The sequence below is a fragment of the Mycolicibacterium canariasense genome (genome assembly GCF_002101555.1).
Taxonomy (GTDB): domain Bacteria; phylum Actinomycetota; class Actinomycetes; order Mycobacteriales; family Mycobacteriaceae; genus Mycobacterium; species Mycobacterium canariasense.
Genome location: NZ_LQOL01000103.1, coordinates 1 through 52,524 on the forward strand (window position 1 = coordinate 1; position 52,524 = coordinate 52,524).

Annotated in this window: 48 protein-coding genes and 3 pseudogenes; 19 read left to right on the forward strand and 32 right to left on the reverse strand. The window is 64.6% G+C overall.

The window, feature by feature from the left end:
• Window positions 1-55 precede the first annotated feature (55 nt).
• Together AWB94_RS32450 and ctaD are read right to left on the reverse strand one after the other, a co-directional pair.
• On the reverse strand, window positions 56-1,531 hold the full coding sequence (locus AWB94_RS32450; protein ID WP_234811959.1) for an HAD-IC family P-type ATPase: 1,476 nt from the start codon (window positions 1,529-1,531) through the stop codon (window positions 56-58).
• Between the two features lie 41 nt (window positions 1,532-1,572).
• Window positions 1,573-3,318: an aa3-type cytochrome oxidase subunit I gene (gene ctaD, locus AWB94_RS32455; RefSeq protein WP_062657520.1), complete on the reverse strand. Its 1,746-nt coding sequence runs from the start codon at window positions 3,316-3,318 to the stop codon at window positions 1,573-1,575.
• Window positions 3,319-3,970: 652 nt separating this feature from the next.
• On the opposite strand from ctaD, the gene AWB94_RS35965 reads away from it, so the two are divergent.
• The 3 genes from AWB94_RS35965 (at window position 3,971) to AWB94_RS32470 (ending at window position 6,029) form a co-directional block, all read left to right on the forward strand.
• Window positions 3,971-4,597 (forward strand): M23 family metallopeptidase, encoded by a 627-nt coding sequence (locus tag AWB94_RS35965; RefSeq protein WP_230023736.1) that lies wholly within the window; start codon window positions 3,971-3,973, stop codon window positions 4,595-4,597.
• A 104-nt stretch (window positions 4,598-4,701) separates the two neighbouring features.
• Complete coding sequence (locus AWB94_RS32465; RefSeq protein WP_062657516.1) at window positions 4,702-5,088, forward strand: BlaI/MecI/CopY family transcriptional regulator; 387 nt, start codon at window positions 4,702-4,704, stop codon at window positions 5,086-5,088.
• Complete coding sequence (locus AWB94_RS32470) at window positions 5,085-6,029, forward strand: M56 family metallopeptidase (RefSeq protein WP_062657515.1); 945 nt, start codon at window positions 5,085-5,087, stop codon at window positions 6,027-6,029. Before AWB94_RS32465 ends, AWB94_RS32470 begins: the two co-directional genes overlap by 4 nt.
• 14 nt (window positions 6,030-6,043) lie before the next feature.
• On the opposite strand, the gene AWB94_RS32475 is transcribed toward AWB94_RS32470, so the two are convergent.
• Both AWB94_RS32475 and AWB94_RS32480 read right to left on the reverse strand, forming a co-directional pair.
• Window positions 6,044-6,973 carry a cytochrome c oxidase assembly protein gene (locus AWB94_RS32475; protein WP_084395230.1) on the reverse strand — a complete coding sequence of 310 codons (930 nt, stop codon included), beginning with the start codon at window positions 6,971-6,973 and terminating at the stop codon, window positions 6,044-6,046.
• A gap of 115 nt (window positions 6,974-7,088) precedes the next feature.
• Window positions 7,089-7,700 carry a TlpA disulfide reductase family protein gene (locus AWB94_RS32480; RefSeq protein ID WP_062657513.1) on the reverse strand — a complete coding sequence of 204 codons (612 nt, stop codon included), beginning with the start codon at window positions 7,698-7,700 and terminating at the stop codon, window positions 7,089-7,091.
• 92 nt (window positions 7,701-7,792) lie between these two features.
• Between AWB94_RS32480 and AWB94_RS32485 the strand changes: the two genes are divergently transcribed.
• Both AWB94_RS32485 and AWB94_RS32490 read left to right on the forward strand, forming a co-directional pair.
• The gene (locus AWB94_RS32485; protein ID WP_234811960.1) at window positions 7,793-8,452 is read left to right on the forward strand and encodes a copper resistance CopC family protein; all 660 of its coding nucleotides are present in this window, start codon (window positions 7,793-7,795) and stop codon (window positions 8,450-8,452) included.
• Window positions 8,453-8,819: 367 nt separating this feature from the next.
• On the forward strand, window positions 8,820-10,211 hold the full coding sequence (locus AWB94_RS32490; protein WP_062657512.1) for an NlpC/P60 family protein: 1,392 nt from the start codon (window positions 8,820-8,822) through the stop codon (window positions 10,209-10,211).
• A 220-nt stretch (window positions 10,212-10,431) separates the two neighbouring features.
• Here AWB94_RS32490 and AWB94_RS32495 read toward each other — a convergent pair whose 3' ends face one another.
• The gene (locus tag AWB94_RS32495) at window positions 10,432-12,162 is read right to left on the reverse strand and encodes a bifunctional copper resistance protein CopD/cytochrome c oxidase assembly protein (RefSeq protein ID WP_165605344.1); all 1,731 of its coding nucleotides are present in this window, start codon (window positions 12,160-12,162) and stop codon (window positions 10,432-10,434) included.
• A 191-nt stretch (window positions 12,163-12,353) separates the two neighbouring features.
• The gene (gene resB, locus AWB94_RS32500) at window positions 12,354-13,949 is read right to left on the reverse strand and encodes a cytochrome c biogenesis protein ResB (RefSeq protein WP_062657510.1); all 1,596 of its coding nucleotides are present in this window, start codon (window positions 13,947-13,949) and stop codon (window positions 12,354-12,356) included.
• A gap of 321 nt (window positions 13,950-14,270) precedes the next feature.
• Between resB and AWB94_RS32505 the strand changes: the two genes are divergently transcribed.
• From AWB94_RS32505 to AWB94_RS35970, 3 genes and pseudogenes are all read left to right on the forward strand, one after another.
• Window positions 14,271-14,654 carry an ArsR/SmtB family transcription factor gene (locus tag AWB94_RS32505; RefSeq protein WP_062657509.1) on the forward strand — a complete coding sequence of 128 codons (384 nt, stop codon included), beginning with the start codon at window positions 14,271-14,273 and terminating at the stop codon, window positions 14,652-14,654.
• Window positions 14,647-16,713 (forward strand): heavy metal translocating P-type ATPase, encoded by a 2,067-nt coding sequence (locus AWB94_RS32510; protein WP_062657508.1) that lies wholly within the window; start codon window positions 14,647-14,649, stop codon window positions 16,711-16,713. The genes AWB94_RS32505 and AWB94_RS32510 overlap by 8 nt, the downstream gene beginning before the upstream one ends.
• 69 nt (window positions 16,714-16,782) lie before the next feature.
• Window positions 16,783-17,104 (forward strand): annotated as a pseudogene (locus tag AWB94_RS35970) (DUF3703 domain-containing protein); the annotation flags it as partial.
• Between the two features lie 233 nt (window positions 17,105-17,337).
• Here the strand turns inward: AWB94_RS35970 and AWB94_RS32520 are convergent.
• Window positions 17,338-17,895: an MPT63 family protein gene (locus tag AWB94_RS32520; RefSeq protein WP_062657519.1), complete on the reverse strand. Its 558-nt coding sequence runs from the start codon at window positions 17,893-17,895 to the stop codon at window positions 17,338-17,340.
• Window positions 17,896-18,300: 405 nt separating this feature from the next.
• On the opposite strand from AWB94_RS32520, the gene AWB94_RS32525 reads away from it, so the two are divergent.
• Entirely contained in the window at window positions 18,301-19,032 is a 732-nt protein-coding gene (locus AWB94_RS32525) for a hypothetical protein (protein ID WP_062657507.1), read from the forward strand.
• Window positions 19,033-19,094: 62 nt separating this feature from the next.
• Here the strand turns inward: AWB94_RS32525 and AWB94_RS32530 are convergent, their stop codons facing one another.
• Genes AWB94_RS32530 through AWB94_RS32550 form a run of 6 tightly spaced genes read right to left on the reverse strand, consistent with a single transcriptional unit; the run spans window position 19,095 to window position 25,231 of the window.
• On the reverse strand, window positions 19,095-21,215 hold the full coding sequence (locus tag AWB94_RS32530; RefSeq protein WP_062657506.1) for a heavy metal translocating P-type ATPase: 2,121 nt from the start codon (window positions 21,213-21,215) through the stop codon (window positions 19,095-19,097).
• Between the two features lie 47 nt (window positions 21,216-21,262).
• Window positions 21,263-21,592 (reverse strand): metal-sensitive transcriptional regulator, encoded by a 330-nt coding sequence (locus AWB94_RS32535; protein ID WP_062657505.1) that lies wholly within the window; start codon window positions 21,590-21,592, stop codon window positions 21,263-21,265.
• Window positions 21,589-21,747: a hypothetical protein gene (locus AWB94_RS35400; protein ID WP_165605343.1), complete on the reverse strand. Its 159-nt coding sequence runs from the start codon at window positions 21,745-21,747 to the stop codon at window positions 21,589-21,591. Before AWB94_RS35400 ends, AWB94_RS32535 begins: the two co-directional genes overlap by 4 nt.
• The gene (locus tag AWB94_RS32540) at window positions 21,740-24,031 is read right to left on the reverse strand and encodes a heavy metal translocating P-type ATPase (RefSeq protein ID WP_062657504.1); all 2,292 of its coding nucleotides are present in this window, start codon (window positions 24,029-24,031) and stop codon (window positions 21,740-21,742) included. Before AWB94_RS32540 ends, AWB94_RS35400 begins: the two co-directional genes overlap by 8 nt.
• A gap of 34 nt (window positions 24,032-24,065) precedes the next feature.
• A complete protein-coding gene (locus AWB94_RS32545) occupies window positions 24,066-25,022 on the reverse strand; it encodes a DUF8832 domain-containing protein (protein ID WP_062657503.1) in 957 nt (318 codons plus the stop codon).
• Window positions 25,019-25,231, reverse strand: coding sequence for a heavy-metal-associated domain-containing protein (locus AWB94_RS32550; protein WP_062657502.1), 213 nt, complete (start codon window positions 25,229-25,231; stop codon window positions 25,019-25,021). The genes AWB94_RS32545 and AWB94_RS32550 overlap by 4 nt, the downstream gene beginning before the upstream one ends.
• A gap of 369 nt (window positions 25,232-25,600) precedes the next feature.
• Between AWB94_RS32550 and AWB94_RS32555 the strand changes: the two genes are divergently transcribed.
• Both AWB94_RS32555 and AWB94_RS32560 read left to right on the forward strand, forming a co-directional pair.
• Window positions 25,601-26,161, forward strand: a complete 561-nt coding sequence (locus AWB94_RS32555; RefSeq protein WP_230022958.1) for a hypothetical protein — start codon at window positions 25,601-25,603, stop codon at window positions 26,159-26,161.
• A gap of 359 nt (window positions 26,162-26,520) precedes the next feature.
• Window positions 26,521-26,781: pseudogene (locus tag AWB94_RS32560) on the forward strand (BlaI/MecI/CopY family transcriptional regulator); the annotation flags it as partial.
• A gap of 177 nt (window positions 26,782-26,958) precedes the next feature.
• Here the strand turns inward: AWB94_RS32560 and AWB94_RS32565 are convergent.
• Window positions 26,959-27,693: a winged helix-turn-helix transcriptional regulator gene (locus AWB94_RS32565; RefSeq protein ID WP_064961321.1), complete on the reverse strand. Its 735-nt coding sequence runs from the start codon at window positions 27,691-27,693 to the stop codon at window positions 26,959-26,961.
• Between the two features lie 392 nt (window positions 27,694-28,085).
• Here AWB94_RS32565 and ripB point away from each other — a divergent pair, with 392 nt between their 5' ends.
• Window positions 28,086-28,757, forward strand: a complete 672-nt coding sequence (gene ripB, locus AWB94_RS32570) for an NlpC/P60 family peptidoglycan endopeptidase RipB (protein ID WP_230022984.1) — start codon at window positions 28,086-28,088, stop codon at window positions 28,755-28,757.
• Window positions 28,758-29,096: 339 nt separating this feature from the next.
• On the opposite strand, the gene AWB94_RS32580 is transcribed toward ripB, so the two are convergent.
• The 6 genes from AWB94_RS32580 to AWB94_RS32605 all read right to left on the reverse strand — a co-directional run bounded on the left by AWB94_RS32580 (window position 29,097) and on the right by AWB94_RS32605 (window position 33,765).
• Window positions 29,097-30,035, reverse strand: a complete 939-nt coding sequence (locus AWB94_RS32580; RefSeq protein ID WP_062657499.1) for a M56 family metallopeptidase — start codon at window positions 30,033-30,035, stop codon at window positions 29,097-29,099.
• On the reverse strand, window positions 30,032-30,421 hold the full coding sequence (locus tag AWB94_RS32585) for a BlaI/MecI/CopY family transcriptional regulator (protein ID WP_062657498.1): 390 nt from the start codon (window positions 30,419-30,421) through the stop codon (window positions 30,032-30,034). The genes AWB94_RS32580 and AWB94_RS32585 overlap by 4 nt, the downstream gene beginning before the upstream one ends.
• Before the next feature lie 404 nt (window positions 30,422-30,825).
• The gene (locus tag AWB94_RS35975) at window positions 30,826-30,984 is read right to left on the reverse strand and encodes a hypothetical protein (protein ID WP_234811961.1); all 159 of its coding nucleotides are present in this window, start codon (window positions 30,982-30,984) and stop codon (window positions 30,826-30,828) included.
• A gap of 4 nt (window positions 30,985-30,988) precedes the next feature.
• Complete coding sequence (locus AWB94_RS35980) at window positions 30,989-31,114, reverse strand: M48 family metalloprotease (RefSeq protein ID WP_308205527.1); 126 nt, start codon at window positions 31,112-31,114, stop codon at window positions 30,989-30,991.
• A gap of 904 nt (window positions 31,115-32,018) precedes the next feature.
• Window positions 32,019-33,536 (reverse strand): multicopper oxidase family protein, encoded by a 1,518-nt coding sequence (locus tag AWB94_RS32600; protein WP_062657495.1) that lies wholly within the window; start codon window positions 33,534-33,536, stop codon window positions 32,019-32,021.
• A complete protein-coding gene (locus AWB94_RS32605) occupies window positions 33,529-33,765 on the reverse strand; it encodes a hypothetical protein (RefSeq protein WP_062657494.1) in 237 nt (78 codons plus the stop codon). The genes AWB94_RS32600 and AWB94_RS32605 overlap by 8 nt, the downstream gene beginning before the upstream one ends.
• Window positions 33,766-33,866: 101 nt before the next feature.
• On the opposite strand from AWB94_RS32605, the gene AWB94_RS32610 reads away from it, so the two are divergent.
• Together AWB94_RS32610 and AWB94_RS32615 are read left to right on the forward strand one after the other, a co-directional pair.
• The gene (locus AWB94_RS32610) at window positions 33,867-34,622 is read left to right on the forward strand and encodes a response regulator (protein ID WP_062657518.1); all 756 of its coding nucleotides are present in this window, start codon (window positions 33,867-33,869) and stop codon (window positions 34,620-34,622) included.
• Entirely contained in the window at window positions 34,619-35,758 is a 1,140-nt protein-coding gene (locus AWB94_RS32615) for a sensor histidine kinase (protein WP_062657493.1), read from the forward strand. Before AWB94_RS32610 ends, AWB94_RS32615 begins: the two co-directional genes overlap by 4 nt.
• Before the next feature lie 56 nt (window positions 35,759-35,814).
• Here the strand turns inward: AWB94_RS32615 and AWB94_RS32620 are convergent, their stop codons facing one another.
• Together AWB94_RS32620 and ripC are read right to left on the reverse strand one after the other, a co-directional pair.
• Window positions 35,815-36,471, reverse strand: coding sequence for a DUF305 domain-containing protein (locus AWB94_RS32620; protein WP_062657492.1), 657 nt, complete (start codon window positions 36,469-36,471; stop codon window positions 35,815-35,817).
• A gap of 182 nt (window positions 36,472-36,653) precedes the next feature.
• Complete coding sequence (ripC, locus tag AWB94_RS32625; protein WP_084395225.1) at window positions 36,654-37,739, reverse strand: peptidoglycan hydrolase RipC; 1,086 nt, start codon at window positions 37,737-37,739, stop codon at window positions 36,654-36,656.
• A gap of 240 nt (window positions 37,740-37,979) precedes the next feature.
• Between ripC and AWB94_RS32630 the strand changes: the two genes are divergently transcribed.
• Window positions 37,980-39,218 (forward strand): L,D-transpeptidase, encoded by a 1,239-nt coding sequence (locus AWB94_RS32630; protein WP_062657490.1) that lies wholly within the window; start codon window positions 37,980-37,982, stop codon window positions 39,216-39,218.
• 388 nt (window positions 39,219-39,606) lie between these two features.
• On the opposite strand, the gene AWB94_RS35405 is transcribed toward AWB94_RS32630, so the two are convergent.
• Window positions 39,607-39,810, reverse strand: a complete 204-nt coding sequence (locus AWB94_RS35405; RefSeq protein WP_062657489.1) for a hypothetical protein — start codon at window positions 39,808-39,810, stop codon at window positions 39,607-39,609.
• Window positions 39,811-39,990: 180 nt separating this feature from the next.
• Here AWB94_RS35405 and AWB94_RS32640 point away from each other — a divergent pair, with 180 nt between their 5' ends.
• Window positions 39,991-40,833 carry a F510_1955 family glycosylhydrolase gene (locus tag AWB94_RS32640; protein ID WP_062657488.1) on the forward strand — a complete coding sequence of 281 codons (843 nt, stop codon included), beginning with the start codon at window positions 39,991-39,993 and terminating at the stop codon, window positions 40,831-40,833.
• Between the two features lie 244 nt (window positions 40,834-41,077).
• On the opposite strand, the gene AWB94_RS32645 is transcribed toward AWB94_RS32640, so the two are convergent.
• The gene (locus tag AWB94_RS32645; RefSeq protein WP_062657487.1) at window positions 41,078-41,893 is read right to left on the reverse strand and encodes an alpha/beta hydrolase; all 816 of its coding nucleotides are present in this window, start codon (window positions 41,891-41,893) and stop codon (window positions 41,078-41,080) included.
• Window positions 41,890-42,603 (reverse strand): DUF2218 domain-containing protein, encoded by a 714-nt coding sequence (locus tag AWB94_RS36385; RefSeq protein WP_084395222.1) that lies wholly within the window; start codon window positions 42,601-42,603, stop codon window positions 41,890-41,892. Before AWB94_RS36385 ends, AWB94_RS32645 begins: the two co-directional genes overlap by 4 nt.
• 101 nt (window positions 42,604-42,704) lie before the next feature.
• Between AWB94_RS36385 and AWB94_RS32655 the strand changes: the two genes are divergently transcribed.
• A complete protein-coding gene (locus AWB94_RS32655; RefSeq protein WP_062657485.1) occupies window positions 42,705-43,286 on the forward strand; it encodes a TetR/AcrR family transcriptional regulator in 582 nt (193 codons plus the stop codon).
• A gap of 365 nt (window positions 43,287-43,651) precedes the next feature.
• Here the strand turns inward: AWB94_RS32655 and AWB94_RS32660 are convergent.
• The 4 genes and pseudogenes from AWB94_RS32660 to lpqS all read right to left on the reverse strand — a co-directional run bounded on the left by AWB94_RS32660 (window position 43,652) and on the right by lpqS (window position 47,996).
• Window positions 43,652-44,999, reverse strand: a pseudogene (locus tag AWB94_RS32660) (hypothetical protein).
• 98 nt (window positions 45,000-45,097) lie between these two features.
• A complete protein-coding gene (locus tag AWB94_RS32665; protein WP_062657484.1) occupies window positions 45,098-46,357 on the reverse strand; it encodes an MFS transporter in 1,260 nt (419 codons plus the stop codon).
• Window positions 46,357-47,469 (reverse strand): PLP-dependent cysteine synthase family protein, encoded by a 1,113-nt coding sequence (locus AWB94_RS32670; protein ID WP_062657483.1) that lies wholly within the window; start codon window positions 47,467-47,469, stop codon window positions 46,357-46,359. The genes AWB94_RS32665 and AWB94_RS32670 overlap by 1 nt, the downstream gene beginning before the upstream one ends.
• Before the next feature lie 107 nt (window positions 47,470-47,576).
• Complete coding sequence (gene lpqS, locus AWB94_RS32675; protein ID WP_109762326.1) at window positions 47,577-47,996, reverse strand: putative copper homeostasis (lipo)protein LpqS; 420 nt, start codon at window positions 47,994-47,996, stop codon at window positions 47,577-47,579.
• Window positions 47,997-48,443: 447 nt separating this feature from the next.
• On the opposite strand from lpqS, the gene AWB94_RS35985 reads away from it, so the two are divergent.
• Entirely contained in the window at window positions 48,444-48,608 is a 165-nt protein-coding gene (locus AWB94_RS35985; RefSeq protein WP_230023082.1) for a hypothetical protein, read from the forward strand.
• A 248-nt stretch (window positions 48,609-48,856) separates the two neighbouring features.
• Here the strand turns inward: AWB94_RS35985 and AWB94_RS32680 are convergent, their stop codons facing one another.
• The 3 genes from AWB94_RS32680 to AWB94_RS32690 all read right to left on the reverse strand — a co-directional run bounded on the left by AWB94_RS32680 (window position 48,857) and on the right by AWB94_RS32690 (window position 50,825).
• Window positions 48,857-49,525 (reverse strand): DUF305 domain-containing protein, encoded by a 669-nt coding sequence (locus AWB94_RS32680; protein WP_062657481.1) that lies wholly within the window; start codon window positions 49,523-49,525, stop codon window positions 48,857-48,859.
• 419 nt (window positions 49,526-49,944) lie between these two features.
• Window positions 49,945-50,352, reverse strand: coding sequence for a four-helix bundle copper-binding protein (locus AWB94_RS32685; RefSeq protein ID WP_084395221.1), 408 nt, complete (start codon window positions 50,350-50,352; stop codon window positions 49,945-49,947).
• 260 nt (window positions 50,353-50,612) lie between these two features.
• Complete coding sequence (locus tag AWB94_RS32690; protein WP_234811963.1) at window positions 50,613-50,825, reverse strand: hypothetical protein; 213 nt, start codon at window positions 50,823-50,825, stop codon at window positions 50,613-50,615.
• A gap of 444 nt (window positions 50,826-51,269) precedes the next feature.
• Here AWB94_RS32690 and AWB94_RS32695 point away from each other — a divergent pair, with 444 nt between their 5' ends.
• Complete coding sequence (locus AWB94_RS32695) at window positions 51,270-52,463, forward strand: NlpC/P60 family protein (protein ID WP_234811964.1); 1,194 nt, start codon at window positions 51,270-51,272, stop codon at window positions 52,461-52,463.
• Window positions 52,464-52,524 lie beyond the last annotated feature (61 nt).

Genomic DNA, 52,524 nt, shown 5'->3' on the forward strand with positions numbered 1-52,524 from the left:
CTCACCCCAAGCCCACCAGCTCAGATGAGGACATTTAGAACCCCGAACTGGTTAGTTATCTCAGAAACGGCGCGACCGCGCTCGGCGTTGCGATCGCCAAAGCACAGGGACTTGCGGCCACCAGCACCGCCAGGGCGCGGTAGACGGTCGCGGTGAACGGCTCGTCGACCACCAGTCCGGCGAACAGCAGCAACGCCACGCCGACCAGGATGGTCGGCACAAATATGCGTTGAAACTTGTCGGTGAACCGCTGGGTCGATGTTGTCTTGGTCTGCGCCTCGGCGACCAATCGGACAACCCGGGCCAGTGTCGAGTCACCGGCAAGGCGGGTTACCTGGATCTCGATGGCGCCGGCACCGTTGATCGTGCCGGCGAAGACCCGTGCCGTGGCGTCCACGAGTTCGGGTGCGGCGGTAGCTGCCGCGACATCCGGGACAGGTCTCTTGTCGACGGGCACGCTCTCGCCGGTCACGGGGGCCTGGTCGATGCTGCTGGTGCCCGCGACGACGAAGCCGTCGGCGGCAAGACGCATGTTGGGCCGTACGACGACCACGTCGCCGATCCCCAGATCAGCAACGGGTATTTCGACGGTATCGCCGGTGCCCCCGCGGCGGACCAGAGCTGTCTTGGGCGCCAGTTCGGCAAGGGCTTCGATCGCCCTGCGGGCGCGACCCATCGCGTACCCCTCCAGCGCGTGACCCACGCTGAACAGGAACAGCAGCAGCGCGCCTTCGGCGACTTCACCCAGCGCCGCAGCACCTGCTGCGGACACCAACATGAGGAAGTCAATCTCGAACCTCCCATGCCGGACACTGGCATAGGCCTCCTGCACGGTGAAGTACGCGCCGAAGAAGAACGCCAGGGAGTAGACCACCAACTCGACGATCCGGGGCGTGCCGGCGAATGTCGCCAGCAGCCATCCGGTCAGGAGCAATCCACCGGATAGTGCCGCAAAGATGAGTTCGCTGCGTTCCCCGAAGATTCCGCCGTGTCTGTGCTGATGATCGGCGTGGCCGTCTTCGTGCGCGGGGCTGTCCTCGATATCGCGCTCTGGGACCTGAGACCGGCTCCACTCGCCGATGACATCGACGATTTCCTGTGCGGTCACCACCGCACGCTCGAACTCCACCTCGACAGCAGTCGGTGTCGCTTCTGCGGCAACCACTCCCGGGATTGTCTGCAGTTGCTCGACCAACTCCATACCGATGGTGACATCATCGACCCCGTCGGTCGGCGACCAACTCAGGTGACCGTACTGCGAAGTGATGGTTTGCGCCGCCTGCCGCGCGCGCAGCTGAATATCGCTGGCCGTCACCGCGCTGGCGTCATAGTGCACACATAGGCGGGGTTTGCGAGTTTCGCCCGCGACGAGGTGAGCTTGCTTGATGATCACATCGGCGGCGAGCCCGTAGGTCAGTCGGTCGGCGCACCGCTCGTCGCTGCTCGGGAGTAGGTCGGCAAGTTCGAGCGCCAGAGTTTTGATAGCCGGCGTGTCGTTGCGGCCAGTGGCACCGCAGTCTCGATCGGTCATACATGCAACTATACGCATGTATGCATGGATGCCGTCAATGCTTAGGTGCGAACTTCCACATCGTCGATCCGGGTGACATCCCCGTCGGACGGCCCGTGTGCCCGACCGATGTGCGCCTCGGCGCGCATCCGCTCCACCATGTGCGGGTAGTGCAGCTCGAATGCCGGCCGCTCCGAACGGATCCGGGGCAGTTCGGTGAAGTTGTGCCGCGGTGGTGGGCAGCTGGTGGCCCACTCCAGAGAGTTGCCGTAACCCCACGGGTCGTCGACCACGACGGGCTCGCCGTAACGCCAGCTCTTGAACACGTTCCAGACGAACGGCAGCGTCGACACGCCCAAGATCAGTGCCCCGACGGTGGAGATCACGTTCAGCGTCGTGAAACCGTCACTGGGCAGGTAGTCGGCGTAGCGACGCGGCATCCCATCATTGCCCAGCCAATGCTGAACCAGGAAGGTCGCATGGAAGCCGATGAACGTCAGCCAGAAGTGCAACTTGCCCAGACGCTCGTCGAGCAGCCGTCCGGTCATCTTCGGGAACCAGAAGTAGATGCCCGCATAGGTGGCGAACACGATGGTGCCGAAGAGCACGTAATGAAAGTGCGCGATCACGAAATAGCTGTCGGTGACCTGGAAGTCCAGCGGCGGGCTGGCCAGCAGCACACCCGACAGGCCACCGAGCAGGAAGGTGATCAGGAAGCCCACCGAGAACAACATCGGGGTCTCGAAGGTCAACTGCCCCTTCCACATCGTGCCTATCCAGTTGAAGAACTTGACGCCCGTCGGCACCGCGATCAGGAACGTCATGAACGAGAAGAACGGCAGCAGCACCGCACCGGTGGCGTACATGTGGTGTGCCCACACCGCCACCGACAGCGCCGCGATACCCAGCGTCGCGTAGATCAAGGTGGTGTACCCGAAGATCGGCTTGCGGCTGAACACCGGGAAGATCTCACTGACGATGCCGAAGAACGGCAGCGCGATGATGTACACCTCGGGGTGGCCGAAGAACCAGAACAGGTGCTGCCAGAGCAGCACACCGCCGTTGGCCGGGTCATAGATGAGGGATCCGAGATGTCGGTCCGCGAGCAATGCAAAGAGCGCCGCGGTCAGCAGCGGGAAGGCCAGCAGCACCAGGATCGAGGTCACCAGGATGTTCCAGGTGAAGATCGGCATCCGGAACATCGTCATACCGGGGGCGCGCATGCAGACCACGGTGGTGATCATGTTGACACCGCCGAGGATGGTGCCCAGACCACCGACGATCAAACCGACGATCCATAGATCCGCCCCCGCACCGGGGCTATGGATGACATTTGAGAGCGGCGTGTAGGCGGTCCAGCCGAAGTCGGCGGCGCCACCGGGGGTGATGAAACCACCCATGGCGATCAGCGCGCCGAACAGGAACAGCCAGTAGGACAGCGCGTTCAGACGCGGGAACGCAACGTCAGGGGCGCCGATCTGCAGCGGCAACACCAGGTTCGCGAAACCGAACACGATCGGGGTTGCGTAGAACAGCAGCATCACCGTGCCGTGCATGGTGAACAGCTGGTTGTATTGCTCGTTGGACAGGAACTGCAGCCCGGGAACCGTCAACTCGGTGCGCATCAGCAGGGCCATCAATCCGCCGGCCATGAAGAACCCAAAGCACGTGACCACGTACATCATGCCGATCAGCTTGTGATCGGTCGTGGTGATCAGCTTGTAGATGAGGTTGCCCTTGGGGCCCATCCGCTGCGGGAACGGACGCCGAGCCTCGAGTTCTCCGACGGGGGGCGCCTGGGCTGTCAAAGAATCCTCCTGCTGCCGCACGTCCGCCGTAGACCGTGTCATCTACTGGGTAGATCAGTAGATTAACCTACTGAGTATCCCAGTACTAATCTAGGTAGTTGTTCGTGCGGTCGAGATCGTAGTCCGCGCTGGTCATCGGCACGCAGCCCGCACTCCGTGCTCGGATTGCCGCGAATATGGAGCTTCTGGCGCTTGCTGAATCGTTCTGGCTCAGTTAGCGTCTCGCCATCGCATAACAAAACGGTAACGGTGAGGGAAGTTGGATTTGGCGCTGCAGCGACCGGGTGCGCCCGGGGCACACCGTCGGTCTGCCGACCCCACCGAGGTCCTTCCCGTCTGCGCTTTGGACAACACCGCAGCGCCACTGGTCGGTCGCAGCCCGTTCGCAAGAGACATCGAAATCCTGCAGGCACCCGAACTCGACGACACGAACGACCTGTTCGAACAAGCGCCCCGGTCGCTTCTCAAACCTCGGCCCGATGTCGTTGTTGGGCACCAGTCCCCGGCTCGCGACGGTTCGAGCAGCCTAAGCTCCGAACGCCCAAGACCGTCCGCTTACCGGATGCGAAAGACGCCTCCAGCGCGTCGCCCCAAACCCGGCTCCCACCGCAAGACTCGGCGAACCGTCGGTCCGGCCCACAGCAGACTGATCATGACCAGCCTTGCTGCCGGAGCGGTCGCCGCCGCAGCCCACGCGGCGGCCGAAACTGCGCAGCCAGGCACGCAGTCGACCGCGATGATGGCGTCCGCCGGCCCGGCCGTAGCTACTTCGGGTATTCAGATCGTTGCGGTGAAGAGTGCGTCCGAGTCGGCGGTCCATACCGAAGAGGTGGCCCGCGGTGCGGCTTTCGCTCGTGATCGCGCTCAGCGAGAGGCGCTGCTGCGGCGCCCACAGTTCGTGTATCCGACCAACGGAATTTTGACATCGACATTCGGAACCCGCTGGGGCACCCTGCATGCAGGATTGGATATCGCCAATGCGGTCGGTACCCCCATCTATGCCGCCGCTGACGGCGTGGTGATCGCGTCGGGACCCACTCCCGGTTACGGCATGTGGGTCAAGATTCGCGGCGCCGACGGCACCGTCACGCTCTACGGACACATCGACACCACCACGGTGCAAGTCGGCGATCGAGTGGTCGCCGGTGACCAAGTCGCCACGATGGGTAACCGAGGGAACTCCACCGGCCCCCACCTGCATTTCGAAGTTCACCTGAACGGATCGGTAAAAGTCGACCCCTCGACGTGGTTGCGGATCCGCGGTGTAGCCATCGACTGAACAGGAGTCACCCCGCCACGAACACGTGCCGGCCTCCTCGCTGTATCGGCTTCCTTGGCGCTCACACCGTAAGCTGTCTACGGACTTAGTCAGGAGGTTCCATCATGGCGCGAGTGCGCGGCTTCGGAGAACTAGAGGCGACGATCATGGATCGTCTATGGAGCCGCAGCGCGGATTCGGGTGCCACGGTCCGTGAGATCTTGGACGATCTGCTCACCGCGCGCGATATCGCGTACACCACGGTCATGTCGACGATGGACAATCTGCACGGCAAAGGCTGGCTCACGCGCGAGCGCGAAGGCAGAGCCTATCGCTACCGGCCCACCCTGACTCGCGAAGAGCACAGCGCCCGCCTCATGCTCGATGCGCTGAGCGGCGGCGGCCGCTCAGAGGCCGTGCTGAGCCATTTCGTCGCGCAGATCGACGCCACCGAGTCGGCCGATCTTCGCGCCGCACTGCGCCGACTGGCGCGCAAGGCGGGGCGGCGATGACCGTTGCGGCAGCATTGATCCTCTATGTCGCGACGGTACTTGTCGCGGGGCCACGACTTCTGCGCCGAATCACTGCCGAAGGGTTTGCACCCCGTCTGGCGATCACCGCCTGGCTGGCGGCTGTCGTGACGGTGATCGGATCCGCTATCGCGGCGGTGGCGATGACGTTGGTCGAGGCGGCGGGGCACTGGGACAGCCCCGATGTTCTGCTTGCTTCGTGCGTCGAGCGCCTACACGCCATTCTGATCGGCCACTCCGGGTGGCCGGCACAAGTTGTGGCCACCGCCGCCGTCGTCGGTGCGCTGAGCGGCCTGGGTGCAGTGTGTCTGCGTGGGGTGCGGGCGCTGCGCCGCATGCGCGCCCACACCCTCGACCACGCCGACGCGGTGCGCTTGGTGGGCCGATCCGATGGCAGCGAGCTGGTCGTCATCGAGGCGCCCGAACCCGCCGCCTATTGCGTCGCCGGACGCCCGGCCGCCATCGTTGTCACCTCTGCAGCCATCGCAGCGCTCAATGAGCAGCAACTGGCCGCCGTCATCGCCCACGAACGTGCGCACTTGGCCGGCAGACACGGCTACATGGTCGCCGCGGTGCGCGGTATCGCCGCGGCACTGCCTGGAATCAGCTTTTTCACCGTCGCTGCCACCGAAGTGTGCGCCCTCCTGGAAATGTGTGCCGATGACGCCGCCGCGCGCCGGCACGGCCGTCAACCGCTCCTTGCCGGGCTGCTGACCCTGTCGGGGGCCGTGGTACCGGCCCACGGGCTGGCTGCGGCAAGTGTGGCGGTCCTGGCTCGCGCCAAACGTCTCACCGATCCACCCAAACCGCTGGTGCAGATCCGCCATCGCATCACGCTCAGCGGCGCCGTTGCGGCCATTGCCGCCACACCTGTAGCGATCGGGCTGCTCGCCGTGTCAGGCGCCCTGATGTGCTTCGCATGATCCACACGAAGTACTTACCCGCCGTTTCGTAGGTCTGCCGAGTCGGGCGCACTACCCGGGGGTTCATGCAACCTGCGGAGGAAGGCGTTGTAGGCCTCCAACTCCGCGTCGCGACCCTCGACGTCGGCTTCCGACTTCGCTGACTGAGACTGCTCATCACGACGCCACCGAATGGCAAAGATGAGCACGATCAACAGCGCCACGGGCTCGCCGTAAGACCACGCCAACGCGCCGGCCACCGCCTGATCGGCGACGGGATCGACATTCCAATTAACTGGAGGCTGCGCGAAGGTCTCAGTGAGCGCTCGGGGCGCCATCATCAGAATGACCCCAATAAAGACGTGCAACGGCATCTCGACGAAGATATCGAAGAACCTGCCGAGATTGCTCTGCCGCACAGGCAACGGACCTGTGGCAAGAATCGGCACGATGAACAACAGACCGCTGGCCAAGAAAAACACCTGCAGAGCCAGGTGACCGCCGACACTGGCCGCGGCCGCGTCGAACAGGTCCGAAAGATACAGCCCGTAATAGCTCAACAGGAAGACCGGAATGGTGAAACCGGGATGCAGTACAACCCGACTCGCCCGGCAGCGTAGCGCAGCTAGTGCGACGATCAGGACGTATCGCCCAAGACCGCGATGGGCGGTAGACCTGAGCAGGAGCTGGCCAGGCGATCCCAGGACCAACAGCGGCGGCACAAGGATTGACAACGTCAGGTGCTGGAACATGAAAGCACTGAATAAGCGATAGCCATAGCTGTCGATGGCCAGACCGGTCACCGCCGCCAGCACGGTACAGCCCGACAGAAAACTGGCGGTCCGCGTCCAACTCCACCGCCGACCAGTTGTTCTGACTTTGTACACGGCGAGCAGATACCAACTGGCCGCCCCGATCGCGACCAGCGGAAGCAACGGAACCGGGGGCGGTAACCAGTCGAACATGCGCAAGACCGACGGCGGATCCGTCGGCAGCGTGAGCTCACCGATCACGACTGTCGTTCCTGCGCACCGATGGGGACCGAGCTAATGTCCGTGCGTTTCCTGCATCGCCCGCCATCTACTGTCCGCCGGCCCCGGTCATCGGTTCTGAGGCGAGGCGGCGGACAACGGGTTCGAGATCTGAGGCCAACAGTGCGCGCAGGAAGACCGCCGCCACACGGTGGTCACGGTCGAGCACTACCGTCGACGGAATCACCGTGGTGGGATACCGGCCGCCGAAGGCGATCATCGTGCGCATCGACGGGTCATAGATCGACGGGAAAGTGACATCACGATCGACGATGAAATCCACTGCAGCCTGACGATTGTTGTCACGGACATCGATACCCAGAAACGCCACCCCCTCATCGCGGGTTGCGGCATACACCTGCTGCAGCTCCGGCATCTCGGTGCGGCACGGTGCACACCATTGACCCCACACATTGATGACCACGACCTTGCCGGCGAAATCAGACAGTGACACCGTGCGATTCACATCCAGAAGGTCCGGTCCGCTGATCGGCCCGGGACGCGACCGGTTTTCGGGCGGGTCATAGTAGATGTCGACCTGCCCACCGGGAGCAACGAACTCGAAACTCCCACCCTGCGCGACCGCACCCGCACCTGTTGAACAACCCGTTATCAGGCCGACGAGCCCCAACACCGCGGCCACGGCGATCCACCGATTCATGCGTCGCCGCAATGGCCGGGCACGCTATACCTGGTCATTGATCTCCCCACACGCCAGATTCTACGTATTTACTACGTAGTATAGTAGCCGGTTTGGCGGCCGACCAGAATGGAGTCAGCACCATGCTCTCGATCATGCGCCTGTTCGTGACGTGCTTGACCACGTTGGCATTTGTGACGCTGGGCTCCGGGACAGCCGGAGCCCATACGGCGATGACCGCGTCTAATCCGGCAGAGGGATCGACACAAGCCACGGTCCCGAACCGCATCACCTTGACCTTCAACGAGGACATCAACGCCACCTTCGCCAACGTCGTCCTCAACGACGCCGATGGACGCAACTGGCTGGCAAACCCTCCGCAGGTACAGGGACCGCAACTGAGTGTCACCCTGGGCCCAGACCCAATCCCCAACGGCGTGTACACGGTTGGTTACCGCGTCTTATCCGCCGACGGCCACCCTGTATCAGGGTCGTACACCTTCACCCTCGATGCACCCGTAACCAATCAATCCGCGCCCAACCCGAACACCACTACCGCTACCGCGCCAGCTGCCCCGGCACAGCCCGCACCTTCGCCAGCCGAAGCGGATACCGGCACCTCGACAGCGATACTGCGGGCAGCCGTGGCCGGCGTCGCCGCAGGGGGCGTCATTGCGGCGTGGCGAGCAATCAAGCGGCGACGCAGTGCCAGACTCAACGAACAACGCTCCTCAACGGATGCGCCTACATCGCATGAGGAACCCCACGCCTGAAGCTTCTGCCTACCGCCGCCGGCGACATGGCGTGAGCCCCGTTGCACGACAGCCGTTATCAGCAGTCCAGTGCGCTGTTCGCGCAACGTACAACCACGAGAATCTCCGCACCTCACGCTGCCGCCGAGATAATTCGGTGTCACCCGCAGATATCCCTGCGCGCGAACGGCATGTCCGGTAGGCGACGCCTGTATGGCACAGGCGGCGCTTTTGACTTGCGGCGATACCTTTGCCACCCAATGCTTTACGGCGTCAGGTCACAGCTCTGTGACAGATGTGATCAGTGAGGCGCCAGTGTTATACGCTCCTCCGTAATACGTAGTTACTCAGTAGTTGATGCTGCTGGCGACCGGTGGAAGGCGCGCCCATGGGCTTCCTGAGAAGACCGCTGCTTCTCGCTGTGGCGACGCCTCTGGTCTCGATGCTGGTGGCCAGTGGTCAGGCGATTGCCATTGCCGAACCCGACAGCCCGCCACCGGACGTCATCGCCAGACTGGTCGGCGATGTCGCGCGAGCCGACGAGCAATTGGCCACGCTGCAGGCTGAGGTCCACAACCAGCAAGAATCAGTCATGAAAGCGCTCCATCAGGTCCAAAGCGCGCGTGAAGCCGCCGGCGCCGCGCAACTCACACTCGACTCCGCGCAGCGCGAAACCCAGGGTGCCACCGATGTCGTCGAGCGCGCTCAGCAACGGTTCGACGATTTCGCTGCCGCCCAGTACGTACGCGGACCGGCCCAATGGCCGCTGGTGCCATCAAGTCCCGAGCAGGCGATGTCCACGGCAGCGGCCCAGCAGGCAATGGGGCTGGCCTTCTCCGAGGCGCGAGGAGTCCTGCAGCGAACGCGGGTCACCCAGACCAATGCGCAGTCAATGGCCCGCCTGGCCCAAGAACGCGCCGATCAGGCCGCACGCGATGCCCAGGCCCGCTACGACGAGGCCGTCCAGGCCCTGCGCGCCACCGAAGCGGCGTTCACCACCAAAGAAGAACAGATCGGCGCCGCAGCCAGCACAGCTCGCCTCGCACGTCAACGCCTGCAACAGGTCCGCCGCTCATCGGCACCAGCGGACGAGCCCGCCTCCTCGCCTACCGGGCAGTCGGCACCGCAACCTGGCAGCTGGGATACCCAATACCCCGCACCCCACAGCGACACCGGCTGGGACACCTCGAAACCAGCTGTGCCTCGTGCCGATTTAAGTGATCCGGTAGCCATCGTCAACTCCGTCTTGCAAGTCTCCGCGGCCTCCGCGCAGCTCACTGCGGATCTGGGCCGGCGGTTCCTGTCCAAATTGGGTCTCATCCCGAGCCCGGCACCGTCGACGGCAGCGACACCCGGCCGGATTCCACGGCTCTATGGCCAACAGGCGGTGGAGTTCGCCATCCGCAGAGGAATGTCACAGTTGGGCGTTCCCTACTCCTGGGGTGGCGGCAATGCCGCCGGACCGACACGAGGAATCGATCAAGGTGCAGGGACAGTCGGCTTCGACTGTTCAGGCCTGATGGTGTTTGCTTTCGCCGGCGTCGGTATCAACCTCCCGAAATACTCGGGAGCTCAATACGACCGTGGGCGCCGTGTTCCCGTCGCGCAAATGCGACGTGGTGATCTCATCTTCTGGGGCCCCGGCGGTAGCCAGCACGTTGCCATCTATCTCGGACAAGGGCAGATGCTGGAATCGCCGTTCACCGGGTCCCAGGTGCGGATTGCTCCCGTGCGATCCAGTGGCATGACGACCCATGTTGTCCGGCTGATCGACTACTGAGCGCCAACCTGACCCACCAGGCGTGCGCACACAGCCCGATGACCTCAACTTTTGCCGACACAGGTCATCGCGGCCTGCGTTCAGCTACGCCAGCGCTGTTACAAGGCCCTCGTCCGCATGCGCGCGGCCACGCCGACAGAGCGCTTCATAACCAGACAAAGTCGAACATGCTGCCGCCCAATAGAATGCGCCGTAGTTGAAGTCGCCAACGAGGTGTTCATCACTTGGCTGAGCTCGCCGCCGCACCCGAGGGATCCGGCCGGGTGCGCCCGGACGCGGCCGTGGTCGCGCGCCGCCACAGCGCGAGTGTCAATGCGGCTGCCGTGATCGTCGCACCAGCCGCAACGACGTATCCGCCTTGGCGTTGGTCCTGCAGAAGATCGACCGGCCAGGGCAGTTGCAGTGACCGATAATAGGCTTCTCCGATGATGTCGGCTCGGTGCGCCGTCATCAGACCAGCACCCAGATAGACGGCCAGTGCGCCGAGCGTCGCAACCACGGCCGACGCTGGTCGGTGCCTGCCGCGCTGGCCGAGGACCGATTCGAAGAAGAGCCAACCGCTGCCCAGCACATAGCCATTCATCAGCAGGTGCGTGGAGTGCTTGCCGACGGCGATGGCGAACAGCCCGCCGAGCAACAGCACGGCAATGCTCGAGCCGAAAATCAGCGAAGCGACGACCGGTCGGAGGAGGAACCGCATCAGCGATGACCCCGCCGCCGCCACCAGCCACTCCCGGCGCCCGGGCGGCGCCCCAGCGTCGGCCCTCGGCAGCGTCAGCAACGCCAGCCTGCCGGGGGCACCAGTAACCAGCAGGACCGGCACAACGGTGGACAGCAACATCAAGACGAGCATCTGGATGCTGAAATCGACCGGCATGTAGGTACCGAGTCCCGACGAAGTCGCCAACAGCAACACCGCGCAGCCCAGCACCCAGCACCCGGTACGCGACCATGGCCACCCGTGACCACGGCGGCGCAGGCGGTACGCGGCGATGACATACACCGCGGCCATGACGACCGCGGCCGTACCGAAGAACAGGTCAAAACGCCAGTCCCCCATCATCCGCCAAACATTCGGGGGCCCGGCCGGGACGAAACCGATCGCAGCCTCGGTCGGGCCCGGTTCCGACTGCGCCACCGGTGGTGGCGGCGTCCGACCGAGTCCGACCGCAATTCCTACTGCAACACCAAAAATCACCGCCTCTGCCAGCGCCAGGCGCATCATCGGGCCGCGTGCAGTTGGATCGGATCGCAAAGCAGCAATACCTGAGCGTCGTTGTCTCCAGCCGAACACACCGAGTGCTGCGAGCGCGGCCAACTTTCCGGCAACCAACAGGCCGTACCGACTGTCGAGGTCGCTGATCCCCACCCGGATGCCGGCATTGATCAGGCCACTGAAGCCTATTGCGACGAAGCACCACAAGGCCAGCGAAGAAAACCGGCGAACAGCCAGGGCGAGGTGTTCGCCGTGGCGGATGCCGTAGCAGAGTACCGCCAGTAGCCCACCCATCCAGACGGCCCCTGTTCCCAGGTGAATGAGCAGACTGTTCGTGGCCATATCGTGCGCACCACCGGAGGAAGAGTGCCCCGACAGTCCGATGGGCACCAAAGTCAGCAAGGCGATACCCAAGCAGACGGGAACCCATTTCCAGCGCAGCACAACGCTACTGAGCGCCGCCACCGTCGCGGCCAGTGCGGCAGTCCAACGCCAGGCGTTCGTCGTTTCCACCATGCCCGCGGCACTCCAGATCTGCGCCGGCGTGAGCGCGGTGACCGGTCGGCCTGAAACATCGGAAACAGACAAAGCAACCAACAGGATGGCGCTGGCCGCCCACACCCCAGAGGCAGCGGCGCCCAGCCGGACCGCACGGTAGCCCGCCACATCGAGCACCCCGCTGGGCTGCGGGGGCACAAGAAACGCCGCAAACAGGAACGCGCCGACAGCCACCACGGCGGCGACCTCTCCGATAGCGCGGGCCGCCGGCAAGCCCAGTGTGGTCACCGGCCCCGAATCAGGCAGGCCCGTCGCGGTCAACACCTCGTCCAGCGACCACGACCCGATTGCGGCAGCGGTCATGCCGGCCAATACCGCCACCGTCACCAGCGTGGCTGTCACCGCAGCTTGTCGACTCGCCACAGCTTTCATTGGACCGTGTCCGTACGGTGCCGGGCACGAGTTTCACCGGCGGAGTGCGCATCCGGCACCAAGCGGGTGACCAAGCGGTCGAACTCCTCGCCCCACCCGGCATTGTCCGTTCGCGCCAGCCCGCCGAACTCGATGGACACCAGGCCGGAGGTGGCCGAGTGGCGGATTTTGACCCACACTCTGCGGCGTCGAACAATGAGCGACACCAGAAGACCGGCCATCATGGTGATGGCGAACACCAGCACCCAGATCTGGGCCGGGTCATAGGACAGCTGCAGGCTCACAAAGTCAGTCACCGCGTCGAAGCGGACCACGGTGTTGTCCTTGAGCCTGACCTGCTCGCCGAGGCGCAGATTGACCCGCTCCATCCGCTCAAGCCTCCCCTGTCCGATCATGCGCTGGTCCAGGGAGAAGATCGATTGCGGCCTCCCGGAGTCCATTCCGGTATCGCCCTTGTAGACGTCCACCGCCACGGCGGGATCGTTAGGGGCAGGGAACGCTGACGAAAGAAGCTTGCCGTCGAGCTGCTCGGTCGGAGCCAGCAAACCTTCGATCGCGATCTGATTCTTGCGGCGCTCGTCATCGTCAGGAAAACTGCGCGCCGGCGGATCGAAACGCATCGCGCCCGATGACAGCAACGTCTGCAGATCTTCAGGCTGCCACTGCAGCGTCTGAGTACGCGACTGCCCGTCGGGAAACGTGACGGTGAACGTCGGGGCATAGCCATGGCCCAGCAGGTACAACCGCACACCGCCCACCCGAAGTGGATCATTGACCTGCAATCGATACGGTTGCCACACGTTGGAGGTGAGGTCATCACCGGCTTGGTAATCGATATCCGCAGCGAATCCCACGGCCTGCCCGTTGGGCAGGAAATCGGCCTCAAAACCATTCACACGCACACACATCGGGAACAACTCCGTGCCGTCGACTGTCGTCCCTGGCCGGAATGCGTCGAATGCCGCGGCCGACGCAGAACAAAATCCCGGCCCCCCATCGGCGATCACAATGACATTGCCTTCGTAGGCGTAGAGCTTGCCGGCTGCGAGCGAAATCAGCAGGCCGATCAGTGAGAAGTGAAATATCAGGTTCCCGGCTTCTCGCAAGTATCCGCGCTCAGCAGCGATCTCGACGCCGTCCGCGCCGCGACGGGTGACCGCACGCCAACCCCGCAGTCCGGCACGAACCTCGCGCGCACGCTGCCAAGGATCGCCCTCGGCGACGACACGTCGATACTTCGGCAGCCGTGAGAGGTTACGTGGAGCAGGGACCGGTACCGCTCTCAAACCTCGGCCATAATCGGCCAAACGTGCTGTCAGACAACCAATCAAGGATACGAACAATAGGATGTAGATCGATGTGAACCATATGCTGGAGAACACGTCGAACACCTGAAACCGGTCCAACCACGGTCCGACTCTGGGATTGTCCGCGATATAGCCTGCCACCGTCGTCGGATTGACGGCGCGCTGCGGCCACAACGCACCCGGTATTGCCGCCAACGCCAGCAAGAACAACAAGACCAAAGCAGTGCCCATCGAGGTCAGCTTGCGCCAAGCGCTGCGCAGGTACACCACAAGGCTTCGTGTCATGTCGTCCCAGCGGCACCGGCACTACCGGCGACGTTATCGCCGACCCCGCTTACTGTGCGACCTACCGGCCCGGCTGTAGCTATACCACCTAGGGTGCGCCGTCGAGGCAGAGTCGGTGACGCTGCGCGTCCCGCGAGGCCGGCGGTTCTAAGCATGCGGGTACGCACCTCTTTCTGCAGTTTCCGGGCCGAGCATTCGCGTGCTCGTTGCAGGCTTATCTACTGAGATGCTACGTAGTTTAGTTGACCGTCATCGGGCCGCATCGCCTAGGGCGCCGAGCCACGAGTGGCTTCATATATCAACATACTTTAGTATGTTCGTATGATTGAGCCGGTGGCTACTTGCGAACTTCTCTGCCTAGACCTGCCTCATGCGGAGCATATTCGCGCCACCGTGCCCGACGCCGAAACCGTGCAAGCGGCCGCAGCGGCTTCGCGCGGTCTGGGAGACGCCACCAGGTTGGCCATCGCCGCGGCGCTCGTTACCGGCGACGAGCTGTGTGTTTGCGATGTGGCCTGGGTGGTCGGGTTGTCGCAGGGACTGGTGTCCCACCATCTGCGCCAGCTCAAGAATGCCTCCTTGGTCTCGTCACGCCGCCAGGGCAAATTGGTCATGTACCGGCTGACCGAGCGCGGTCGCCAGCTGACGGCTGCCGTCCTGGGCAACGTGCCGGCCCCGGCGGAAAGGGTGACTGATCGTGTCTGACGCGTGCTGCGGCCCCCAGGACCTCGCCGAACTGGACTCAGGTCCCGAAGAGCTCTGGCAAGTACGGGAACTGCAGCTGGCAACGCTAGCCGCGCTTCTGTTGGGTGCGGGCTGGATCGTGGGGCGGATCGGGTACGACGATGCCGCAGTTGCCGTGGAGTTGATCGCGGTGTGTGCCGCGGCCTCGACCTTCGTCCCAGATGCAGTACGCAACCTTCGCCATGGGCGTATCGGTGTGGGCACGTTGATGATGATCGCCGCGATCGGTGCCGTCGCGCTGGGGCAGTTCGCGGAGGCGGCGCTGCTTGGCATCCTTTTCTCGATCGCTGAAGGTTTGGAACATTATGCCGTGAGCCGGACACGGCGGGGCCTGCGTTCGCTGCTGGCGTTGGTGCCGCCGAAGGCATCGGTTATTCGCGGCGGCAGCGAAATCACCGTGGCACCCGATGATCTGGTCGTCGGCGATGTCATGGTGATCCGCCCCGGCGAGAGAGCTGCTACAGACGGGTTCATCCGATCCGGTCAGACCAGTCTTGATTTGTCGGCCATCACCGGCGAATCGGTTCCGGTGGAAGCCGGACCTGGCAGTGAGATCCACGCCGGTGCGATCAATGGCGGCGGCGCAATTGAGGTCGAGGTGACCGCGCTGGCTGCGGACAGCTCACTTGCTCGCATCGTCCATATCGTCGAAGATGCCCAGGAACGCAAGGGGGCAGGCCAGCGGATTGCCGACCGCATCGCCCGCCCACTGGTTCCGGCGATCATGATTTTGTCCGCGCTGATCGCTGCGGCCGGTGCGCTCTTCGGCGACCCGATGCTCTGGCTGGAGCGGGCGCTGGTTGTGCTTGTCGCCGCGTCGCCGTGTGCGCTGGCCATCGCGGTGCCGCTGACGGTCGTCGCGGCCATCGGCGCTGCCAGTCGTCAGGGCGCCCTGATCAAGGGCGGTGCGGCAGTCGAAGAGCTGGGCCGGATCAAAGTCATCGCACTGGATAAGACCGGCACCCTTACCCGCAATCAACCACAGGTGGTCGAGGTTGTCACCGTGGACGGCGTTGGCGCCGCAGACGCGCTGAAACTTGCCGCAGCGCTTGAGGCACGCAGCGAACACCCTCTGGCGCAGGCGATTCTGGCCGCTTCACCCGATGCTCCGGTGGCCAGCGACGTCACTTCCGTGCCGGGTCACGGACTGCACGGCCGCCTCGGTGAGCACCACCTGCGCCTGGGTAAACCCTCGTGGGTCACGCCAGGAATCCTGGCCGGGGAGATCGAGCGGCTGCAGGCCGCTGGCGCCACGGTGGTGGTCCTGGCGTGCGACGGCAATGTGCTCGCGGCGATCGCGGTACGCGACGAGCTTCGCCCCGAAGCGGCTGAAGCCGTTGGCCTGTTACAGCGACTCGGCATCACCGTGGCGATGCTCACTGGCGACAACACCCGCACCGCGCAGGCACTGGCTACCCAAGCCGGCATCACCACCGTGCATGCAGAACTACTCCCCGAGGACAAATCCGCCCTGCTACCGACGATCGCAAAGGGCCGCCCGATCGCTATGGTCGGCGACGGCGTCAACGACGCACCGGCTCTGGCCACCGCTGATGTCGGTATCGCCATGGGCGCGATGGGCACCGATGTCGCGATTGAAACCGCCGACGTGGCCCTGATGGGTGAAGACCTGCGCCACCTACCTCAAGTGCTGGCACACTCACGGCGGGCCCGGCGAATCATGGTCCAGAACATCGCGTTCTCACTGGCGATCATCACCATCCTGATACCGCTGGCTTCATTCGGTGTGCTCGGCCTTGCCACCGTGGTGTTCATCCACGAGTCCGCCGAAGTGCTCGTGATCCTCAACGCCATCCGCGCCGCCCGCACCCGCGCTTTGCCCGGTGTGAACGTCCCGCCGCGAAGCTCTCAGGTTCACGGCGTCAACATCGGCCCACCCAAGCAGGTCGCTGACACCTGCTGTGGGCCGATGATCCCCGACCCGACGCCCGCAGTTGCATCTGTGGACCACGGTTGCGACTGCTGCGCCCCGCCGAGGATCAGCCACACCGGGAAGTGACCGACTTCCCTGGGCGACGACCCAACTTGCTGTGAACACGATGTCACTCAACAGAAGGGAGTGAGTGTGATGACAAGAGTCAGCGACAGCGTGCGAGGGCTCTATCGCGCCGAAATGAACCCTGCCGCCACTGCCGACGACCTAGTAGTGCGGCGGCGCCACCTGGAGCGCGCCCATATCGTGTCCCAGCCGGATCCGTGGCTGCATACGTGCAATCACGCCGCGATGCTCAACTTGTGCTGCGCCAGCACGACCGCCGAGAGGCACTCGGACAGGTGCTGCGGCTGATCGTTGCCGCTCCAGGCTCGCTATCCCGTCGGCAATACCGGCCGCACATCCCGTCGGACTCATGACACCTATGCCGATGCCCGCTGATCTTCGCGCTTTAACACGAAACCTCCTAGGGGCGCGGCGAAGACGCCGAAAACATCCAAGCCGTGCGACCGCTTGGCAAGTCCGCGAAACACGGCGGCTTGCTTCTCTAGAAAAAGCGGCGAACGCGCGTTCCGCCGTCTCGACTCGGGGCCACTACGAGGGCTTCCGGCTCCTCGTTCAATTCCGCCGCGACGGAATCGACGCCACGCTCGGCCATCACCGGTGAACTAGCCCGGTAGGACCGCAGGGCTACATCTTTCCGCGACAGCCGGGGCAGGGGCCTTGCATGTCAGCGCACATAGGACAGTTGTCCATCGACATTGTCATGGACCCGTTGCAGCACCACATCAGCTTGGTCGTGCCGTTGTCGTAGATGACCGCCATGGGCTCTGAGCCGGTGACATCGAAGTAGAGTGCACCAGTCGAGGATTGGCCCTGGCCAAGGGTACTGGCCGGAAGTCCTTGGGGGCTGGCGATCTGCCACAGAACGGGGTAGCGCTGCCCGTCTGCGGTGACGGCATAAAGGTTCGGAATTATTGGAGTCACCGTGCCGCTTGCCGCTCGGACGGTGGCGGATGCTTCCCACACTTGACCGCGAGCCGCGTACCCGGGCAGCACGGCAGCGGATGTCCGAAGATCACTGACGATCCACTCCTGGACGACAGCGCCTCCAGCGTCGGTCAGTTGGTGAGGCGAGCCGAATTGATGATCGCAAGCCATCGCGGCAACAGCCGGTGGAGCGAGAGCGGCCGACACAGCGAAAATCGTCGCGAAGACGAATGTTGACAGGGAGGCGCGGAACCGCATGGTGAGTGTCCTTCCGTACGAGTGAGAACGCGTCAACCAGTAAGTCGCTGTGACCACCAATGGCAAGCCGAAGCCTTCAGTCCCGACTTCATAAGGCATCGCCACCAGCCTGGCGCGTATGAACGGCCGCACGCTGCGGAAGTTCACTGCCCCAGCGTTAGTCACCCGAGTATGGGTTGGTCCGACTTCTCATAAAGATCTGATGAAGATGTGGCCCCAGGTAAGCGACGCCAACAGACGATGACGTGCGGTGGCGACAAGTAACGTGCCGCTGCGCGGCTGGCGTTTGTGCCGCCGAGAACCGAGGCACGGTAGACGTCAGCCCCGTGACAGAAGAATCTCGGTCAGGTTGAGATGTGGTGTCGCCTAGCTGGGTTGCCGTGATGGTGGTGCCATCATCGGACGGTGGCTATCAAGGCGGCTCCCAGAACCGACAGCAGGTTGGCTGCTCGTTGCGCCGCACTAGCTTCTCTTGGGGTCGCAATCGTTCATTTTGCGGTGGTGCCGGCGCATTGGCAGCAATGGCCGCTGTCGGGGCTGTTTTTCGGTGCACTGGCTGTGCTTCAGCTGGTTTGGGCACGTGCGGTGCTTGTCAGGACTACCACCCCGGTACTGGCTGCAGGGATCTTGCTCAACGTGGGGGCCGTGGCCTTGTGGGCTCTGTCCCGCACGGTGGGCGCGCCGTTCGGTCCGCATGCCGGTCAGCCGGAATTGGTTCAGGGCGCTGATTTGTGTGCTTTGTTGCTTCAGATCTACATCGTGATGGGTGCTGGCTGGATCTGGTATCGCGGGTTGCAGGGCGAACCGGTTTCGGCGCTGACGAGTGCTGGGGTGTTACTAGGAGCGGTCAGTGTTGTCGCGCTGGCGTCGACGGTGGGCGTCGTTTCAGGTCAGCGCCATGGCGATCATCACGGTCCTGCGGAGGCCGGTGCCGGCCATCACGGAACCGAAGCCGGCTCCGCCGAGGGGCATCACGGCCACGAGCCCGGCCCGGCGCCGGTCGTTCCGCTGAACGTCAGGCCAGTCGAGCCGCCGCAGGCCCCGCCGCCTGGCGAAGCCACCGTCTCGCCGGCGGCACCGCCGATTATCGAAGCGCCGGCACAGCCCCTGCACGATGACACCAGCCACGAACACTAGCGATACCGCAGCAGCCTGCTTCGGGCTGTGGGGCTTCGGGATGCTGGCGGACCATGATGGGGCTAGCGCTGCAATACGGCCTGGGCGCTGGCTTCGGGTCGAAGGTCCAGACGCCGCAATACCTGTGCGTTGAGCGCCACGACGATGGTCGACAGCGACATGAGAATGGCGCCGACTGACATCGGCAGTACGAAGCCGACGGGCGCCAGGATCCCGGCGGCCAGCGGTACCGAGATGAGGTTGTAGCCTGCGCCCCACCAGAGGTTCTGTTTCATCTTGCGGTAGCTGGCGCGGGACAGTTCGATCACCGAGAGCACCGAACGCGGGTCTGAGCTGGCGAGGATGACTCCGGCGGAGGCGATCGCGACATCGGTTCCGGCGCCGATGGCGATGCCGACGTCGGCCTGCGCAAGTGCGGGAGCGTCGTTGACTCCGTCGCCGACCATGGCGACTTTCTTGCCTTCGTGCTGCAGTGCCGCCACTTTGGATGCTTTGTCTTCTGGGCGGACGCCGGCGAAGACTCGGTCGACGCCTAGTTCCTGTCCGACGGTGTTGGCGACAGCTTCGGCGTCGCCGGTGATCATGACGACTTCGACGCCGAGCTTGTGCAGCGCATCGACGGCCTCGCGAGATTCTGGGCGTACCTCGTCGGCCAGGCTCAGACCACCGATGACGACCCCGTCGCGGACCACGTGCAGGATGATGGCGCCGTGGGCGCGCCATTGCTCGGCTGCTTCGATTTCGGGTTCACCGAGTTCTTCGAGCAGTCGAGGGCCGCCCACCCGTACTTGATGGCCGTCGATGGACGCGGTGACGCCGACGGCCGGCGAGGATGTGAAGCCGCTGGCGCGTGGAACATTGAGACCTCGGTCGGTGGCGGCTTTGACGATGGCTTTGGCCAGTGGGTGTTCACTGTCTGTTTCTGCCGCGGCGGCCAGCGCGAGGACGGTTGCTTCATCGTGGTCGGCGACGGTCTGCACCGCTGTGACAATGGGCTCGCCTTTTGTCAGGGTGCCGGTCTTGTCGAAGAGCACCGCGTTCACGGTGCGCATGCCCTCTAATGCGAGCCGGTCTTTGATGAGCACGCCGCCGCGGGCAGCCCGCTCGGTGGCGATGGACACGACCAGTGGGATGGCCAGGCCCAGCGCGTGGGGGCAGGCGATCACGAGGACGGTGATGGCGCGAACGACCGAAGCGTCTGGATCCCCGACGATGGCCCAAACGAGCGCGGTGAGGGCCGCGGTGGCGACCGCGAACCAGAACAACCAGCCGGCGGCGCGGTCGGCCAGGCGTTGGGCTCGTGAGGACGAGTTCTGCGCTTCGCTCACCAGGCGTTGGATACCGGCGAGGGCGGTATCGTCGCCGGTCGCGGTGATCTGTACGCGCAGACCGGAATCGGTGGCCACCGTGCCTGCGGTGACGCCATCGCCGACGCTGCGACTGACCGGTCGGGATTCACCGGTGACCATCGACTCGTCGATGTCCGCGCGCCCGTCGACGATGGTCCCGTCGGCGGGAACGCTTCCACCCGGGCGAATCACCACCACATCGCCGACCCGCAGCTCTGCCGGGGACACTGTGACTGTGTGCTCGCCTTCGACCTTCTCTGCTTCGTCGGGCAGCAGGGCAGCCAAAGTGTCTAGCGCCGATGTTGTCTGGGCCAGTGAGCGCATTTCCACCCAGTGCCCCAGCAACATGATGACGATGAGCAGGGCCAGTTCCCACCAAAATTCAAGTTCGTGGTGCAGCAAGCCCAAGCTCGCACCCCACGACGCGAGGAACGCGACTGTGATGGCCAATCCGATCAGCAGCATCATTCCCGGTTTGCGGGTGCGGATTTCGCTGACGGCGCCGGTGAGGAAGGGGCGCCCGCCCACGATGAACATGACGGTGCCGAATACGGGTGCGACCCACTGTGCACCTGTGAAACGCGGAATGTCGTAGCCGACGAGCATGGCGAACATCGATGAGAACGCCACGACCGGAACGGCGATGATCATGTTGACCCAGAACAGCTTTCGGAACTGAGCGACATGGTCACCATGGCCGCCGTGACCCCCGTGCCCTTGGTGGTGTTGTTCCGTGTCGGCTGCCGCGTGTGCCTCGTGGTCGTGGTGACCGCCATGTTCGGCGTGCCGATCAGCGTGGGGGGTCGCTTCGGAGGGGTCGGGGTGGTGTGTCATGTGTGTCCTTGAGTAGATCGCGGCGGCATTGGGGCGGTTCGCAAACGCTAGGAGCGCACCAGCCGCGCGATCGCCTCGGTTGCTTCGGTCAGTTTCGCGTCTGCCGCGGGGCCGCCCGCGGCGGCGGCGTTTGCGACGCAATGGCGCAGGTGGTCGTCGAGCAGTCCGAGTGCTACCCCTTGCAAGGCTTTGGTCAGAGCGTCGACCTGGGTGAGGATGTCGATGCAGTAGCGGTCCTGCTCGATCATCCGGCTGATTCCGCGGGCTTGGCCCTCGATCCGCTTGAGCCGTGCGAGATACCGCTCTTTGTCCGTGATGTAGCCGTGGTGGCCGACATCGGTCGTCGCGCACTGGCCCGTACCGTCTGTGGTGGTCATTGATTCCTCGCTTTCACGCTCGAAGGTCGAGGTGCGGCGGCGCTGCTCCAGTCGATATCCAGCAGGTTCGGTGCAGTAGGGATGTCTGCTACTGCCGCAGCCTTGTCCTCGCCATCGGCGCAGCAGCAGCCGGCCCGTTGCAGTTGTTCAGTCACGACGACTGTCCTTTCTATCGCTGTCTGTCTGGTTGAAGGTGCTGGCAAATCCGCGTAAGCGCAGGCTGTTGGTGACGACGAACACACTGGAGAAGGCCATCGCCGCGCCGGCGAGCATGGGGTTGAGCATGCCCAGGGCGGCCACGGGGATGGCAGCGACGTTGTAGGCGAACGCCCAGAACAGGTTGGTCTTGATGGTTGACAATGTCCTGCGGGATAGCCGGATTGCGTCGACGGCGCTGCGCAGATCGCCGCGAACCAGGGTGATGTCGGAAGCCTCGATCGCCACGTCGGTGCCGGTACCCATGGCCAGACCGAGGTCGGCCTGAGCCAGAGCCGCAGCGTCGTTGACACCGTCGCCGATCATCGCGACGGTCTTGCCTTCGGCCTGCAGCCTGGTGATCACCTGCACCTTCCCTTCGGGCATGACCTCGGCGATGACGGTGTCGATTCCGACGTCCTCGGCGATGCGGCGGGCGACGGCCTCGTTGTCTCCGGTCAGCAGCACAGGGGTCAGCCCGAGTTGCTTCAGTTGCGCAATGGCCTGCGCGCTGGTGGGTTTGACGGTGTCGGCGATGACCAGGATGCCGCGGGCCTGTCCATCCCAGCCGACAGCGACGACGGTCTTTCCCTCAGTTTCGGCGTGAGCCTTGGCCCGCACCAAGTCGGGATCGAGGTGTTGTGCCCAGTCGGCCAGCAAGGTCTCTCGGCCGACGACGACGGCGTGCCCGTCAACGACGCCCTGCACGCCCTTGCCTTGCACGTTCGCGAATTCCTCGACCGTGGGAAGTGTTCCGGTCTCGTCTCTTGCCGCGATAGCGATCGCTTGGGCAATGGGGTGTTCGGAGGCGTCTTCGATGGCACCGGCCAGCCGTAGCAGGTCGCCGCGGGTGGTTCCCGGCGCCGTGACCACGTCGACGAGGGCCATTTTCCCGGTGGTGACGGTGCCCGTCTTATCCAGTACCACGGTGTCCACGGTGCGGGTGGACTCCAGCACCTCGGGTCCTTTGATCAGAATGCCCAGTTGTGCGCCCCGACCGGTTCCCACGAGCAGCGCGGTGGGGGTGGCCAGTCCGAGCGCGCACGGGCAGGCGATCACCAGGACCGCGACGGCCGCGGTGAACGCGGCGGCGACGGGGAAACCAGCCCCGAGCCACGCGCCGAGGGTGATCACCGCGACGGCGATCACGATCGGCACGAAGACCCCGGAGATCCGGTCGGCCAGGCGCTGCACTTCCGCTTTGCCGGTTTGGGCGTTCTCGACCAGTTTCGCCATGTGAGCCAGCTGGGTGTCGGAACCGACACGGCTGGCGCGCACGACCAGGCGGCCACCGGCGTTGACCGTGGCGCCCACCACGTTGTCGCCGGTGCCGACTTCGACCGGGACGGATTCGCCGGTCAGCATGGACGCGTCAACTGCTGAGGTGCCGGACACCACCACGCCGTCCGTGGCGATCTTTTCCCCCGGTCGTACGACGAATTCGTCGCCGGCGGCAAGCTGGTCGGCGGGGATTTTGGTTTCGGTGCCGTCGCGCAGTACCGAGACTTCTTTAGCGCCCAGCTCCAACAGTGCGCGCAGCGCGGCGCCGGCCTGGCGCTTGGACCTTTTCTCGAAGTAGCGACCGGCCAGGATGAAGGTCGTCACCCCCGCGGCTACTTCGAGGTAGATGTTGGCTGCGCCATGGGAGGGGGCCAAGGTCAGCGTGAAGGGGTGCGTCATTCCGGCCGCGCCTGCGGTTCCGAGGAACAACGCGTAGAGCGACCACAGGAACGCCGCTAGGGTGCCCATCGAGATCAGCGTGTCCATCGTGGCGCTGCCGTGGCGCAGGTTGGCCCACGCCGCACGGTGAAACGGCCAGGCTGCCCACAGGACGACCGGGGCTGCCAAAGTCAGTGATGCCCACTGCCAGTAGGTGAATTGCAGGGCCGGGATCATCGCCATCGCGATGACCGGCACCGACAACGCGGTGGCCGCGATGAGGCGGTGACGCAGCGCGAGCAGTTCGGGGTCGGCTTCGCTCGCGGAGGTGTCATCGGTGGTCTCTACTGTGCTCCCGGCCAGTGTGGCGGTGTAGCCGGTCGCTTCCACCGCAGTGATCAGCTGCGTCGGGTCATACCCGTCGGGCACCGCCACAGCGGCCTTTTCGGTCGCGTAGTTGACCGAGGCGGTGACGCCGTCGATCTTGTTGAGTCTGCGCTCAATTCGGTTCGCGCAGGAGGCGCACGTCATGCCGCCGATCTTCAGCTCGATGCTCGCGGCGGACACCGGTGTCGATGTCGTCATGGATGCTCCTTTTTTCTGGGGGCCGGTATCGCGGTCAGTGCCCGCTGTGGCCGGCGCTGTGATCCGGATCTGCTGTCGGTGCGGTAGCGCCGAGGCCGCTGCGGGTGGCATCAACAGCGAATGTCGCGGTGTGCACTGTGTCCTGTATTTGGAAGTCGAGATAAAGCAAGTAACGGCCGGCGGTGGGTGCGGTGGCCGCGAACGGCACCGTTGGTCCACCGTGGTCCCCCGGTGACGGCACAGCGCCTTCGGGATGTACATGCAGGTAGGCAAGGTCGCCTTCACGGAGCGCGACAAGGTGCCCGAACGCACCCAGATACGGTTGCAACGCGGTCACGGGCTGGCCGTCGCGGGTGATGCGGGCGGTGAGCTGTGCTGATGTCCCCGCGGTCATGGTTCCCTGTAGCTCTACGGTGTATCCGCCGACCCGGTCCACCGTGCGCGGGTCTGAAGCCGGCAAGGGCGCAAATGTTCCAGCCACCTCAACGGTACGAGTGAGCGTGCGCTGGCTCCCGCCCGTGGGCGCGAAGTCCGCGAAGACCCGGTAGCTGCCTGCGGCTTTCCAGGTCCACGGAATGGACCACGTGCCGCTTCGGGGATCCAGGATCGGATGCACATGGGCGTAATGACTTCCGTCAGAACGCACGACGATCAGGTGTAACTGCTTGTCGTGAACGGTGTCGTAGTCCCGCAGCGGCTCTCCCGAGGAGTCCAGGATCGAAAAGCTCAGGATGCCTCGGGCATCGACGGTGCGTGGCGCTCGCACCGGCAGCAGCTGATAACCGTCCCGAGCGAGCGACAACCCTGCGGGGTCCCCGACCGGCATGGCGCCCGGCGCCGGCGGCTCGTTGCTGGCGAGAGGTTTTGCCGTCGAGCTGGCGTTCCCTTGGGCTGCGGGGGCGGGAACGACGGCCGCCGCGGTGGCGTAGGCGGCACCGAAAGCTACGACCATTACCACGCAGAAGGCGGCCAGTCGTCCCGCGGCGTTCATGCGACCCGCACCGCCGAGTAGCCGGCCTCGGCTACGGCAGCCACAACCTGCGCGTCATCGACAGACCCGTCAGATGTCACGGTTAGCGCGCCGGTCTTGGCGCTTACCTCGACATCTCGGACCCCGGCGACGCCGCCGACCTCCTCGCGTACGGATGCCTCGCAATGCCCGCAGCTCATCCCCGTGACGGCGTACTTGCTCGTACCCATGACTGAACTCCTAACTTCGCTTACCGTTTATACCCCTACCGGGTATGTGTACCTAGGCTATACCCCCACGGGGTACGGCACAAGGGGCAGTTCTCCGCGGCTTTGATGACCGTCAATGCTTATCGGGGTATCCCTACGAAGGGCGAGACGGTTGGTGATGCGAACGTTGCACGTCGGGAACGATGGCTGGCCACTGATGGGCGAGGTCGTCGGCCACGGCAAGCTGGTCATCATGTTGCACGGCGGTGGGCTGCCCGATCACCACAGCATGTGTCGGCTTGCCGGCCGCCTTGCTGGTCGGTATCGCGTTGCGCTGCCAGACATTCGAGGGTACGGAGCATCGCGTTGCCCCGACCCGGCGTTGCACCGGTGGGATCAATACGTCACGGACACCAAGGCGATCATGCCTCCAACATCCCCGAATCGCCCGGTCGGCAGTCGTCATCAGCGCTGAAGCTATTGAAGACGACAGGGAAAAAAGCCGCAGACAAAAGGCTGACGAGCCAGTTCGCCGATCGCGCCCGCTCTCGCGGCTTACAGGCCGCGTGGGAGCTGTTCATTCCTCACCTCCAGCCGCTCATAACTAACCTCGTCACCGAGGCTATTCCGCGCGCTGACGCCCAAAGCGCGGCTGCCGCAGTGGCAATCGGCAATGACCGCGCCGTCGCGATAGTCGAAGAACTCCGGCGCATCGACACTCCGACCCTCATCATTGCCGGCGATGACACACGTCATCCCACGCACTTGGCGCGTTCGCTCGCCGACGTCCGTCCGATGGAATTTTTGGCGCGGGCCACCATGTCCGACCTGCTGGTCAACGCTGACGACATGGCACATGCCTTCGCCTCGGAAATCGAGGAATTTCTCGCCACCACGTCCGACCCGGAAACTCAGCCCCACCAAACGCAGCGGCGAAGCAACCTCAAATAGCCACCTAGGGCGATTTGATGGTCCGCCTGTCACCGGTGATGCTGTGGCGCTTCTGTTAGCGACCGCCGCCCATCGCGCAGCCGTCAGCCGCAGCAGGACTTTCCCTTGTCCGCCGCGATGGCACGGCGCCCGCTGGTGATGCCGCCCAGCGCACACAGAGCAATGCACTTGGCGACCGACCGCGCCGTCGCACTACGGAGCATCCGGCGCACCTTCTCGCCCATTTGCATCCAACCCTTCCGCCGACTGTTATACCCCCCGGTGGTATGCAAATACTAGCCCGTGGGTTGTCATCTCACAATGGGTCAGCACTCGACCTGCGGACTTGAACTCGATGTCGGTCCGCGCGGTCCAGCGGGGACATCGCCTACACCACGGTCATGTCGACCGTGGACAACCTCCACACCGAGGGGTGTCTGACCAGGGAGCGCGAGGGGCGAGCTTACCGGTACCGGGCGAGGTTGACCCGCGAGGAGCACAGCGCGCAACTCATGAGCGCCGCGTTAGCCGGTGGCGGGCGACCCGACCTCGTGCTCAAGTACTTCTTGGAGCAGATCGGCACCGAGGAGTCCGACACCATCTGCCGCGCACTGCGCCGCGCGTCCCGAGGCGGACGGTGAACGTCGAGGCCGCTGGCGACGGCGCGAAACCACCACACCTGCAGCCGTGATAGAACGCCCTACTCCCCACCGGATTTCGGCGGTATCAGGCGCCGTCGAGACGAGCGCACGCAGCCACACAATGATCGCGCCACACCTGCATCATTGGATGGTGACCGCGCTGGACGACCTTACGTGCTACGCGACGGCCAGGCGGTATCCGACGCCGCGCACGTTCAGTACCAGTTCGGGATCGTCAGGATCGTCTCCCAGCCGACGCCGTAGCGCACCGATGTGCACGCCGACCCGGTCGGCGGTGGCGTTCGACCGCGGCCCCCAGACGGCCTCCGTGAGATCTCGGCGCGTCACCACCGCACCGCGACGCCGGGCCAGTTCGACCAAGATGTCGAACTGAGTGCGGGTCAACCCGATGCGCTCATCGGCGACCCGCACTTCACGTAGACCAACGTCGATCGACAGCGATCCGTACGAATAGCGTGGCGGCGCAGCGTCGCCACGCTCAACGCGCGCTTCGGTGGCGGTCCAACGTCGCAGCGCGGCCCGCACCCGCGCCGCGAGTTCACGGCTACTGCGTGGTCCGGTGAGGACGTCGTCGGCGCCTGCCCGCAGGCCCGCAACGACGACGCTCTCGTTGTCGGCACTCGAGTGCATCGTGACGTGGGCGTCGCAGACGTCGCGGATTCCCCGGCACACCTGCATCACCGTCCCCCCCAGCGAATCCACATCGAGGGCAACGAATCCGGGCCGCAGGCGGTGAGCGACCCCGACCGCCTCACCGGCGTCGTCGGCCACCACCAGGGACACCTCATCGGCGCGGAAATGGTCGGCGACGGCCTCGATCCATCTGAGGTGGTCGCCAACGATCAGCAGCATCGTCGGGGCCGGTATCGCCGTCATTGAACGGTCACGCATCCCTACATACTGCCCTACTACGTAGCTACATATGTGCTTCACAGTATGGTGTGTCGCTCACCGCGCATATCGCCACCGGTCACCACCTCGCGCGTCGACCCGCTGGGTACGGACGAACCCGGGGTCCGCAGCCGTCCGGAACCGCTCGCGCGCAACGCACCCGGCGACGGCGAATTTGTTACGGAAGCGAGACGAGAGGCGCAAGTCATCCCCCGTGAACGATGTTAGCGTTTGATACCAGAACGTGGTACGTACGTACTGCCCTATTACGTAGGTATGCGGCGAGTCCGTTGGCGCGTTGCCGCAGATCGTCGCGGGATCCCGCCCGTGCCCAGCACTGGCCGACGATCGAGAAGGTGAGGACCGTGTCCACCAAACTATCCCGGCGGAAGGTGCTGAGCTGTTCGGCCGCGGCGGTGCTGACCGTGGCCTTCTCCGCGCCCGCAGCCGCCGAACCCGCCGATGGAACCTGGGATCCGAGCCTGCCCAAGATCGCGAGTGCGGGCGCGCCGGGTGATCCGCTCGCCATCGCCAACGCCTCGCTGCGCGCCACCGCGATAGCCACCCAGACCACGATGGATCTCGGCCGCAACTTCCTGCGCAGTCTGGGGTTGGGCGGTGCTGAGCCCACCGCCGGTCCGCTGGCATCTGGCCGCGTGTCGGGAAGCCGGGCCATCGAGTACGTGATCCGCCGCGCGGGCACCCAACTCGGAGTGCCCTACTCCTGGGGCGGCGGCAGCCTTACCGGACCCAGCCGCGGCATAGACCAGGGTGCCGGCACGGTCGGTTTCGACTGTTCCGGACTGACCCGCTATGCCTTCGCCGGCGTCGGCATTCTGCTGCCGCGGTGGTCCGGTCATCAGTACAACGCCGGCCGCAAGGTTCCTCCGTCACAGGCGCGGCGCGGCGACCTGTTGTTCTGGGGCCCCGGCGGCAGCCAGCACGAGGCGCTCTACCTCGGAAACGGTCAGATGCTGGAGGCTCAGCAGACCGGTGTGCCGATCAAGATCTCTCCGGTTCGCCTGTCGGGAATGACTCCCTATGTGACGCGCATCATCGAGTGACCTGATCGCCACCCAACCGAGGAGATCATGCAGTCCGCAACGCCCATTTACGACGCGTTGGTCGAGGAAATGCTCGGCCCGCTAACTGATTTCGTGCCCCAATGGCTGATCGGCCGGCGCGCTGAGCACCCGCGGCCACCGTCAGAGACCGAGCCACGTCGTGTGATCGCCCCGTCGGAGGTTCATCCGCCCGAACGCCCCGGCCGCCCCTCGCCGCCACCTCCTCGACACCGCGTGACCCAACCCGGCGTCCGTCTGACTCCGACACGTCGGGCGAGCCAAACGGCCCGGTGAGCTTGCGTCACAACGGTCTCGGCGTCGCCGACCACCTCGGTTTCATCAGGTGCAGACCAGCACGCCGGAGGCGGCCATTGACAGTGCGGCCAAGGGTGCCAGGGCGATGAGACCCGCGATGCCGGCCAGCATGGCGTCGAGACGCCGCACGCCGTCGGCGGGCGGCGACGTCAAGCGCTCCGCGCGACTGACCACGGCGACATCGGCGGCACCTAGCGCCGTCGCGGGTGCCGCTCCGGCCAGTGTGAGCAGCCCGTCCAGCACGGCGTGGCGTCCGTGCCGTTTCGCTGCGGCGTCATCGGCGCACATCTCCAACAGCCTCGTCACCTCGAGCGCGCCGTCGCGCATCAGTGCCAGCCGGGGCAGCACCGACGCGATCGCGCGCACCAGGATGGTCACCTCCAAGTGGTGTCCGCGTACGTGCGCCCACTCGTGGGCGAGCACCGCACTCATCTCGCGCTCGTCGAGGGCGGAAACCGCGGCGCTGGTGACCACGATCGTCGACGGCTTGCCGGCCACGCAGTAGGCGGCGCGCACCTCGGCGTCGACGACGAAGGTGTTCTGTTCCAGGATCGGTCGGCCTACCAGGCGGATGCCGTGAGCGTGGCCGTGAGCCTGCCTCCGTAGTCGGCTCGCGGTGCGCATCAGCTGCGCTGTGATGAACACGACGGCGACGATAATGGCTCCGGCACTCAGCAGAAGGACCCAGCGTGGTGCATCGCCCGACCGGCCCGCCAGGACCCGGCACAGCATCTCGATGCACGAGTCGATGAACGAGTGTCGCCGGCTCCAGTGCGCGACCTCGTCGATCACGATCAGAACCGCCGAGATCAGCCACGTCGCCAGCACACTGAGCATGGCGGTGAGCCATGCCGCGGCCCCCAGACGGGGCGCGCGTCCCGCCCGCGTCAGTGCGCGCAGCGCGGGCGGGCCCACGAGCAGTACCGCTGCGCTGTAGAGCAGAAGGCAGGCTGCCAGGCTCACTGGCGCTTGGCTTTGGTAGAGCGTCTCGACAACCGGCGCAGGGCCGATCGCAACCCTTCGGATTCCTCGGGCCCGATCTGTTCAATGAAGTGGTTGAGCACCAGTTCAGAACGGCCGCCGCCGTCGAGTGCTTCGCGCATCAATCGGGCGGTGTGCTCCTCGCGGGTCATCACTGCCCAGTAGCGGTAGGCGCGGCCGTCGCGCTCGCGGTCCAGCCAGCCCTTGGTGTGCAGGTTGTCCATCGTCGACATCACCGTGGTGTAGGCGATGTGCCGCTGTTCGGCCATCTCTTCGAAGATCTCGCGCACCGTGACGGTGTAGGGATCGTGATCCCACACCCGATCTATCACCGCGGCTTCCAGCTCGCCGAACCCTCGAACTCTCACCGCGCACCTCCACCGTCGTTGCCGGGCAGCCTACCTCGTCGTCGCGACCGCGACAGGTGGTGACGCGCGGCGATGAGCGCGCGTCACCGTCAGCGGCGCGCCTCGGCACCTCATCAGTACGCAGGTAAACCGTCGATCACCGTAGTAGCTCCGGCAGTGCGGTGGCGACCGGGACCGCCCTTTCAGCCCGACACGCGACGCCGGCCAAGGTCGCGGCCCCGGACTTCCGTCGAGCAGCACCTGTTTTGGTCCGGTGCCATTCATCGGAACCCCCAATGCCGCAATGGGTCCTGCGGCGCACACGGCTGATGGGGACTCACGGCGTGCGGTGCGTCGCACACGCGGCTGCCGACGCAATCTTCAGTGTTCCGGTTCTGCTCGCGGCGCAACGGGTGCCGCGATGATCACCGCACGGTGCACAACGCCAGCGCGGTGGTCAGAACTGCCACGACGATCACCGCCGTCACCGCCAGTAGCGCCGCGGTGCCCCCGGCGGCCGAGGCGGCGCATCCTCGGGCGCGCGGCGAACGCTGGCCGGACAGGCGCGCTAGCCTCAGTTGCACGCAGTCACCGGCGATGCCCAGCGGCGACAGCATGTGCCATCGTGATCAGCAGATGGTGGCGCCGTTGCAGGTGGGCTCGTTCGTGGGCCACTACCGCGCGCACCGCGGTGTCGTCGAGGCACTCGAGCACACCCGGTGCTCAAGACCACCAGTGGCGGGTCACCGGCGAGGCTGTAGGCGTGTTGCTCGGAGTTGGGCAGCCACAGCACGCCGTCGGCGCGCGGAGCACTGCCGTGCAGCATCCACGCCAGTTCGGCGTGCAGGGCGTGCAGTCGCCGGCGGTGCCGGCCCGCGATGGCGAGAAGCCATCCGCCGCGCGCCGCGGCGAACGCGATGAGTCCACCACTGATCACCCCGACAGCTGTGTCTATCTCTCAGTTGAGCCAGTCCCGGCAGCGCGATGGCGAACAGCGTGAGGCACACCGACACCGCCCACGCCAGCAGCAGCATGCCCGCGTCGGCGCCACGGCGGGTCAACCAGCGCAGCGCTGGCGGCCATGCCGCCGCCATCAGCACGCCCACGACCGACCACCACATGAGGCCGGTCATTGGGTGGCCCGCCGTTCCTTCAGCCCTCGACGATTCAACGTGCGGGACTCCGCGTCGGTGGCCGCACGCGCGAACTGCAGCAGAGCAGCCTCCGGATCGTCACTGTCGGCCAGCAGGTCTCGCAGCGCGTCGACGCCCGCGTGCCGCCGGCCGCAGCGGTTCCGACACCGATAGGTTCGATCATCGAATTGTCTGCTGAGCCAGCCTTCCTGTGCAGGTTGCCCTTCACCGTCATGACGGCAATTGCCGCAACCGCGCCGTCGGCACGACGCAGCCCGGGCAGCGCACGAGACACGCCCTGAGCACGCCCTCAAAGACGCCGATGATCACCAACGCAGCGGTCAAGACCAGCTCCCCGATCCTGCGGCGATGCGACGACATCCGACCCCTCGCTCTCGACGTGGTGTCCGCAAGGACGCGGACCCACTGTCTATCCACTAAAAACATCAATACTCGGCGCGTCGAAGACGGCTGTGCACCGCTGTTCAGCCGGTGTAGTCGAGCCGGGTCATCATCCCGGCGTCCTGGTGATAGGTGTTGTGGCAGTGCAGCATCCACTGACCGGGGTTGTCGGCAACAAACGCCACCCGAAGCCGCTGGGCGGGGAGCACGATCGCGGTGTCTTTGCGTGCGCCGGGCCTCCCGTCGGCGGTGAGAACCTCGAAGGTGTGACCGTGCAAGTGCATGGGATGCCACATCGTCGACGTGTTGTTAAACGTCATCTCGACGCGCTGCCCTGAGCGCACCTGCAACGGAGCGGTCCGGGAGAACGGCAGCCCGTTGATCGTCCACTCGTAGGGCGACATTGAACCGGCCAGGTCGACGGGTAGTCGCACGTCGGCGGCCGCGGGGACCAGCGCCGCGGCGGTGGTGGCGGTGAAGTCGCCGACCGTGGCGACACGACCTTTCAATTCTGGCGGCTGCAAATCTGCCGGCGGCGGGTCGCCTGCGCCGGTGACGAGCAGGGCGCGCGCCATGGCGTTCTTGCCCTCGGCGAGGGCGACCAGGGCGAACGCCCCGTCCCCGGCGGTGAGCCGCACGTCGTAACGCTCCCCCATCCCGATCAGCACTGCATCGACATCAGTGGGCTCCACGGGGAACCCGTCGGTGTGGGTCACGGTCAACTGATGCCCTGCAACGGCGACCCGGAACGCCGTGTCGGATGCCGCGTTGATGATCCGGATCCTGACCCGCTGTCCCGGTTTCGCCCGAAACACGCTGGGAGCATCGACGACTCGGCCGTTGACGAGATAGTACGGATAGGACACGTCACCGGAGTCACCGCCGAGAAGCGCACTCTTGGACGTCCCGCCGACACCCTCGACGGTGCCCGTTTCCATGTCCGGCATGTCATTGGACCCCGACATGTCGTGGCCCGGCGACATTGCTGTGCGCAACCCGTCGAAGATCTGCGCGGGACTGGATCCGACGCCATCGGTCCAGTCGTCGAGCATCACGATCCACTCGGCGTCGTAATCTCCCGGATCCCTCGGATCGTCGACGATGACGGGGAAGTACAGTCCGGTGTCGGCGTCCAGTCCGGTGTGTGGATGCGCCCAGTACGTGCCCGGATGTGGCACCGAAAAGCGGTAGGTGAAGTCGGTGCCGGCGGCGATGTCCGGCGTCGCCGGGGCAGCGCCGTCCATGTCGTTGCGCATCGCAATGCCGTGCCAGTGCACCGACGTAGTGCGCGGCAGCCGATTGCGCACCGTGACCGCGACCTCGTCGCCCACTGAAGCCCGCAGCAGGGGTCCCGGCGCCGTTCCGTTGTAGGCCAGCGATCGGGCGACACGGCCTCCGAGGTCCACACGGGTCGACTCGGCAGTCAGCGTCGCCGAGACTGTCCGGCCGCTGTGCGGACGGCGCGCCTCGGCCGCGGCGATCGCGTTGTCGGGCCCCACCGAGCTACCCTTTGTGCTGCATGACGCAAGCGCGGCACCGCCGGCCGCGGTCGCTGCGGCAGCGAGAAACGACCGTCGGGTAAACCGATAAGTGTCAGACATGACGTCGGCCGTGCACCACGTGCATGCTCGCCACATCCTCCACGCCGTGGTCGGTTCCACCCCGCGTGTGCGGCCGACGGGCGTGGGTGGGGCCGGCGAACAACGCCGTCGTCGCCAGGAGTGCCACCGTCCAGCAGGCCACGAGTACGCCGAGCATCACCAGCCAGCTGTGCCAGTCACCACCGGACACCCCGTGCGCCACATGGCCGGCCATCGTCAGCGTGCTCATGTGACGACGGTGCGTGACGTAATCGGCGAAACCGGTATTGGTCGTGTGAAGGTTCGTTGAAGATCGCGCCGCACGACACGAACGCGGTCGCAACCGGCACCATGAACGGCATGAAAGATACCTCAGCGCGCAGCGACGACCGCTCGCCGGGATTTCGGGCGTTGGTTGTCGACGACGAAGCCGCCCTGGCCGAGATCGTGGCCAGTTACCTCGTCCGGGAGCAGTTCGACACGCGCGTGGCTTACGACGGTGCCACCGCGGTAATCCTGGCGCGTGAGCACGACCCCGATGTCGTGATCCTCGATTTGGGCCTGCCCGGCATGGACGGACTGGAGGTGTGCCGTCAGCTCCGCACGTTCTCCGACGCCTACGTCGTGATGCTCACCGCACGCGACAGCGAACTGGACACAATTATCGGACTCAGCGTGGGCGCTGACGACTACATCACCAAACCGTTCAGCTCCGGCGAACTGGTCGCCCGGATCCGGGCAATGCTGCGCCGACCACGCTCGGCTCCCGCCGCCGCCACCGCAGTGGCCTCCGACATCCCGGCGCCGCTGACTTTTGGCCCGCTGCGCATCGACCTGGCCGCGCGCGAGGTGTACCTCGAAGACGAGCCGATCCCCCTGACCCGCACCGAATTCGATTTGCTGGCCGCCCTGTCGGCGCGGCCCGGCACAGTGATGAACCGCCGCCAACTGCTCGAAATCGTGCGCGACGGCCCCTGGGTGGGCAACGACCACCTCGTCGATGTCCACGTCGGACACGTACGCCGCAAACTCGGCGACGACCCCGCCGCACCGCGCTTCATCATTACCGTGCGCGGTGTCGGATATCGGATGGGCAGCCTTCGATGATCGCCACTGCACTTCGCCGGCGACCGAGCATCGGTATGCGGTTGCTCATCGCCCAGACGGCGGTCCTACTAGCGGGAGCGGTCACCACCTGGGTGGTCGCCGCCGTCGTCGGACCACCTCTGTTCCGCGAACACCTACATCAGGCCGGCGTGTCGGCGGGCTCGGCTGAGCAGCTGCACGCCGAAGAGGCCTACCTGTACGCGACGGTATTCTCCGTCGGTGGCGCCGTAGCGGTCTCGGCAATCACCGCGTTCGCAGTGACGCTCTACGTCAGCCGTCGGCTGCAGCGGTCGGTAACCGCGGTCGCGGCCGCTGCCAGCGCCGTCTCGGAGGGAAGATACGACGTCCGGGTGGCCCCGCAGAATCTCGGCGAGGACTTCGACGCGCTGTCGGAAGCTTTCAACCGGATGGCCGCCCAGCTTGAGTCCATCGACACCACGCGTCGTCAACTCTTCGGTGACCTGGCCCACGAAATCCGCACTCCGGTGGCCGTTCTCGAAGCCTGTCTGGAAGCCGTCGAGGACGGCCTGCGATCGCTGACTCCCGACACCATCGCGATGTTGCGTGACCAGTCACGCCGCCTGGTGCGCTTCGCCGGCGATCTGGGCGCGCTGGCTCAGGCCGAGGAGAGTGCGGCCACGATGTCCTTTACCGAACTTGATGTCGCCGACGTGGTCACTCGGACCGTCGCCGCTGTCACCGACCGCTACCATGCCAAGGCCGTGTCACTATCGACACATCTGTCGGCGTCTGAACATAGTGTGTGGGGGGACCCGCAGCGTCTCACACAGGTGCTGGTCAACATCTTGGACAACGCGTTGCGGCACACCCCCAAGGGGGGCCACGTGAACATACGCACCGACACCGTGGGCACCCACCTCGTCATCCGCGTAACCGACGACGGTGAGGGCATCGCCGACGCGCACCTGCCGCACGTCTTCGAACGCCTTTACCGCGCCGACGCCGCCCGCGATCGTAACCACGGGGGTTCAGGTCTGGGACTGGCCATCGCCAAGGCGCTCGTCGAAGCGCACGGCGGTCACATCGGCGCCGCCAGCAAAGGTACCGGGACGGGCACGACCGTCACCGTCGGTTTGCCGCTCCTGCTGGCGCCGCCGCGGCCCCCACCCCGCTAAACCGCGACTCATCCAGAAACGACCCCCTCAACGCTCCCCTCAGCGCCACCGTGGTCTCACTTCGCGGCCAATATGGTGTCCATGGTGTCGATCTCCTGCTGCTGGGAGCTCATGATGGAACGCGCCATCTCGGTAGCCGCCGGAAACTGGCCACGGTCCACCTCGGTCTTAGCCATGGCGATGGCTCCCTTGTGGTGCTCGATCATCTGAGTCAAGAACAGCCTGCTCGCCTCGGCGCCCTGGGCATCCTGCAGTGCTGCCATGTCCTGTTCGGACATCATGCCACCGCCCATACTGCCCATGTCGTGCCCGGGCATGTCGGACATTTCCGGCATCGCGGACGTGGTCGTCGATACGCCCCAGTCGGCCAGCCAACCCTGCATCTTCTGGATCTCGGGCCCCTGGGCCTCCTTGATCTGGTTGGCCAGCCTCACCACCTCAGGATCGATGCCCTGCTTGCCCAGCAGCAGGTCGCTCATCTCGACCGCCTGTTGATGGTGCGGAATCATCCCCTGCGTGAAAGCCACGTCGGCGTCATTGTGCGTCTGCCCCGTCTGGCCGCCCGACGGGGAGGAGGCCGCCGCAGCCGAGGTCTGCGAACCGCTCATCGACGACATGTCGTGATTCGTTGAAGTGTTGCTACACGCGCTTACCGTCAACATGCCCGCCACAGCAGCGGCGGCCAACAATCCGGTCTTCTTGACGTTGTTCATTCGAGTCCTCCGTAATCCGTTTCTCGACATCGCATTTCGACGTCGAGGAGCTGATCTCGCTTCGCGTGATCGGCACTCGTACGACACACCAGCTTGACCGCACCGTCTAAGAGTCGCCGCGGCGTTCGGTGAAGAAACGGTAAAGACGGACCGCCGCGGTTCTGCAACGCCGGGGGCCTCGACTAGTAGCGGCGGGCGTTGTGAAACGGGGATGACGAGATCGGCGCCACCTTCACCGGAGTTCCGAAGGTCGACGCGTGCACCATCATGCCCTCGCCGATATAGATGCCCGCGTGGGAGACATCAGAGTAGAACGTCACGATGTCACCGGGGCGCAGGTCGGTCTGCGTGATCGGCGTACCGCCGTCGGCCAACGCTTGACTGGAGCGTGGCAACTTGCGACCGGTCTGCAGGAACGCCCACTGGATCAGCCCCGAGCAGTCAAAGGCATCCGGGCCCGTCGCGCCCCAGGAGTACGGCTTACCCAACTGAGTAAGGGCGGCCTGAACGACGACTTCGTTCTGCCCTCCCGGTACATCGGCGGGTGCAGGCGCGGCGATGACAGCCGGATCCGAGGGCCGCTCGGGATCGGGCGCCGGTGGCGGCGGGCCGGGATCGGCCAGCACAGCGCGCTGCTCCGGCGTCAATACCGAGTACTGCGCCTTGACCGCCTCGACCTGCAGCATCAAGTCGCTCTGCCTGGCTTGGAGCCGGGCGCGCACCACGGCGGCTTGTTTGGCGGCACTGCGCGCTGCCGCCGCCGAATCCGTGGAGGCGCGCGCCGCCGCGTCCGCCCGTGTGCGCGCCTGCCGGAATCCCTGCATGCGGATGGCCATCTCCTCCGCGATGACCCGCTGGACGGACAGCTCATCGATCACCTGCTGGGGGGAGTCCGCGGCCACCACCGCCGAAAGGCCATCGGAGCGTCCGCCCACGTACATCGCGGCGGCTACCCCGTCGATCGCACTCTGGTAGCGGTCCAGTTCTCCCCTGGCCTCGTCTAGTGCCCCCTGGTCGGCAGACTGTCGCAGGTCGGCTGCGCGTTGGTCAGCGAGCTTCGCCTCGAGGTCCAACTGCGCGGAGTTCATCGCCTCGGTGGTCTGCTCTGCCGCCCGGGACAGCTCGTTGAGTCGTGCCAACGCGTCCGCGGCGGGGTCGGCGTTCCCAGCGCTCGACGCCCATGCGAGCAGCAGGATCACCGATACCGCGGTGCGTAGCCCTTTACCAGCGCACGCACGTGCCGCCTTGGCAACGCGTTCGACAGTCAAACAGATGATCCTTCGCGTCGCGATTGAAGTCTGTAACTACTACGTAGGTCGCGACTAGGTTACGAAATGGCAACGGTGTTGTCTACGGGAAGCGGATGGAGCATTGGCCGCCTTTACCGAATCTTCACCAAAGGACCAACCCAGCCATATTCGGAGCCGTGACACTGAGAGGTGAAGCAGTGACGCCGCGCAGTGCTATCCCGAGAATTCGAAGGAGGGTGTCTCGTGCCAACCGACCACATGTCACGGACCTTGCGTTCAAGTCGCGAATTCACTGCACCTGGGCGCCGGCGTCTCGCTGCAGCGATCGCAGTGCTTGTGGCCTCAACCCTCGCCGCGGCGGCGTGCGCGAATCCGGCGACCATCACGACAGCAGAGGCACCGGCGTCGATCACCGCGAAAGGCGAGCCCTACGCCGATCTGCTCGAGCCGTGGCTGCAGTCGTCAGTAACAGACGGCGCAGTCGGCGTGCCCGTCGATGCACCGGTGACGGTAACCGCCGGCGACGGCGTGCTCGGCGCGGTGGAGTTGGTCAATGCGCAAGGCAAGACCGTGGCCGGACAGGTCGGTACGGATGGTGTTACGTGGTCCAGCGCCGAACCCTTAGGTTACAACAAGCGATACACGTTGACCGCCGAGGCACTCGGGATTGCCGGCGCGCTCACTCGGCGGATGACTTTCCAGACCCAGTCGCCGACGAATCTCACGATGCCCTACGTGATGCCCAACGACGGTGACGTTGTGGGTGTGGGCCAGCCGATAGCGATCCGCTTCGACGAAGACATCACCGACCGCGCGGCCGCACAACAGGCTATCGCCGTTACCACCACCCCCCGCGTCGAGGGAGCGTTCTACTGGCTCAGCGCACGCGAAGTCCGTTGGCGCCCAGCAGAATATTGGGCATCCGGCACGAGTGTCGAAGTGGCTGTGAACACCTACGGTGTCGACCTCGGCGCGGGATTGTTCGGACAGGACAACATCACCACCCGGTTCAGCATCGGTGATCAGGTCATCGCCACCGCCGACGACGCCACCAAGACATTGACCGTGCGACGTAACGGCGAGGTGGTCAAGACCATGCCGATGTCGATGGGCAAGAACAGCACCCCCACCGACAACGGCGCTTACATCATCGGCGACCGATACGCCAACCTTGTGATGGACTCGTCGACTTACGGCGTCCCGGTCAACTCTCCCAACGGTTACCGTCTCGACGTCGACTGGGCTACCCAGATGTCCTACAGCGGCATCTACGTCCACTCAGCCCCCTGGTCGGTGAGCAGCCAAGGTAAGACCAACGTCAGCCATGGCTGCCTGAACGTCAGTCCTGATAATGCAAAGTGGTTCTACGACAACACCAAACGCGGTGACATCGTCGAAGTAGTCAATACGGTTGGGTCGACGCTCTCCGGGGTGGATGGCCTTGGCGATTGGAACGTCCCCTGGGAACAATGGCGAACCGGAAACACCACTGTGTAGCGGCGGAATCAACGGCGAGGGGCGCCAATCACTGACTGACTACTTACAATCTACGTATCTACTGCGTAGACTTTTGCAAGGAACGTGCACGGGAACCGCGGCACGCCTAATAGGTTTCGATGATCTGACCTCAGGAGGAGTGATGACCCTGCGAGCCACCGTATGGGCTGCGCTCGGCGCAGTCGGCAGGACTGGCAGATCTAAGCCAACGCCGTCAACTCTGCAGAGTAATGAGCGCCGCAACCGACCCGTGCATACGAGCAGCCGCTGCGTGGGTGTCGACATACACGCGTAGATAGCACCGAAGTCTGATCTGGAGACAGATCACTCATGAAGGGATAATCATGACAGAACTCGCCCCCTCCACCTCGGGTCGGCCTCCACGGCTCTACCAAGCCTTGGCGATCACAGGAATCGCGGTCGGATTCTTTGTCATCGCCGTTGCCCTGTATTTCTTGATTGCGCGTCCCAGTTGCTGTGCCTCCATGAACATGGGCAACAACAGAATGATGGAACAACCCATGGACATGCCCTCGATGTCGCCAATGCCAGGCATGTCCTCGATGCCGGGGGCGCCCCTTCCTGCCCCCACGCCCTGAAATCCTGGGTGATATCAACCTTCACACAAAAGTGTGTCGCTGGCGGCGGTATACAACACCCGTGCGACATCGACGACGGCTGACGCTCCCGCGATAGAGGCGGACCACAGGCCCGCGTTGCCAGCTCGCTACCATCGCAGCACGTAGATTAGTCGTGACCAGAAGGTGTCGATGTGCAGCTACGTAAATTCATTGCCGTAATTGTGACCGGAGTCCTGGCCGCGGCGTGTTCGTCGAACGCCCCCGACGACGCGCCCGCGATTGTGCCGGGCATGGTGCATATCCACGGCCTCGGTCTCAATCCGCCCGACGAAGCTCTCTATGTGGCAACTCATTACGGGCTCTATACCGTCGATGACGGTCAGGCGCCACAGCGAGTCAGCGATCTGGCGCAGGACTTCATGGGCTTCACTGTCACCGGGACCGACGAATTTTTGGCCAGCGGCCACCCGGATCCGGCCGATCGTCAACAGCCGCCACATCTGGGCCTGATCAAAAGCAGCGACGCCGGCCAGTCCTGGGAATCGGTGTCGTTGCACGGAAGCGCCGATTTCCACGCGCTCGAGTACCGGCACGGACGGGTCTATGGTCACGACAGCCAGTCCGGGGCTGTAATGGTCAGCCTCGACGAGCAGTCCTGGCAGCGGCGAGCAGAAATCGCCGCCTTCGACCTTGCAGTATCACCCGAGGATGCCGACGAGATTTTGGCGACAACCCAATACGGGCTGCTCCGAAGCACGGACGGAGCGACGACGTTTGGTGCAATTAGCGGTGCACCGCCCTTGGTGTTCGTCAGCTGGCCCGAACGCGGTCCTCTGCTCGGAGCCGACCTTGAAGGAAGGCTCTACACCAGCACTGACAACGGACAGATTTGGCGGCCACAACACGCCCTGAACTCCGAACCTCAAGCCCTTCTCGCCGCCGGCGACGGCCGAGTCTACATCGCGACAGACACCGCTATCTACAGCTCCACCGACGACGGTGCCACGGTGAGCGTCCTCACCGTTGTCGAGTAGAGACACGACTGTCCCGATGAACCGTCGATGCTCGACCGACTGCGGTCGCCGGCCGCGGCGGCTACTGTGTTGGCGCTGGAAGACGCTGCTGGGTCACCGGCAGCGCCGAGAATGGGACCGAATCCTGGCACAGATTGAATGAACTCGGGCCGGATGAGGGCCGCCCCTGCAGGATGAGTGGTCCAATTCCCTGGCGCGAGTGGCGGTCTCGGTCTATAGCAACCTACGGTGGGGCGCACGGGTGTTAGGCCGGTCGGTGGCGGTTGGTTGAACCTGGGTTGAGAGCAGTGGTGAGTTCCTGTGCGAATTCGGCCGGGTGGGACACGGCCCCGACGTGACCGCCCGGCAGTTCGACGGTGTTGCGGCCAAATTTCCGCGCCAGCACCACGTTTACGTCGTGAGCGGGATAGCCACGGGCTTCTCGTCCGACGGCCAGCAGGATTCGTTCCGCATGGAGGCTAAGCGAATTTAGGTCGAGTTGCACTGCAGGGTATTGGCGGAGTTCGTGTTCGAACCAGTAGATGGAGTTGGCCTCGTTGCGAGGAACCGCATTCATGACCTGCTGATCGCTGTGTGGGAAGGTCTGTGCGCGGAACCTCTGCATGGCCGGCCCGGTGCCGGCGTGCTTGTAGAGGTCATAGACCTGGTGGAAGAACTTCACCCAGCTGTCCCCGTCGGGCAGCTGTAGCACGGCTGGCGGTTCGAACGGTACGAGTGCGTGCACGACCTCGGGGTGACGGGTCTGCAGTTCGAGGGCGACGATCGCTCCTGAGCTGGCGCCGAATACCGTCGCCGGTCCACCGCCGACATGCTCGATCAACCTCCGCACGTCATCAGCGTCGGTGTTCAGGCGGTGTGAATAGTCCTGCGGCCCGTCGAGTCGGCTACGAGAGAATCCACGCCGGTCGTAGAGGACGATGGTGTAGTCGGCCGCAAGATGTTCGGCGACCATGCGGAAGCTGTCGGCCGCGCCGCCGGCCCCGGGAATCATGACCATCAGCGGACCTTGGCCGTGGACCTCGAAATACAGCTGGGCACCAGGCGCGTCCAGGACAGTCATGGACGCCGCTGTACCGCGGAGGGTGGTGGCGCTTCGCCCGGGTCGGTCGCGGATGTGGCACCCGGGCGCTGGTGCCGTTTCCTCCGGCCGGCGTGCATGGCTACGCCCCCAAGGCCTCGATAGCGCCGCATCCCCAGGTGCGCGACTAGGACCACCATCGTGGCCAGGATGATGAGCATCACGGTGTTGCCCACCCAACCCGTCCATGTCACGGCGGCTATAGCGGTTCCACCCAGCCCTAAATGCGCGGCGACGCCGACGGCAGCCAACCCGCTCCATCCCAGTCGCGAGCGCCACCACGGCCTCCTCACGACAAGCCCACGCGACAGCGCCACACGGTCTGCCTCGCCATCAGTCACAATCGGTAAAACTCCCAGCCCCTGCCAGTCCACAGTCACACAGTCGGGTCGACCTATCGTCTGCAGTCGGGCGGCAACGGTGTCCTCAAGTTGGCGCAAGCGCTCGTGGTCTGCGGCTTCCAGCCGCAGAACAAGCACGTCCGCACCTGCCCGCAAGGTCAACGTCCCTTCGGCGAAATAGACCGACCCCATGGTGTCGGTGTAGTCGACACGCTCGATCCTCGGGGGCATTGGGCCGCCGCGGTCGCTGGGATGGACTGACATCACCCGCATCTGGTTGGCATGTCGGCATAGTTGGGTCAGGTAGCGGCTGGCCCGGTCTGTCACAACCCGAGCTTCAACGGTTGGCATATAGGCCCCTCCTGAGACGTCCACCGGACACTTTTACGATACAACGTGTCGCACTACCGTCATAATGTATTGCAGCGGGCGGATTGTCTACACTGCGGTCTGTGCCCAAGTTGTGGAACGACACCATCACCTCTCACCGGCACGCCGTGCGGGAAGCGGCGATCGATGCCACTGCAGACCTGATTGCCCAGCACGGACTGCTTTCGGTGACGATGTCGCAAATCGCCGCGAAGGCTGGCGTGGGGCGGGCCACGCTCTACAAGTACTTCCCCGACGTCGAAGCCGCGCTTCAGGCGTGGCACGAACGCCAGATCGCGAATCATCTCGAACAACTCGCCTACGCCCGCGACCAGGCCGGCCTTCCGGCCGAGCGTCTCGAAGCCGTGCTGCGGGCCTTCGCGCTCATCACCCGCGAGTCCCACGAGCACCGGGACAACAGCGCTGTTGCAGCCCTATTGCATCGGGGCCATCATGTCTCGGAAGCTCACCGGCGTCTCCACACGATGATCAGCGACCTGCTGGCCGAAGCGGCCGCCGACGGCGAGGTGCGCGGCGATGCCTCCTCTGACGAGCTCGCCAGCTACTGTCTGCACGCCCTGGCCGCTGCCAACGACCTTGCCTCTCCCGCCGCGGTCGATCGCCTGGTCGACATCACCCTCGCTGGGCTGAGGAACTCTCGCTAATCGCCGTTACGCCAGCGCCTCTGGACGTCAACGTGCGCTATCAACTGTGCGAGTTGTTCTTTCATCGATCTCTACAGCAGCACGGTCCCCGGCGGCCAGACCCACGGGCGGCGACATCAGTCGCGCGCAGGTGACGAGTCAACATGCGGCTACGAACCGCAGCACATGCGTGGGACACGACTGTGACCTGCGCGAACAGCGGGTCTTCCATGTCCACTGATCTGTCGTTCTGATGAGAGGCCGCGTCAGCGTTCTCAGCGACCAAAACGTATGCAACCGCGCCTGTCTCAGGTTCCGGTCTCCGGTCACTTCGCGTTGGGTCGGGCAGTGACCGAGGCGAACTTGACAGCGGCTGCGACCGGGAGTTAAGCCCCGAACAGAAGGAACAAGCCTGCGAAGGTGTATCCGACCATGGTGAGCATCATGGCGAGCTGGCCGGTCAGTTGATGACCGACTGGTATGACGCGTAAAGCCTTGTCATGTGCGGCGATCACCGCGAGCATGTGTCCGATCACCACGCAGGCGACCTTGATGGTCCACAGCAGGGTCGGATTCATCGAGAGAACATACTGGACGTCTCCCGGGTCTAGCCCGAGGAGCTGCCAACCATGGCCGAAGGGGTCCGCCAGGCGCACGATCGTTTCCTGGCCGCGCTCGATGAGGTAGGACAGGTAGTGGGCGAAGATGTAGCCCACGACGATGGGAATTAGGCTATGCGCGAGCAGCCCCGGCAGCTCGCGCCGTTGTTCACGCCCCACCCCGCCCGTCGCGCGCGCCGCAGCCGAAAACGTCACGCCGACAACGAGTATGAACAGGAGCAGGCCGAGGGTCCTCAGCGTCGTAGCGCCTGCTTCTGGGCCGAGGAATGGAACGGCGCTGTCGGCATAGCGATCGAGGAAAACGTTGAAGGCCGCGGATTGCCCGAAGCTGTCGAATGCGGTCGATCCGAGCAGCACTGCCCATCACCGCAACGGTGCCCGGACGTACCGGCATCGTGGGCAGATGGTCCAGCGGGTTCCCGACGACAATGCGTCCGGTGGCCCGGTTGCGCCGAAACGGGGCGAGCCGCGACACTGTCACGCTGTAGACCTCGAACGGGTCGGCGCGAGCGAACCATGTCGATCCGAATAGCGCCGCACCGACGATCATCGCGACGGCGTACAGCAACAACCAGATTTTGATGGCGGTGAGCGAGCCCGGGTCTGCACTTGCCAACTCCAACCATACGAACGCAAACAGTCCGACCACTGCAGGCCAGTATCCCCAGCTCGGCCGATGCTGCACCGGCCCTTGCGCAACGGCCTTATCAGTCCGCCCGATATGCCAGAGCCGCCACAATGTGCGCGCCGGTGAGATGACCCTCCAGAAGGGTCCGAGCACCACCGATACCGCAACCAACCCGACCCACAGCAGGACATAGAACACGCCTGGCAAAGCGTTATCGCTGTCCCGTGGTCCCCAGATCGCAGCGACAACCATCCAGACTGTGAAACGGAAGGCAGCCGTGGCGGCTGCCCATCGGGTAACCGGGGAGTCCACTGCCGCAGTCGCCCAAGCCGGTAGCTCGCGACCCGGCTTACCCGCGTCGAATCGCGGGGTCCGCCAGGCAACGGCCACCACCGCGAATGTCGCAGCTATCGCCCATGCCGCCCCAATCAGCGCGTACGGCAAGGGCACCGGGAGATCGGTGGACCCACCTACCCCGTGAGCCAGCAACGTCTCAGCAGTCTTCGAGCATCAAGGACGAACTTCGATGGTGACGACGGTGACATGTGCATCGTGCAATCGCGACGCGACCGGAACTCGTGAGGTCAGGTTGTTGAACTCGGCGCGACCATATGCGGCGGTGCAAGACGACCAGTGCGGTCCAGGTGGTACAGCGCAGCCGCTGACACCAGTCCGACCACCGCCAACGCCACCCAGATCAGCTCCTCGGTTCCGGCATCGCGCGCGACTTGCATCAACGTTCCGGTAGCTAGGTTTCCCGCAAGGATACCGACGCCCACGATGGTGTTGTAAAAGCCATAGTGAGTGCCGACCAGGCGGTTACCCGACAACGAGACGACCGTATCCATCTCGAACGGGAACACCGCCGCGGAACCGACGGCCAGCACCGCCGCGGCAACCAGGAGCGCGCCCCCGGCGGCGACCACACCGAAACGCTGTGTGTCCGGTATGACGATCAGCGGCACAAACGCGGCCGCAAGGACAACTAACCCCACCGACAGGGAGCGCCCCGGCGCCCACCGGGCGGCGAACCACCGGGTGATACGCAGCTGCCCAAGGACCGCCACCAACCCCGACACAACGAACACCGCTGCCACGACCGTCGACTGTTGCTGCGGAGCAATGAGTCCCGCGTGCAGCGGCAGCGCCAGGTACACCTGAAACGACAGTACGTAGGAGCCGGTCATCGCCAAGGCGAACAACAGAAATGAGCGGTTGGCGATCACCGTGCGCCAGTCGGCAAGCACCGAGGTCTTTTCAGTCGGCGCGTCCCCGCTGTGCTGAGGTAGCGCGAAGAGTTGCGCGACGGTGAGCACGGCGAAGACGACGGCTGCAGCCGCTGCGGTGACACGGAAGTCCAGCATCATCAATGCCAGCCCGACCAAGGGGCCTGCGAGGATGCCAGCTTGGTAGAAGACATTGAACAGCGCGAACGCCTCGACCCGTCGCGCACCTGAGTCCGCCGCGAGGTAGGCCCGCACAGCCGGATTGAACAGTGCACCCGCGAATCCTGTAGCGGCCGAAGCGATCAGCACTGCGGGCAGAGAATCAGCGACGACCAGCAGTCCGAATCCCGCTGTACGCAGCACACATCCCGCGACGATGAGCGGCTTGTAGCCAAGCCGATCGGCCAATGTGCCGCCCACGATGAACATCCCCTGCTGGGAGAAGTTGCGCACGCCCAGAACCAGGCCCACCGCCCACGCTGCCAGCCCCAGAGGACCCGCCAGATACGTGGCCAGATACGGCATCAGCATGTAAAAACCCAGATTGATCCCGAACTGATTGACCATGAGCAGCCGACTCGGCCAACCAAAACTACGGAATTGCGAGACCAGACCCATCAGCGGCCCGCCTTCGTGGGATCCACGACGTGCGCGCACCGGGTCCAGGACGTGACCGCTTGCGACATCGGGTCATCGATGGTGGCCGGCTCTGATGCCGGCGTGACATCGAGCAGCCCGTGTGTCCGGCAGTAATCATCGTTGTACACGGTGTCGAAATATCGCTGGGGACCGTCGGGGAAGACCGCGGCGATCGTCTGGCCGGCCGCTGCGGTGCGCGCGGCCCAGCCCGCGACCAGCGCGACCGCTCCGACACTCCATCCGCCACTGGCATAGTAGGTGGAGGCCAACGTGCGGCATGCCCAGACGGCTTCCTGCGGAGCCACCCAGTGCACTTCATCGAAGGCGCGGTAATCGACGTTTCCGGGATAGATGCTCGAACCCAGTCCGCGCATCAGCCGGGTGCTGGCCGTTTGACCAAAAATGGTGGAGCCCACGGTATCGACGCCGATCAGTTTCATCCCTGGATTGAACTCCCGCAAGACGCGTGCGACGCCTGCCGAATGACCTCCGGTCCCCACCGAGCACACCAGTACGTCTACCGGCCCCAATTGCTGGTGCAGCTCGAGGGCCAATCCGCGGTAGGCCTCGACGTTGTGCGGATTGTTGTACTGATCTGGATGCCAGGCGTGTGGATCGGATTGCACGATCTCGGCCACGCGATCCTTACGGGCTTGCTGCCAGCCGCCGTGCGGATGGGGTTCGGTGACGAGCTCGACTTGTGCGCCGAACGCGGCAAGCATGTTCTGAATGATCGGTTCCAAGCCAGGGTCGGTGACAAGGGTCACCGGGTGACCATAGACCGTGCCGGCCAGAGCCAGTCCCAGACCCAGGGTGCCGCTGGTTGATTCGACGATGCGGGCACCTGGGACGAGGGCGCCGCAAGCGCGAGCGCGGGCCACCATGTGCAGCGCTGGACGGTCCTTCATCCCCCCGGGGTTGAATCCTTCGAGCTTCGCCCAAAAGCCCTGGCCGGCATTGCTGAACGGCTCAGTGATTCGCAGGACCGGCGTTTGACCCACCATGGTGGCCGGTCGTTCGTATCGGCCGAGGTGGGGCAGCTCGGGCAAGTGGGCATTAGGGGCAGCGTGAATGGACAGGACATGATTCATCGTGTGATGTCGCTTCTGTGACGCCGCGACGGGGCGCGGCAACTGATGACGGGCAGCGGTCACCGACTGCGCCCCGAAAGGAGGGGACGCAGCCTGGCGCTGGCCGATCAGCGTCGCGCGATGCAGAGCCGGGCAAGTACTTCGCGCCCGGACAGTGTGTGCGGTCGAATCCGGGGCGGGCCGCGCGGGGCCGCCACAACTCGGTTCCGCCACAACAGCGGAACACCCCCGAGGAACGCCAGAATGGCGACGATCAGCAGCGAAACTGTCCCGCGGGGAAGGACCGCCTCGGCAAAGGTGTCCGGCGAGAGCGGGGTCTCGCCACGAGAAACATGAGGGTGCTCGATCGCCACGAGCACTGAGGCATCGGCAGCATGGGCAATCAGTGCGTGGGGGCTGTGGGCCTGCGGCGCTGACTGTCTGCTCACTAGCGCCGACTCCGCGCCGACTATCACAACCCAGAACGCGATCATGGCGACCGCGAATGCCCGTCGTCGCCGCACCGAAGTCGTATCGAGGTTGCTCACAATGTTGCCCACTGTAGCAGCGCATCCGCTGGAGCCAGCGTGGCTCTACAGTCGACATCGGGTTGTGACCTGCCCGCGACATCGACTCGAGCCAGCGGGAACGCCATAGATCACACTGATCCTGTTCCTCGAAACCACTGCCGGTCAGTGCCTTTCATCGAAATCGCAGCGCGTCACACACGCTACGCCACACTGAGACACCCAGGTCACCTACGGTTCCGCTCCGGAGATGCGCCGTTGAGACTCGTGCAGCCTGCGCAGAAGTAGAGTTTGCTGAGACTGATGATTGGTGCGACGAAGCCCGGCCGTCGGCCCCGCTTCCGCCATATATTCAGGCTCTCGAAGCCACACTCAGGATTCGGTATGTCTGGGTGAAGATCCGCTCAAGATTGGCCGCATGTTTGATCACGTGGGCCCGAACGCGCTGCGAGGGGCAACCTGAGAACCATGGAACAAGCATCGCGTGCGTCATCGGCGTCGACCAAGGGGCTATCCGGGCGCGTCGTTGGTGGCGAGCTACGATTGGCGAAAATGGTAGCCAGCTACCTGGAACGCGAGCAGTTCGAGGCCATAGTTGCTGACAACACGATCGACCCGGTCCTGTGCTTGTGAAGTTTCTGTGTGTGTGGCGGAGAATCTTTGAACGGTCCTACCGAGCCGAGGTGGCCCGCGATAAGGGCACGCGCGGAAGCCGGCCTGGAACTGGCCATCGCCAAAGGTCTTGTTGAAGCGACACGGCGGGACCATCGCCGCTTCCAGCGGCGGGTGAGGCGCCGGAACCACCTTCACCGTGGAATTACCAGCAGAACAAGGCGACTTCGGATGACCGCCGACCACTAGCGATGCATGGCTGAATTGCCCTATTTGTCCAGCAGTGCCCGCATCTCGTCGATCTCGGCCTGCTGAGATGTCACAATGCTTCGCGCCATGTCGATAGCTGCCGGGAACTGACCATTGTCAATCTCCTGCTGGGCCATGGTGATAGCACCCTCGTGGTGCTCGATCATCTGTTCCAGGAACAGCCTGCCGGCTTCTGGGCCCGATGCGTTCTGCAGCGCAGCCATGTCAGCTTCGGACATCATGCCGTGGCCGCCATCGCCCATACCGGGCATATCTCCCATGTCACCACCGGACATATCGTGACCAGGCATATCCGTGCTGGTCGTGGCAGGTGCAGACGAAATGCCCCATTGCTGCAACCAGCTTTGCATCTTTTCGATCTCGGGTGCCTGCGCAGCCTTGACGTCGGTGGCCACGGAAAGCACTGCAGGATCGACACCCTGCTTACCGAGAAGCATGTCACTCATCTCGATCGCCTGTTCATGATGCGGAATCATTCCCTGCGCGAAGGCCACGTCGGCGTCATTGTGCGTTGTGGCCGCGGCCGACGTGCTCACCGTGCTCGATACCGATGCCGGAGAGGTTAGTGAGGCAGCCTCATCGCTGGTGGCCCCACCCGAACAGGCACTCAGAACGAGGGCTGACGTCCCCAGCGCCACGAACCCATATCCATACTGTTTGCGCTGCATCCGCACACCTTTCCTCGACTCAACTGACGAACATGCGCCAACAGGGCACCACCAGGAGGCGCCCGCCACTTCAGCGTCGGACTCGCGAGTATAGGTCTCTTCCACTTCCCATAAAGATCTCATGAAGACTGCGCAGTCGGTCGACTCGATCCTTGCGCACCGGTCTGAGACAGACTTTGAGATCACACCGTGGCAAGGTGAGCGATGGCGCGAATTGTTTGCGCGGCAAAGTGCTCATGAGGCTTGCGTCGGCGGCTGAAGCCGCCGGCGGGACGAAACCGCTGGAACCTTTCGCCGCTGAACGACACGCTGCGTAGCCGCACGAGGCAACCCTTGGATCAGGGGTTCTCGAATTAGCGAGAACCGGGGACGTTCCTCGGTCGGCCTGCAATTGACCGCTGCGGCCGAGGCGGTGTCGGCTACCCCAGGGAGCCGATCAGTTCTCGGCATGCTTGTTCACATCTGCGGCAAGCATCCGCGCAAACCCGACAGTGTTCGTGATGCCCGGCATGCTTTGTGCATTCGTCGCCACAGGCCTTGCACATGGCCGCACATGTCTCGAGCACGGAGCGAGTTATCTTCGCGTCATATCCGGTATGGCGCGACAGAACACGTGCAGTTACTTCGCATAGGTCCGCGCAATCGAGATTCGTCCGTACGCACCTGGTGAGGTCGGAAACCGAATCCTCGCTCAGGCACGAATCGGCGCACGCTGAACAGCTTTGAGAGCACGACTGGCATGCCTCGATACAAGCCACCAGACTCACCTCGTTTATACCTCCCAGGTCTTTTGGGTAGGCGTCGAGCATTTGCGATACGGTACTCATATTCCCTTTCCTAAACTGTCTTCGCAATGGATCTGTAGGCGCGTGCCGGTCCCGCCTTCGCACGGATACCCCGCGCCTGAGTGGATGACACGCCGTTGGATCGAGAAATCTGTAGCAACTACGTAGATGTAGCCGCTCGAATTATGTTCTGCAGCAGGCGCAGGCGCAGGCGCAGGCGCAGGCGCTGCCTTCGCTCCTCTACGAAACGCGCACCTGACGCCTCCATGAGGTGGCCAGCCATAGCGCAGTGGTCATGATCATCAGCCTTTACGCAGCGCCGCCTTTACTTGAGCTGACTGCTCGGCATTCATCTGCTCGGCGGTGAACGCTGTGGTGGTACGCCTCCGGAATCGAACGCGGCCGTCATCAGACGCGCTGAACGCTGTTCGCGACTCATCGCCGCCCTGTGGAGATAGGCTGTGCCGCCCGCGCCGCCGCTTGCGATACAGGTTGTCCATGGTCGACTTGTCCATGGTCGACATCGCGGCGACGCAGGCGATCGGACAACTCCTCTAAGACGCCGCGAACCGTGATCAGCTCTTGGTGGTCCACACTTCAGTTCATGATCACCGCTTCGAGATCGCCGGATCTTCGCTGTTCCGTGCGCTGCAACCCCCGCCTGGATCTGACGAGGTGGCCGATTCCTGCAGCTTCCTAATGAAGCCGCCGCCAGGCGAGATGCGACCTACTGCAAGGCTTCTCCACCTCCGATGCCGACCCCGCATCGGTAAGCCTGGTCGAGGTGTTATTGCATCGTGATTGTGACAGACGTTTCTCCTGATGCGGCAGTGATGTACGTTCCAGCTACGCACTATTGCACTACGTACTTATCGCAGTAGTAGGACATCGACCACAAGTGTCTCAGCGCGCCTGGCTTCATTTGTGGCCGACGTCAGTCATCCCACTCAGGAGAATCGATGCGGCACCTCACTTCATTTCTCACCGCTGGGCTGCTTGCTTCGATGCTGGTCGTTGGCTCTTCGGGCACCGCAGTGGCCGGGCACGAAAGTGGTGATGGCGACACGCTTGCGGTTCTGACCGCTGCCGTTGCCGAAGCCAACCAGCATGTTGCCGATATCGGCGCTGACATCCAACACCAGCAGGAGAGCGTCAATCGGGCCCTGGTCGAGGTTGCCAGTGCCCGCGAGGCGCTCTCCGGGGCGCACCGCAGAACCGCCGAAAGCGAGAAGGCACTCGCCGACAGCCAGACCAACATCGACGCTGCCCAACAGCGATTCGACGAGTTCGCCGCCTCCACCTATATGAGCGAGCCTTCCGGCGCACTGCCGCTGGCACGAAGCCCTGAAGACATCTTGTCGGCGGCCTCGACGCAGCAGATGTATCTCATCGCTTTCAGCGGAGTGAAACACGACCTACGCCGCAGCCAGACCGAACGGGCCAACAGGCTCTCCGCCGTCAAGCAGGCCCAGCTGGATGCGGACGCCGCAGCGGCCAAGGCGCAACGCCGACAGGACGGCGCCGTCGCCGAACTGCTCGCCGTACAGCAGGTATTCACAAACCAACAGTCTGACCTCGCACGGCTGGCCGCCGAACGCGACGCCGCACAACGGCGACTCACTGCTGCCCGGCCGCTGCCCGGTGCCGCCCACACCCTCACTCCTGCGCCCTCTGGCGTCCCAGCGCTGCCCAGCGGGCAGTGGGACCGTCCCAGCCCGTCTCCGGCGGACCGCGCCGGCGCCGAACAATGGGATACCACGCTGCCGATGGCGCCCAGCGCGAACGTGACCGGCGACCCGATCGCCGTCATAAATGCCGTTCTCAAAATCATGGCGACCTCGGCCCAACTGACCGCCGACATGGGCCGCAACTTCCTCACCAACAATCTGGGCATTTTGTCTCCGGCGACCGCTGCCGCCGACCCCGGCATCACCAATGGACGCATTCCCCGCCTGTATGGCCGCCAGGCCTCCGAATTCGTGATCCGACGCGCCACGTCGCAACTCGGAGTTCCCTATTCGTGGGGTGGCGGCAACGCCAACGGACCCTCGCGGGGCATCGATCAGGGAGCCAACACCGTCGGCTTCGACTGCTCAGGACTGATGCTGTACGCCTTCGCCGGCGTCGGCATCAAACTGGCTCTTCACAGATGAGGGTGTAGAGGTGGTTGGCGCGTCGTTGCCGGGATAGAGGTCGAGGTCTCTCGAAAATGAG

Coding starts and splice junctions, on each gene's coding strand:
- AWB94_RS32450 (WP_234811959.1), bottom strand. CDS start 1,531: ATGACCGATCGAGACTGCGGTGCCACTGGCCGCAACGACACGCCGGCT.
- AWB94_RS35965 (WP_230023736.1), top strand. CDS start 3,971: ATGACCAGCCTTGCTGCCGGAGCGGTCGCCGCCGCAGCCCACGCGGCG.
- AWB94_RS32465 (WP_062657516.1), top strand. CDS start 4,702: ATGGCGCGAGTGCGCGGCTTCGGAGAACTAGAGGCGACGATCATGGAT.
- AWB94_RS32470 (WP_062657515.1), top strand. CDS start 5,085: ATGACCGTTGCGGCAGCATTGATCCTCTATGTCGCGACGGTACTTGTC.
- AWB94_RS32475 (WP_084395230.1), bottom strand. CDS start 6,973: ATGTTCGACTGGTTACCGCCCCCGGTTCCGTTGCTTCCGCTGGTCGCG.
- AWB94_RS32480 (WP_062657513.1), bottom strand. CDS start 7,700: ATGAATCGGTGGATCGCCGTGGCCGCGGTGTTGGGGCTCGTCGGCCTG.
- AWB94_RS32490 (WP_062657512.1), top strand. CDS start 8,820: ATGGGCTTCCTGAGAAGACCGCTGCTTCTCGCTGTGGCGACGCCTCTG.
- resB (WP_062657510.1), bottom strand. CDS start 13,949: ATGACACGAAGCCTTGTGGTGTACCTGCGCAGCGCTTGGCGCAAGCTG.
- AWB94_RS32505 (WP_062657509.1), top strand. CDS start 14,271: ATGATTGAGCCGGTGGCTACTTGCGAACTTCTCTGCCTAGACCTGCCT.
- AWB94_RS32520 (WP_062657519.1), bottom strand. CDS start 17,895: ATGCGGTTCCGCGCCTCCCTGTCAACATTCGTCTTCGCGACGATTTTC.
- AWB94_RS32530 (WP_062657506.1), bottom strand. CDS start 21,215: ATGACACACCACCCCGACCCCTCCGAAGCGACCCCCCACGCTGATCGG.
- AWB94_RS32535 (WP_062657505.1), bottom strand. CDS start 21,592: ATGACCACCACAGACGGTACGGGCCAGTGCGCGACGACCGATGTCGGC.
- AWB94_RS32540 (WP_062657504.1), bottom strand. CDS start 24,031: ATGACGACATCGACACCGGTGTCCGCCGCGAGCATCGAGCTGAAGATC.
- AWB94_RS32545 (WP_062657503.1), bottom strand. CDS start 25,022: ATGAACGCCGCGGGACGACTGGCCGCCTTCTGCGTGGTAATGGTCGTA.
- AWB94_RS32550 (WP_062657502.1), bottom strand. CDS start 25,231: ATGGGTACGAGCAAGTACGCCGTCACGGGGATGAGCTGCGGGCATTGC.
- AWB94_RS32565 (WP_064961321.1), bottom strand. CDS start 27,693: ATGCGTGACCGTTCAATGACGGCGATACCGGCCCCGACGATGCTGCTG.
- AWB94_RS32600 (WP_062657495.1), bottom strand. CDS start 33,536: ATGTCTGACACTTATCGGTTTACCCGACGGTCGTTTCTCGCTGCCGCA.
- AWB94_RS32605 (WP_062657494.1), bottom strand. CDS start 33,765: ATGAGCACGCTGACGATGGCCGGCCATGTGGCGCACGGGGTGTCCGGT.
- AWB94_RS32610 (WP_062657518.1), top strand. CDS start 33,867: ATGAACGGCATGAAAGATACCTCAGCGCGCAGCGACGACCGCTCGCCG.
- AWB94_RS32615 (WP_062657493.1), top strand. CDS start 34,619: ATGATCGCCACTGCACTTCGCCGGCGACCGAGCATCGGTATGCGGTTG.
- AWB94_RS32620 (WP_062657492.1), bottom strand. CDS start 36,471: ATGAACAACGTCAAGAAGACCGGATTGTTGGCCGCCGCTGCTGTGGCG.
- AWB94_RS32630 (WP_062657490.1), top strand. CDS start 37,980: ATGTCACGGACCTTGCGTTCAAGTCGCGAATTCACTGCACCTGGGCGC.
- AWB94_RS32645 (WP_062657487.1), bottom strand. CDS start 41,893: ATGACTGTCCTGGACGCGCCTGGTGCCCAGCTGTATTTCGAGGTCCAC.
- AWB94_RS36385 (WP_084395222.1), bottom strand. CDS start 42,603: ATGCCAACCGTTGAAGCTCGGGTTGTGACAGACCGGGCCAGCCGCTAC.
- AWB94_RS32665 (WP_062657484.1), bottom strand. CDS start 46,357: ATGGGTCTGGTCTCGCAATTCCGTAGTTTTGGTTGGCCGAGTCGGCTG.
- AWB94_RS32670 (WP_062657483.1), bottom strand. CDS start 47,469: ATGAATCATGTCCTGTCCATTCACGCTGCCCCTAATGCCCACTTGCCC.
- AWB94_RS35985 (WP_230023082.1), top strand. CDS start 48,444: ATGGAACAAGCATCGCGTGCGTCATCGGCGTCGACCAAGGGGCTATCC.
- AWB94_RS32680 (WP_062657481.1), bottom strand. CDS start 49,525: ATGCAGCGCAAACAGTATGGATATGGGTTCGTGGCGCTGGGGACGTCA.
- AWB94_RS32685 (WP_084395221.1), bottom strand. CDS start 50,352: ATGAGTACCGTATCGCAAATGCTCGACGCCTACCCAAAAGACCTGGGA.
- AWB94_RS32690 (WP_234811963.1), bottom strand. CDS start 50,825: ATGGACAAGTCGACCATGGACAACCTGTATCGCAAGCGGCGGCGCGGG.
- AWB94_RS32695 (WP_234811964.1), top strand. CDS start 51,270: ATGCGGCACCTCACTTCATTTCTCACCGCTGGGCTGCTTGCTTCGATG.